The organism is Janthinobacterium sp. EB271-G4-3-2 (assembly GCF_020858035.1).
Classification (GTDB): Bacteria; Pseudomonadota; Gammaproteobacteria; order Burkholderiales; family Burkholderiaceae_D; genus Janthinobacterium; species Janthinobacterium aestuarii.
Map to the genome: position 1 here is coordinate 228,423 of NZ_JACYMG010000002.1, position 52,826 is coordinate 281,248.

Annotated in this window: 66 protein-coding genes (2 of these 66 cut by a window edge); 28 read left to right on the top strand and 38 right to left on the bottom strand. The window is 61.4% G+C overall.

All coding sequences use genetic code 11. The features are described 5' to 3' along the window. The 3 genes in view from IGS55_RS06035 to IGS55_RS06045 are tightly spaced (at most 15 nt apart) and all read left to right on the top strand, a layout consistent with a single transcriptional unit that may run on beyond the window. Positions 1 to 705 carry the 3' portion of a phage tail tape measure protein gene (locus IGS55_RS06035; protein WP_230515489.1) on the top strand. 2,166 nt of this gene lie to the left of the window's left edge, so 705 of the gene's 2,871 nt are visible here — the last part of the coding sequence; its start codon lies beyond the left edge, outside the window; the stop codon is at positions 703 to 705. Between the two features lie 15 nt (positions 706 to 720). Further along, the gene (locus tag IGS55_RS06040; protein ID WP_046682352.1) at positions 721 to 1,329 is read left to right on the top strand and encodes a phage tail protein; all 609 of its coding nucleotides are present in this window, start codon (positions 721 to 723) and stop codon (positions 1,327 to 1,329) included. Then, positions 1,326 to 2,570, top strand: a complete 1,245-nt coding sequence (locus IGS55_RS06045; RefSeq protein ID WP_230515490.1) for a contractile injection system protein, VgrG/Pvc8 family — start codon at positions 1,326 to 1,328, stop codon at positions 2,568 to 2,570. The genes IGS55_RS06040 and IGS55_RS06045 overlap by 4 nt, the downstream gene beginning before the upstream one ends. Before the next feature lie 27 nt (positions 2,571 to 2,597). Here IGS55_RS06045 and IGS55_RS06050 read toward each other — a convergent pair whose 3' ends face one another. The 3 genes from IGS55_RS06050 to IGS55_RS06060 all read right to left on the bottom strand — a co-directional run bounded on the left by IGS55_RS06050 (position 2,598) and on the right by IGS55_RS06060 (position 4,192). After that, positions 2,598 to 3,278, bottom strand: coding sequence for a hypothetical protein (locus IGS55_RS06050; RefSeq protein WP_230515491.1), 681 nt, complete (start codon positions 3,276 to 3,278; stop codon positions 2,598 to 2,600). Between the two features lie 66 nt (positions 3,279 to 3,344). Next, positions 3,345 to 3,752, bottom strand: a complete 408-nt coding sequence (locus IGS55_RS06055; protein WP_230515492.1) for a hypothetical protein — start codon at positions 3,750 to 3,752, stop codon at positions 3,345 to 3,347. Continuing rightward, positions 3,749 to 4,192: a helix-turn-helix domain-containing protein gene (locus IGS55_RS06060; protein ID WP_230515493.1), complete on the bottom strand. Its 444-nt coding sequence runs from the start codon at positions 4,190 to 4,192 to the stop codon at positions 3,749 to 3,751. The genes IGS55_RS06055 and IGS55_RS06060 overlap by 4 nt, the downstream gene beginning before the upstream one ends. Positions 4,193 to 4,273: 81 nt before the next feature. Between IGS55_RS06060 and IGS55_RS06065 the strand changes: the two genes are divergently transcribed. The 12 genes from IGS55_RS06065 (at position 4,274) to IGS55_RS06120 (ending at position 11,260) form a co-directional block, all read left to right on the top strand. Further along, positions 4,274 to 4,477: a hypothetical protein gene (locus IGS55_RS06065; protein WP_086144177.1), complete on the top strand. Its 204-nt coding sequence runs from the start codon at positions 4,274 to 4,276 to the stop codon at positions 4,475 to 4,477. Between the two features lie 10 nt (positions 4,478 to 4,487). Then, complete coding sequence (locus IGS55_RS06070) at positions 4,488 to 4,685, top strand: hypothetical protein (RefSeq protein WP_071322622.1); 198 nt, start codon at positions 4,488 to 4,490, stop codon at positions 4,683 to 4,685. Positions 4,686 to 4,733: 48 nt separating this feature from the next. Further along, entirely contained in the window at positions 4,734 to 4,922 is a 189-nt protein-coding gene (locus tag IGS55_RS06075) for a hypothetical protein (protein ID WP_086138170.1), read from the top strand. Next, positions 4,919 to 5,182 (top strand): ogr/Delta-like zinc finger family protein, encoded by a 264-nt coding sequence (locus IGS55_RS06080; protein WP_176382421.1) that lies wholly within the window; start codon positions 4,919 to 4,921, stop codon positions 5,180 to 5,182. The genes IGS55_RS06075 and IGS55_RS06080 overlap by 4 nt, the downstream gene beginning before the upstream one ends. Positions 5,183 to 5,303: 121 nt before the next feature. Continuing rightward, entirely contained in the window at positions 5,304 to 5,705 is a 402-nt protein-coding gene (locus tag IGS55_RS06085; RefSeq protein WP_230515494.1) for a hypothetical protein, read from the top strand. A gap of 101 nt (positions 5,706 to 5,806) precedes the next feature. Further along, positions 5,807 to 6,160 carry a hypothetical protein gene (locus IGS55_RS06090; protein ID WP_230515495.1) on the top strand — a complete coding sequence of 118 codons (354 nt, stop codon included), beginning with the start codon at positions 5,807 to 5,809 and terminating at the stop codon, positions 6,158 to 6,160. Then, positions 6,150 to 8,060 carry a replication endonuclease gene (locus IGS55_RS06095; protein ID WP_230515496.1) on the top strand — a complete coding sequence of 637 codons (1,911 nt, stop codon included), beginning with the start codon at positions 6,150 to 6,152 and terminating at the stop codon, positions 8,058 to 8,060. The genes IGS55_RS06090 and IGS55_RS06095 overlap by 11 nt, the downstream gene beginning before the upstream one ends. Continuing rightward, the gene (locus IGS55_RS06100) at positions 8,057 to 8,203 is read left to right on the top strand and encodes a hypothetical protein (RefSeq protein ID WP_230503790.1); all 147 of its coding nucleotides are present in this window, start codon (positions 8,057 to 8,059) and stop codon (positions 8,201 to 8,203) included. The genes IGS55_RS06095 and IGS55_RS06100 overlap by 4 nt, the downstream gene beginning before the upstream one ends. After that, on the top strand, positions 8,203 to 8,442 hold the full coding sequence (locus IGS55_RS06105; RefSeq protein WP_230503788.1) for a hypothetical protein: 240 nt from the start codon (positions 8,203 to 8,205) through the stop codon (positions 8,440 to 8,442). The genes IGS55_RS06100 and IGS55_RS06105 overlap by 1 nt, the downstream gene beginning before the upstream one ends. Then, complete coding sequence (locus tag IGS55_RS06110) at positions 8,439 to 9,053, top strand: hypothetical protein (RefSeq protein WP_230515497.1); 615 nt, start codon at positions 8,439 to 8,441, stop codon at positions 9,051 to 9,053. Before IGS55_RS06105 ends, IGS55_RS06110 begins: the two co-directional genes overlap by 4 nt. Next, positions 8,966 to 9,901, top strand: a complete 936-nt coding sequence (locus IGS55_RS06115; protein WP_230515498.1) for a phosphoadenosine phosphosulfate reductase domain-containing protein — start codon at positions 8,966 to 8,968, stop codon at positions 9,899 to 9,901. Before IGS55_RS06110 ends, IGS55_RS06115 begins: the two co-directional genes overlap by 88 nt. A gap of 261 nt (positions 9,902 to 10,162) precedes the next feature. Continuing rightward, positions 10,163 to 11,260 (top strand): tyrosine-type recombinase/integrase, encoded by a 1,098-nt coding sequence (locus tag IGS55_RS06120; RefSeq protein WP_230515499.1) that lies wholly within the window; start codon positions 10,163 to 10,165, stop codon positions 11,258 to 11,260. Positions 11,261 to 11,461: 201 nt separating this feature from the next. On the opposite strand, the gene IGS55_RS06125 is transcribed toward IGS55_RS06120, so the two are convergent. The 7 genes from IGS55_RS06125 to IGS55_RS06155 form a co-directional block, all read right to left on the bottom strand. After that, the gene (locus IGS55_RS06125) at positions 11,462 to 12,934 is read right to left on the bottom strand and encodes an HNH endonuclease (RefSeq protein ID WP_230515500.1); all 1,473 of its coding nucleotides are present in this window, start codon (positions 12,932 to 12,934) and stop codon (positions 11,462 to 11,464) included. A gap of 742 nt (positions 12,935 to 13,676) precedes the next feature. Continuing rightward, complete coding sequence (locus IGS55_RS06130) at positions 13,677 to 14,063, bottom strand: hypothetical protein (protein WP_230515501.1); 387 nt, start codon at positions 14,061 to 14,063, stop codon at positions 13,677 to 13,679. Then, complete coding sequence (locus tag IGS55_RS06135) at positions 14,057 to 14,425, bottom strand: hypothetical protein (protein ID WP_230515502.1); 369 nt, start codon at positions 14,423 to 14,425, stop codon at positions 14,057 to 14,059. The genes IGS55_RS06130 and IGS55_RS06135 overlap by 7 nt, the downstream gene beginning before the upstream one ends. Positions 14,426 to 14,508: 83 nt before the next feature. Further along, complete coding sequence (locus IGS55_RS06140; RefSeq protein ID WP_230515503.1) at positions 14,509 to 14,901, bottom strand: penicillin-insensitive murein endopeptidase; 393 nt, start codon at positions 14,899 to 14,901, stop codon at positions 14,509 to 14,511. A gap of 206 nt (positions 14,902 to 15,107) precedes the next feature. Continuing rightward, a complete protein-coding gene (locus tag IGS55_RS27955) occupies positions 15,108 to 15,560 on the bottom strand; it encodes an HD domain-containing protein (RefSeq protein WP_329958111.1) in 453 nt (150 codons plus the stop codon). A gap of 2 nt (positions 15,561 to 15,562) precedes the next feature. Beyond that, the gene (locus IGS55_RS06150) at positions 15,563 to 16,402 is read right to left on the bottom strand and encodes a hypothetical protein (RefSeq protein WP_230515504.1); all 840 of its coding nucleotides are present in this window, start codon (positions 16,400 to 16,402) and stop codon (positions 15,563 to 15,565) included. A gap of 134 nt (positions 16,403 to 16,536) precedes the next feature. After that, positions 16,537 to 18,141, bottom strand: coding sequence for a sensor domain-containing diguanylate cyclase (locus IGS55_RS06155; RefSeq protein WP_230515505.1), 1,605 nt, complete (start codon positions 18,139 to 18,141; stop codon positions 16,537 to 16,539). Positions 18,142 to 18,353: 212 nt separating this feature from the next. Here IGS55_RS06155 and IGS55_RS06160 point away from each other — a divergent pair, with 212 nt between their 5' ends. Together IGS55_RS06160 and IGS55_RS06165 are read left to right on the top strand one after the other, a co-directional pair. Then, on the top strand, positions 18,354 to 18,866 hold the full coding sequence (locus IGS55_RS06160) for a penicillin-insensitive murein endopeptidase (RefSeq protein WP_230515506.1): 513 nt from the start codon (positions 18,354 to 18,356) through the stop codon (positions 18,864 to 18,866). A 561-nt stretch (positions 18,867 to 19,427) separates the two neighbouring features. Further along, positions 19,428 to 20,582: a sensor histidine kinase gene (locus IGS55_RS06165; RefSeq protein ID WP_230515507.1), complete on the top strand. Its 1,155-nt coding sequence runs from the start codon at positions 19,428 to 19,430 to the stop codon at positions 20,580 to 20,582. Between the two features lie 46 nt (positions 20,583 to 20,628). Here IGS55_RS06165 and IGS55_RS06170 read toward each other — a convergent pair whose 3' ends face one another. After that, positions 20,629 to 20,871: a hypothetical protein gene (locus IGS55_RS06170; RefSeq protein WP_070303981.1), complete on the bottom strand. Its 243-nt coding sequence runs from the start codon at positions 20,869 to 20,871 to the stop codon at positions 20,629 to 20,631. A gap of 248 nt (positions 20,872 to 21,119) precedes the next feature. Between IGS55_RS06170 and IGS55_RS06175 the strand changes: the two genes are divergently transcribed. Both IGS55_RS06175 and IGS55_RS06180 read left to right on the top strand, forming a co-directional pair. After that, entirely contained in the window at positions 21,120 to 21,362 is a 243-nt protein-coding gene (locus IGS55_RS06175; protein WP_230515508.1) for an Imm32 family immunity protein, read from the top strand. 63 nt (positions 21,363 to 21,425) lie between these two features. Continuing rightward, positions 21,426 to 22,370 (top strand): SMP-30/gluconolactonase/LRE family protein, encoded by a 945-nt coding sequence (locus tag IGS55_RS06180; protein WP_230515509.1) that lies wholly within the window; start codon positions 21,426 to 21,428, stop codon positions 22,368 to 22,370. Positions 22,371 to 22,570: 200 nt separating this feature from the next. On the opposite strand, the gene IGS55_RS06185 is transcribed toward IGS55_RS06180, so the two are convergent. The 13 genes from IGS55_RS06185 to IGS55_RS06245 form a co-directional block, all read right to left on the bottom strand. Next, complete coding sequence (locus tag IGS55_RS06185) at positions 22,571 to 23,506, bottom strand: ABC transporter substrate-binding protein (RefSeq protein ID WP_230515765.1); 936 nt, start codon at positions 23,504 to 23,506, stop codon at positions 22,571 to 22,573. A gap of 77 nt (positions 23,507 to 23,583) precedes the next feature. Next, positions 23,584 to 24,558 (bottom strand): ABC transporter permease, encoded by a 975-nt coding sequence (locus IGS55_RS06190; RefSeq protein ID WP_230515510.1) that lies wholly within the window; start codon positions 24,556 to 24,558, stop codon positions 23,584 to 23,586. A 20-nt stretch (positions 24,559 to 24,578) separates the two neighbouring features. Then, on the bottom strand, positions 24,579 to 26,090 hold the full coding sequence (locus IGS55_RS06195; RefSeq protein WP_230515511.1) for a sugar ABC transporter ATP-binding protein: 1,512 nt from the start codon (positions 26,088 to 26,090) through the stop codon (positions 24,579 to 24,581). Between the two features lie 81 nt (positions 26,091 to 26,171). After that, positions 26,172 to 27,038: a fumarylacetoacetate hydrolase family protein gene (locus IGS55_RS06200; RefSeq protein WP_230515512.1), complete on the bottom strand. Its 867-nt coding sequence runs from the start codon at positions 27,036 to 27,038 to the stop codon at positions 26,172 to 26,174. A 188-nt stretch (positions 27,039 to 27,226) separates the two neighbouring features. Beyond that, positions 27,227 to 27,982 (bottom strand): SDR family oxidoreductase, encoded by a 756-nt coding sequence (locus tag IGS55_RS06205; RefSeq protein WP_046685268.1) that lies wholly within the window; start codon positions 27,980 to 27,982, stop codon positions 27,227 to 27,229. A gap of 77 nt (positions 27,983 to 28,059) precedes the next feature. Continuing rightward, the gene (locus tag IGS55_RS06210; protein ID WP_230515513.1) at positions 28,060 to 28,389 is read right to left on the bottom strand and encodes an L-rhamnose mutarotase; all 330 of its coding nucleotides are present in this window, start codon (positions 28,387 to 28,389) and stop codon (positions 28,060 to 28,062) included. Positions 28,390 to 28,503: 114 nt separating this feature from the next. Further along, positions 28,504 to 29,334, bottom strand: coding sequence for an amidohydrolase family protein (locus IGS55_RS06215; protein ID WP_230515514.1), 831 nt, complete (start codon positions 29,332 to 29,334; stop codon positions 28,504 to 28,506). Next, complete coding sequence (locus IGS55_RS06220) at positions 29,331 to 30,350, bottom strand: aldo/keto reductase (protein WP_230515515.1); 1,020 nt, start codon at positions 30,348 to 30,350, stop codon at positions 29,331 to 29,333. The genes IGS55_RS06215 and IGS55_RS06220 overlap by 4 nt, the downstream gene beginning before the upstream one ends. An 11-nt stretch (positions 30,351 to 30,361) precedes the next feature. Further along, the gene (locus IGS55_RS06225) at positions 30,362 to 31,591 is read right to left on the bottom strand and encodes a UxaA family hydrolase (RefSeq protein WP_230515516.1); all 1,230 of its coding nucleotides are present in this window, start codon (positions 31,589 to 31,591) and stop codon (positions 30,362 to 30,364) included. Next, positions 31,588 to 31,923, bottom strand: coding sequence for a UxaA family hydrolase (locus IGS55_RS06230; protein WP_230515517.1), 336 nt, complete (start codon positions 31,921 to 31,923; stop codon positions 31,588 to 31,590). The genes IGS55_RS06225 and IGS55_RS06230 overlap by 4 nt, the downstream gene beginning before the upstream one ends. 25 nt (positions 31,924 to 31,948) lie before the next feature. Further along, positions 31,949 to 32,866: a GntR family transcriptional regulator gene (locus IGS55_RS06235; protein ID WP_230515518.1), complete on the bottom strand. Its 918-nt coding sequence runs from the start codon at positions 32,864 to 32,866 to the stop codon at positions 31,949 to 31,951. Between the two features lie 114 nt (positions 32,867 to 32,980). Next, on the bottom strand, positions 32,981 to 34,117 hold the full coding sequence (locus IGS55_RS06240) for a mannitol dehydrogenase family protein (protein WP_230515519.1): 1,137 nt from the start codon (positions 34,115 to 34,117) through the stop codon (positions 32,981 to 32,983). 1 nt (position 34,118) lies between these two features. Continuing rightward, on the bottom strand, positions 34,119 to 35,129 hold the full coding sequence (locus IGS55_RS06245) for a zinc-binding alcohol dehydrogenase family protein (protein WP_034760300.1): 1,011 nt from the start codon (positions 35,127 to 35,129) through the stop codon (positions 34,119 to 34,121). Between the two features lie 338 nt (positions 35,130 to 35,467). Between IGS55_RS06245 and IGS55_RS06250 the strand changes: the two genes are divergently transcribed. Next, positions 35,468 to 36,502: a MerR family transcriptional regulator gene (locus IGS55_RS06250; protein ID WP_230515766.1), complete on the top strand. Its 1,035-nt coding sequence runs from the start codon at positions 35,468 to 35,470 to the stop codon at positions 36,500 to 36,502. A 67-nt stretch (positions 36,503 to 36,569) separates the two neighbouring features. Then, positions 36,570 to 37,649 (top strand): hypothetical protein, encoded by a 1,080-nt coding sequence (locus IGS55_RS06255; protein WP_230515520.1) that lies wholly within the window; start codon positions 36,570 to 36,572, stop codon positions 37,647 to 37,649. Here the strand turns inward: IGS55_RS06255 and IGS55_RS06260 are convergent. Further along, complete coding sequence (locus IGS55_RS06260) at positions 37,646 to 38,848, bottom strand: D-amino acid dehydrogenase (RefSeq protein WP_230515521.1); 1,203 nt, start codon at positions 38,846 to 38,848, stop codon at positions 37,646 to 37,648. The genes IGS55_RS06255 and IGS55_RS06260 overlap by 4 nt on opposite strands. After that, positions 38,845 to 39,297 (bottom strand): winged helix-turn-helix transcriptional regulator, encoded by a 453-nt coding sequence (locus IGS55_RS06265; protein ID WP_230515522.1) that lies wholly within the window; start codon positions 39,295 to 39,297, stop codon positions 38,845 to 38,847. The genes IGS55_RS06260 and IGS55_RS06265 overlap by 4 nt, the downstream gene beginning before the upstream one ends. 91 nt (positions 39,298 to 39,388) lie before the next feature. On the opposite strand from IGS55_RS06265, the gene IGS55_RS06270 reads away from it, so the two are divergent. Further along, positions 39,389 to 40,582 (top strand): MFS transporter, encoded by a 1,194-nt coding sequence (locus IGS55_RS06270; RefSeq protein WP_230515523.1) that lies wholly within the window; start codon positions 39,389 to 39,391, stop codon positions 40,580 to 40,582. 7 nt (positions 40,583 to 40,589) lie between these two features. On the opposite strand, the gene IGS55_RS06275 is transcribed toward IGS55_RS06270, so the two are convergent. From IGS55_RS06275 to IGS55_RS06290, 4 genes are all read right to left on the bottom strand, one after another. Further along, positions 40,590 to 41,285 (bottom strand): Crp/Fnr family transcriptional regulator, encoded by a 696-nt coding sequence (locus IGS55_RS06275; protein WP_034759676.1) that lies wholly within the window; start codon positions 41,283 to 41,285, stop codon positions 40,590 to 40,592. Between the two features lie 155 nt (positions 41,286 to 41,440). Next, entirely contained in the window at positions 41,441 to 42,088 is a 648-nt protein-coding gene (locus tag IGS55_RS06280; protein ID WP_034759680.1) for a response regulator, read from the bottom strand. A 32-nt stretch (positions 42,089 to 42,120) separates the two neighbouring features. Continuing rightward, positions 42,121 to 43,353, bottom strand: a complete 1,233-nt coding sequence (locus IGS55_RS06285) for a GAF domain-containing sensor histidine kinase (RefSeq protein ID WP_070303657.1) — start codon at positions 43,351 to 43,353, stop codon at positions 42,121 to 42,123. Between the two features lie 64 nt (positions 43,354 to 43,417). Next, positions 43,418 to 43,999: a DJ-1/PfpI family protein gene (locus tag IGS55_RS06290; RefSeq protein WP_230515524.1), complete on the bottom strand. Its 582-nt coding sequence runs from the start codon at positions 43,997 to 43,999 to the stop codon at positions 43,418 to 43,420. 171 nt (positions 44,000 to 44,170) lie between these two features. On the opposite strand from IGS55_RS06290, the gene IGS55_RS06295 reads away from it, so the two are divergent. From IGS55_RS06295 to IGS55_RS06305, 3 genes are all read left to right on the top strand, one after another. After that, entirely contained in the window at positions 44,171 to 44,584 is a 414-nt protein-coding gene (locus IGS55_RS06295) for a hypothetical protein (RefSeq protein WP_230515525.1), read from the top strand. A 29-nt stretch (positions 44,585 to 44,613) separates the two neighbouring features. After that, positions 44,614 to 45,087 carry a host attachment protein gene (locus IGS55_RS06300; RefSeq protein WP_230515526.1) on the top strand — a complete coding sequence of 158 codons (474 nt, stop codon included), beginning with the start codon at positions 44,614 to 44,616 and terminating at the stop codon, positions 45,085 to 45,087. 83 nt (positions 45,088 to 45,170) lie between these two features. After that, entirely contained in the window at positions 45,171 to 45,470 is a 300-nt protein-coding gene (locus IGS55_RS06305) for an antibiotic biosynthesis monooxygenase family protein (RefSeq protein ID WP_128140312.1), read from the top strand. A 111-nt stretch (positions 45,471 to 45,581) separates the two neighbouring features. On the opposite strand, the gene pncB is transcribed toward IGS55_RS06305, so the two are convergent. Beyond that, positions 45,582 to 46,784, bottom strand: a complete 1,203-nt coding sequence (gene pncB, locus IGS55_RS06310) for a nicotinate phosphoribosyltransferase (protein WP_230515527.1) — start codon at positions 46,782 to 46,784, stop codon at positions 45,582 to 45,584. Positions 46,785 to 46,861: 77 nt separating this feature from the next. After that, on the bottom strand, positions 46,862 to 47,725 hold the full coding sequence (locus IGS55_RS06315) for a cysteine hydrolase (protein WP_230515528.1): 864 nt from the start codon (positions 47,723 to 47,725) through the stop codon (positions 46,862 to 46,864). Between the two features lie 72 nt (positions 47,726 to 47,797). Between IGS55_RS06315 and IGS55_RS06320 the strand changes: the two genes are divergently transcribed. Then, positions 47,798 to 48,037 carry a TIGR02450 family Trp-rich protein gene (locus IGS55_RS06320; RefSeq protein WP_230515529.1) on the top strand — a complete coding sequence of 80 codons (240 nt, stop codon included), beginning with the start codon at positions 47,798 to 47,800 and terminating at the stop codon, positions 48,035 to 48,037. Here IGS55_RS06320 and IGS55_RS06325 read toward each other — a convergent pair. From IGS55_RS06325 to IGS55_RS06335, 3 genes are all read right to left on the bottom strand, one after another. After that, complete coding sequence (locus tag IGS55_RS06325; protein ID WP_230515530.1) at positions 48,019 to 48,192, bottom strand: hypothetical protein; 174 nt, start codon at positions 48,190 to 48,192, stop codon at positions 48,019 to 48,021. The two genes, IGS55_RS06320 and IGS55_RS06325, sit on opposite strands and share 19 nt — an antisense overlap. Positions 48,193 to 48,521: 329 nt before the next feature. Next, complete coding sequence (locus tag IGS55_RS06330) at positions 48,522 to 49,028, bottom strand: nuclear transport factor 2 family protein (RefSeq protein WP_230515531.1); 507 nt, start codon at positions 49,026 to 49,028, stop codon at positions 48,522 to 48,524. 152 nt (positions 49,029 to 49,180) lie between these two features. Then, a complete protein-coding gene (locus IGS55_RS06335; RefSeq protein WP_230515532.1) occupies positions 49,181 to 49,786 on the bottom strand; it encodes an FMN-dependent NADH-azoreductase in 606 nt (201 codons plus the stop codon). A 134-nt stretch (positions 49,787 to 49,920) separates the two neighbouring features. Between IGS55_RS06335 and IGS55_RS06340 the strand changes: the two genes are divergently transcribed. Then, complete coding sequence (locus IGS55_RS06340) at positions 49,921 to 50,835, top strand: LysR family transcriptional regulator (protein WP_230515533.1); 915 nt, start codon at positions 49,921 to 49,923, stop codon at positions 50,833 to 50,835. Between the two features lie 145 nt (positions 50,836 to 50,980). Next, a complete protein-coding gene (locus IGS55_RS06345) occupies positions 50,981 to 51,208 on the top strand; it encodes a hypothetical protein (protein ID WP_034759733.1) in 228 nt (75 codons plus the stop codon). A gap of 3 nt (positions 51,209 to 51,211) precedes the next feature. Here IGS55_RS06345 and IGS55_RS06350 read toward each other — a convergent pair whose 3' ends face one another. The 3 genes from IGS55_RS06350 to IGS55_RS06360 form a co-directional block, all read right to left on the bottom strand. Further along, positions 51,212 to 51,523, bottom strand: coding sequence for a MerR family transcriptional regulator (locus IGS55_RS06350; protein ID WP_034759737.1), 312 nt, complete (start codon positions 51,521 to 51,523; stop codon positions 51,212 to 51,214). A 3-nt stretch (positions 51,524 to 51,526) separates the two neighbouring features. Next, complete coding sequence (locus tag IGS55_RS06355; RefSeq protein WP_230515534.1) at positions 51,527 to 52,447, bottom strand: DnaJ C-terminal domain-containing protein; 921 nt, start codon at positions 52,445 to 52,447, stop codon at positions 51,527 to 51,529. Positions 52,448 to 52,543: 96 nt separating this feature from the next. Continuing rightward, positions 52,544 to 52,826 carry the 3' end of a beta/gamma crystallin-related protein gene (locus tag IGS55_RS06360; RefSeq protein WP_230515535.1) on the bottom strand. The gene runs 404 nt beyond the window's last position, so the window shows 283 of its 687 coding nt (coding positions 405-687); its start codon lies off the right edge, out of view; its stop codon occupies positions 52,544 to 52,546.

Below are 52,826 nucleotides of genomic sequence, written 5' to 3' on the forward strand. Positions count from 1 at the left end.
AGCATCCTGCAGCGCGTTACCGCATCCTGGGCGCCTATTTCCGCCTTCTTTGCCGACATCTGGGCGCGCCTGCGCACGGTCTGTGCCGGGGGCATGGGCAGCATCACGGCCCTGATTATCAACTGGTCGCCCGTCGGCGTTTTTTACCAGGCGTTCGCGGGCGTATTGAGCTGGTTCGGCATCAAGCTGCCGGCCCAGTTCACCGAGTTCGGCGCCAACATCCTGCGCGGCCTGGTCAACGGCATCACGGGTTCCATGGGCGCCGTCAAGGACGCCATCAGCAATGCCGGTTCCAGCACGATTGCCTGGTTCAAGGAAAAGCTGGGCATCCACAGCCCGAGCCGCGTGTTTGCCCAGCTCGGCGACTACACCATGCAAGGCCTGGCCGTGGGCCTGGACCGCAGCGAGGGCGCGCCAATTGCCAAGGTATCCGGCCTGGCGCAGCGCCTGACGCAACTGGGCGCCGGCATCGCCATCGGCACGGCCACCGCCCTGCCGGCCAGCGCCTTCGATACGCGCGCCCCGCTGTCCCAGGGCGGGTTCGGCGCCGGCATGACGATCCAGGGCGACAAGATCGAAATCACCTTCCACGTGCAGGCCGGCACCGATCCCCAGGCCATCGCGCGCGCCGTGAGCGTGGCGCTCGATCAACGCGACCGCGAAAAAGCGGCACGCATCCGCTCGTCCCTGCGCGACCACGATTAAGAAAGAAACACCACCATGATGATGATTTTAGGAATGTTCGTGTTTAGTCTGCCCACCCTCGCCTATCACGAGCTGCAGCGGCAAACGGAATGGAAGCACGCCAGCACGGCCCGCGTGGGCCTGCGCGACGCGCACCAGTACGTGGGGCCAGGCGATGACACCATCACCCTGTCCGGCTGGGTGGCGCCGGAACTAACCGGCTCCCTGTACTCGCTCGATGCGCTGCGCATGATGGCCGACACCGGCAAATCTTGGATACTGATCCAGGGCACGGGCCGCATTCTCGGCTCCTACCGCATCACCAGCATGACCGAAGGCCGCACTATCCTGGACGGCAGCGGCGGCGCACGCCGCGTCGAATTCTCGATTGCACTCAAGCGCGACGACGACGGCGTGCTGGCCATGGTGGGCCTGGGCGACATCGGCGACCTGAAAAACATGCTCAGCATCGACGGCATGACCAGCAGCATCGCCGGCGCGGCCAAGAATGCCGTGGGCAGCGTGGTGGGCAATGTGGTCGGCGGCATCACCTCGAAATATGGCGGCGTGGTGAGCGAGATGAAAGACAAGATCGGTGGCAGCATCAGCGGCGCCATCGGCAGCGCGGCGGACAAATTCAAATGAGCGAGCACATCCCCGCCTTCAAGGTCAGCATCGAGGACAAGGATTTGACGGCCATTGTCTCGCCGCGGCTGATCAATCTGACGTTGCCCCTGTGCCGTGGCGACGAGAGCGACCAGCTCGACATTGCACTGGACGACAGCGACGGCAAGCTGGCCCTGCCGCCGCGCGGCGCGCAGATCGCCCTGGCGCTGGGCTGGCAAGCCAGCGGCCTGGTGGATATGGGCAAGTTCACGGTGGACGAGGTGGAGCACAGCGGCGCGCCCGACACCATCACCCTGCGCGCCAGGTCGGCCAACCTGATCGACACGTTTAAACAGCAGCAGGAACACAGCTTTCACAAGACCACCCTGGGCGCCATCATCGAGGCGATTGCCTTTCGCAACGAGCTGGCCTCTAGCGTGTCCGCGCGCCTGCGCGATACCGCCATCGAGCACATCGACCAGACACACGAGAGCGATGCGGCCTTCCTGCGCCGGCTGGGCAGGAAATACGATGCGGTGGCCACCGTCAAGAATGACACCCTGCTCTTCATCCCCATCAACCAGAGCCGCACCGCCAGCGGCAAGGCGCTGCCCGTCATTCCCATCACGCGCGCCCTGGGCGACGGCCACCGCTACCACAGCGCCGAAAGCGACGCCTACACGGGCGTGCGTGCCTTCTGGCATGACGAGCGCTACGCGCGCCGCCGCAGCGTGGTGGCCGGCGTGCCCGGCAACAGCAAGCGCCTGCGCACCACCTTTGCCAACGAGGCAGACGCGCGCGCGGCGGCCGTGGCCGAATGGCAGCGCATCCTGCGCGGCCTGGCCACCTTCGAAATGAGCCTGGCCTTGGGCAATCCGGCCGTGTTCCCGCAATCGCCCGTCACCGTGCAAGGCTTCAAGCCCGAGATCGACGCCACCGAGTGGCTATCGGTCAAGGTCACGCACAGCCTCGGTGGCAATGGCTTTACCACGCGCGTGGAGTTTGAAACGAAAACGGAAGCAGTCGAGGCCGAACGCGAGGAAGAGAAAGACCCGGACGAAGGCATCACGGGCGTGCTGGCCAAGTGGAAAGACGTGGCGGCGAAGAAGAAAAAGGCAGGGCAGGAACAGGCCGGCGCCACGGGCACGCTCAAGACGCTGGAGCATCTTTACAAAAGCAAGCAGGCCGCCAAGCGGGCAGCGCTGCACGCGTGGAGGCACATCGAAGAGGTCCGAGAAATCATTCGTGAAAACAGAGAGGACACGGCCAGCGCTCAATAGGCGCTGCAGGCACTCTTCAGCACTGGCTTATTGTCCTCGATTTGCGTCCAGCCACATAGCTGGCATATCACCTACAGCGCCGACACATTCCATTGCTTTGCCGCGTGATCGCTCAATATGCCCGGCGGTGTAAGCCTTTCCGGCAATGTAGCATTTCCCGTCTTTTGCCTGATTAACATCGTGATCAGCAGGTGCTTGAACTTTGTAAAGTAGCCAGCCACAAGCAGTCAGGCATGCAATCAGGGCCGCGAGTTGCAAGCGAGCGGCGCGTTGCAGACGTAAAAAACTCATCGTTTTTTCAGCACACGCGATGCAGGGAAGCGCAGTGTGCACATGATGAGCTGTAGTTTGGGGAGGTTTTACGGCAGAGTTCGGAGCATCAACAAGGGGCTTTCCAGCCTCTTCAATTCTGTCCTCTAGAGTAGTTTTCACTTCTTGATACTTACTTCTAGGAAGCTCTTTAAATCTTTGGAGGCCGTAATCGGTAATCAGTCCTCGATATATCTTTACGTCCTCATCGCCAATTAGGCTGGCAAGCCTGTCCACCAGCAATTTGATGTTTGAACGCTGATAGGAGGTAATCAGCTCAACCTCTTTTTCTTTGTCACCAACATGTAGCGTGACTACGTTGCTCAAGCGCGGCGCCTCATTCACGTTTCCAAGAACCGCTTGCCCTACTTCGCGCTTGAATTCAAATTTTTCAGACATCTGCTAACTTTACTTTCCACAACCAAAACTAATCTACGTTCATCGACTAAAGGATACTCAGTCGGTCTAGCCCTTGTAATCGCACTTGTTGGTCATCAGCCAGTAGGCAGTGCGCGTCTGCGGAATGATTTTCTTGCCGCGTATGACATACGAGGCTTGGCCGCCGCTGATTGGGCAAATGGCTTTCACAATCTGGTTCGGCTCACTTAGGAAAATGTCTATAATTTCATCCCCGGCAAGGATATGCGGCGGTTCGTCTTCGCCTTTAGCGACCTTCGTTATCTTAAGAAACTCCACGGCCATGCCAACTTTCGGGAGGCGCACACTAAGATCTTTATAGCCGAGGTCTTTATCCGTCACCGGAATGCGGACTAAGGCCAATTTGATTTTTTTTTGGTCGGCGGTAGACTCGTTTGCGTAAGAAGATGAAATTGGCAATGCGGCCAAAAGCAACGATATTAAAATAGCATTCATTTTCTCTTTGTGCCCACGTTGAATGTCTGCTTCCCCGTTACATCACCAGTTACTTGCTGGCCGACTTTACCGTGGAAAATTACAGTGGGGGTGGCAGTGTCCGGCTTTTGCTGCGCCGGCTTGGTCGCAGGAGCTGCGGTCATACCGTCAATCATCCCTAATACTCCCGCCTTGCCGCGAATATCTAAACCACGATAGCCAGACAGCAATTCCTTTTCGTCGTCCGTCAACGATGCCGCTGCCTGATCGCCAGTAAGGATAAATTGGACATCAACACCAATAGCGGATATAGCCCGTAGATAAACGGCGTCTGGAGACCGCTCATCCTGCTCGTACGATATTTGAGTACGTTTTTTCACGCCACCTGCAGCGCCAAAATCTTCTTGATTCATGCCCAAGCGGAGGCGCTCCGCCTTCAATGCTTCGCCGATGGTGCTCATATTTTCACTAAATCTCATTGACAGGTGTACATTCGTACACTATAGTTACGCCATCCTGTAGCGATTACACATCATAACATTATGAAAAACGTATCCAAAATCGGGCGCACTCCCAAGGGCGCCACTTCGCAGCCTCTAGGCGTCCGTCTGGCGCCTGATGAGGTGCTGGAAGTTGAATCCTTTGCCGCTGCGCAACAACGGTCCCGTGCCTGGTTCTTACGCTTCCTGATCTTGCGCGGCCTCGCCGACTATAAGCGCGAACTCGCTACCCAAACCACCCACTAAGGACAACGTCATGTATCCCGATGCAAAACGTATCCGCAGCCATAAAGTCATGCTGCGCCTGGACGATTACGAGCACCAGCTCGTTTCCTCTATCGCCAATTACCAAGGCGAAGAAATCGCGGTACTTGTACGCCAGATCGTCATGCGTGAAGCCCTTGCCGCCATTGCTGCTGACGACATCGACAGCGTACAGCGTCGCAGCGCTTAAACCGAGTCCCTGAATAGTAACTTTTGAGTAACTGAAAAGCTGCCGAAAATGCCCGATCACGAAATTCATATCAACGACGAAGAACTTGCAGCGCTGGAAGTCGTTCGTCAACGGCAAGGGCTGGCAAGTATCGAGCAGGCGGCCGAATGGCTCGTCAAGTCGCGCTTACGCAAGCAGTCGAAAAACATGACAGGTCGCGGTCGCGCCCTGTATCAAGTGGAAAGAAAGCTGAAATGAGAGTCATCGGCCTGCCCTGCCCGCATTGCGAATACACCGTCCGCGCCGTCAAAAGCCGCACGATGTCCGCCATGTTCAAGGAAATCACCTACATGTGCCAGAACCCCGACTGCGGGCACTCCTTCGTGGCAGGCCTGGAAGTGCTGCGCACCCTCTCGCTGTCCGCCATGCCCAAGGCCGATATCCGCATCCCGATGTCCCAGCATGCACGTACTGCGGCCACCAGCCAGCTGGCCCTGGACCTGACTGCGGGCTGCTGATGACTATCCCGATCCTCGCGCCGCCGTAGCCCGGCCGCCGTAACTCCCCCTCTTTTGCTGTGCCCTGCAGCGCTCCCTTTTGAGCGTGCGGGATTCGTTCAACCTGAAATAAGGAAAACCGATGGAAACCACGCTGCACGCCACCCGTCACGCCGACAAATCCATGGCATCAAGCACGATCCGCCCGACCTTGCAAAATTGTATTGTCCCCGTGGCACCAACGTGTTTCCTCTTGCAAGCCAGCGCGGGCATCGGCATCGCGGCGCTAACCGCCCGTATCCATGAGATTGCCAAGACCTATCACGCCTACGGCGCTGCCAATCTCACCTTCATCGTCAGCGATGCGCAGGCACTGGAGCGCGACGGATTTTTCGCACCAGCCAAGCAGCGCGCCCTGGTCGGCAAGCTGCCCATCGAGGTGAATTACATTTTCGCCTCTGAAGCGGGTTCCCGGCACTGCTGCGGCACATCGCACACGCTCCCGTATTGGGCAGAACATTTTCTCAAGGCAGGGGCACGCTAATGCAGCGCGTGGCAAAAACCTGCAGCATCTGGCTGCTGTCGCTCCTGATAGTCATTACCCCTGACGTTCTGCGGGCCATCGGCGCCATCAAGGACTGAACCATGACGGCGTCCCTTATCGACAATCACCTGTCCTTCCAGCCTGCCGCCGAGATTCTGGCCGCGCGCGACAAGGATATGCCAACGCCGCCAGGCGCCGGGCATGCGCTGGCCGCCATCGCCGAGGCCAAGGCCCAGCTACGCAGCATCAAGCCGCGCAACCTGGCGCCCTTCATGGCCCAGGCGTGGGGATTGTCGCCACGTGGCGCGCGCCGCTCCGTGCTGATCGCCGCCGGCATGGACGCCGACCGCTGGGAGTCGCCCATCCATTCATTTACCGAGGAAGAGCGCATCGCGCTGCGCGCCGCCACCTCTGCCGCTATCCGTGTGTACGAAAGACTGTTGAATGCAATCTAAACAAATCCTGCTGCCTGCCCCGCAGCGTCACGAAGCCTTCTTGCGATCCGCCCAGTTCGCGCCCGAGCTGGCCCGCATTCCCTACAAGTGGCGCAACCGCGTCATCACGGCCGCCCTGGCCAAGATGGCCTGGTCGTCCTGGTACAAAGTCTATGAATCCGTCGCCACCAGCTTTGTGCGCGAGTTCGCCGAGCAGTACGTGCCGGCCGGCGTCGATCTGTCGCAGAGCGATGCGGACATCGTGGCCACCGCCGAGCGCGCGGCGGCCGGCGTGACCAAAATGCTGTGGATGGCCGTGTCCGACACGCACGCCCTGCAGATCATGGAAGACGAATGCGCCTCGTATGGCATCGAGCTGCCTGAGTTCGACACGATGACCGACACCATCGCCCGCCTGGTGGACGCCCGCTGGTGGCGCCGCCAACTGCGCAAGCGCGTCAAGCGCGCCTTTGAAGCGGGCAATATCCGCCTGGGATACGTAAACTATCGTGGCGAACCTTACGCCAGCAATGATGCCGTGCTGTCACGCCTGGCGCAGAACCGCCGCAACGCGGCAGCACTGGCCGCCACGCTGGTGCAGAACGAGAACGGCCAGCAATTCAGCATCGCCGAGCTGGCCGAAAAAACGACCGCGAATAAAGCCATCCGGCGCGGTGAGCTGATGTTGCGCATCAACGGCTTCGAGCAGATCGCCCGCGAGTGCGGCGACCAGGGCATTTTCATCACCTGGACGTGCCCGTCCCGCTTTCACGCCATGCAGCACAGCGGCAAGCCGAACGACAAGTTCGACGGCTCGACGCCGCGCGAGGCCAATGCGTATTTGGGCAAGATGACGTCGCTGTGCCGCTCCGCGCTGGCGCGCCGTGGTATCGGCCTGTACGGCTTTCGTATCGCCGAACCGCATCACGATGGCTGCCCGCACTGGCATCTTCTGCTGTTCGTTCGCCCCACCGCGAAATACAAGACGGCCCATCTGCAGGACGTGGCGGGCCGCGCCATCCGCATCATGAAGCGCTACGCCTGGCGCGTCGACCGTGGCGAACCGGGCGCCTTCGCGCGCCGCCTGGACGTGAAGCGCATCGACTGGGCCAAGGGCAGCGCCGCCGGCTACATCGCTAAGTACGTGGCCAAGAACATCGACGGCGTGGCCGAGCACAAGACGAAAGAAGGCTATGTCGTCACGGCCGACAACGAAGGCGATGTCGAGCTGACGCCCTCCGCGCGCGTCGAGTCCTGGGCCGCGTGCTGGGGCATCCGTCAGTTCCAGCAGTGGGGCGGTGCGCCCGTCACCGTGTGGCGCGAACTGCGCCGCATCGAGGAAAGCATGCTCAGCGAAGCCCCGGCCGCCATGCGCCGCGCCTGGGACGCCGTGCAAAAAATCGACGGCGAAAAGCGCGCCTGCTGGGCCGAATACCTGCGCGCCCAGGGCGGCGCCCTGGTGCCGCGCAAGGAACTGGTTGTCACGCTGGCCAAGGACGAAAAAACCGTCATCGGCCGCTACGGCGAAACGCAACGCATCACGCCCTACGGCGTGCGCTGCAGCGATCTGATTGGCGTGGTCTTCAAGTCCGTGCGCCATACGTGGACGCCGGTACAGGCCGCAGGCGCGCGCGCGGTGGCTGTTGGGGTTGCCGTTCCTCGGACTCGTGTAAATAACTGTACGCACCCCGTCGACGTAATTCCAGCCACGCCCATTTCTGCGCCCCCATTCGTCTATAGCGACATCGACCAGAACGCGCTTTTGTGTTCCTGGGCGCACAACCTGGCCTGTCCGTTCCCCCGAATTCACGGAGACGAACAAAAAATCGCACTGATCCACGAAATGGCCGCAATAGGAGCGTGTCCATTCCCGCAGGTGATTGCCACAGACACAACACCAATGAAAGGAAATGGCACATGAGCACCTATGCCGTGATCGTTCGCACGCAAACCGAACGCTTTGAATACGCCGCGATTGCCGCTTCCAGCGGCGACGCGATCCAGGCCGCCCTCGACCACTTCGGCGTGTGCGGCGTTACCGCCAAACTGAAAGGAGCACCGTAATGCTGAACACCCTGACCGATTCACCGCGGCAAATCGCCCTGGGCGACCGCGTGACATTCGATACCGACGAGGGCTACCAGGCCGGCACCGTCAACGACCTGCGCCGCGACGTGGGCAATGGCGAGCTGCACGCCTGGGTGGAGCTGGACCACCAGTGGCCGGGCATGTTCCGCGCGGTGCCGCTGGGCGCCATCGAGGCGGTCAAGAAAGCAGCCGCGCCTGTCGGGTGCCCAGCATGACAACGGCCTGCTCATTACCTGCCGTGGCGGCCTTGTTCGTGCGCGCCAATTCGATCTACAAGACCATGCCGGCGGTTGACGCGTGGGACGCGGAGCGCGACGCCCGCGCCTGGCCGGGTGGCGTGCCGGTAGTGGCCCATCCACCGTGCCGCTCCTGGGGTACGCTGCGCCACCTGGCCAAGCCGCGCCCGGACGAAAAGGACCTCGCGGTGTGGGCCGTCGCCCAGGTGCGCAAGTTCGGCGGCGTGCTCGAGCACCCGAAGCGCTCGACCCTGTGGCCACACTGCGGCTTGCCAGCGATCGGCGAGCGGGACAAATTTGGTGGCTGGACGCTGCCCATTTTCCAAAGCTCCTTTGGCCACCGCGCCGAAAAAGCCACCTTGCTGTACATCGTCGGCTGTGCGCCGGCTCAAATACCGGCCATGCCCATTGTCCTGGGCGAAGCCTCGCATGTGATCGCCCCGTCCGGCCGCAACCGCGCCGGCGAGCGGCGCCGTAAAGGCGATCCGGGCTGGCGCCCGGAATGCGGCAAGGCGGAACGCGAGCACACGCCGGCCGAGCTGGCGCATTGGCTGGTATCCCTGGCGCGACGCTGCATGGTGCCTGCATGAACAGTCCATTCCTGTTCGACGGCCCGGGCGTCATTTCGTTCAGCGGCGGCCGCACCAGCGGCATGATGCTGTGGATGACGCTTCAGGCCTACGGCGGCACGCTGCCGGCTGACGTGACAGTGTGCTTCGCCAACACCGGCAAGGAAGAGGAAGCGACCCTTGAATTCGTGCGCGACTGCGGCGAGCGCTGGGGCGTTCCCATCGTCTGGATAGAAAACCGTCCTCGCAACGAAGCGCGCGGCAAGGAATTTGCCATCGTGGACTTTGCAACGGCCAGCCGCCGCGGCGAGCCGTTCGCCAATCTGCACGACGAAAAAAAATTCCTGCCAAACCCGGTCGCACGCTTTTGCACGGCGGAACTCAAGGTGCGCCCGATGCAGCGCTATTTGAAGTCGATAGGCCTGGTCGAGTGGACCACGTTTATCGGCATGCGCGCCGACGAACCCGTGCGCGTGGCTCGGCTGGCGAATCAGGACTACGGCAAGCACGAAGTGAAAGAAGCGCCCCTTGCGGCGGCCGGCCTGACCGTGGCCGACGTCAGCGCGTTTTGGGCGGAACAAGATTTTGACCTGGGCCTGCCAAATATGAGCGGCAAGACGATGCACGGCAACTGCGATCTGTGTTTCCTGAAAGGCGGCAACCAGGTGTTATCCCTGATCCGCGAAAAGCCAAGCCGTGCCCTGTGGTGGATACAGCAGGAAAAGAACGCCCAGGCGTCCGGATCTGGTGCTGGCGGCTGGTTCCGCAAGGACAGGCCCAGCTATCAGGCGATGTATGACATGGCGATGAATCACGGTGAATTGTTCCCGTTCGATGATGCGCTGACGGATTGCGGCTGCACGGACTGATGATGTGCTCACACAACGGTACCAGTTTGAAAAGGAAAAGCGAATGCTTCGCTACATGACGATACCTAAATTCTCCATCGAATCAGGCTATACCCCTGACGCGATCAGAACAAAGATCCGGGACGGGATCTGGCCAAAGGACGCCGTCTGGATCAAGGCGCCAGACAATCGAATTTTAATTGACGTGAAAGGGTATGAATCATGGGTAGAGACGGGCGAGGTGTTAAAGCTGCATCGGAAAGTAGCATCGAAATCACCTTCATGTATCGCGGCACCAGGTGCAGGGAAAGGATCGCGCTCAAGCCCACCTCCGCTAATCTGAAACGGGCAGAGAACCACCGGGCGGCGATCCTGCATGCGATCGCCACCAACAGCTTTGACTATACGGCCACGTTCCCGCAATCATCCAATGCGGTCAAGTTCGCCGACCAAGTGGGCGACGTGCAGACCATCGAGGCGTTTCTGGACAAGTGGCTGGACAGGCAAAAAAAGCACCTCAAAGCCAGCACGTACAACGGCTATCGCAAGATCGTCGTTGGCCAGCTGATCCCCTGGTTCGGCACCATCATGTTGTCTGCGCTGCGCAAGAAAGACGTGCGGGCGAAGATGGAGCCCATGAACGCGACCAACAAGACCATGGCCAACATCCAGAGCGTGCTGCGCAAGGCGCTGGACGACGCGATAGAGGACGAGCTGATCGAGGTCAATCCGCTGGCACGCTGGTGCTATTCCAAGGTCGAGGCGCCGCAATCGAAGGACGAAATCGACCCGTTCACGAAGGAGGAGCAGTCGGCAATTATCGCGCAAGCAACCGGCCAGGGGCGCAACCTGCTGCAGTTTGCCTTCTGGACCGGCTTGCGCACGTCCGAGCTGGTGGCCCTGGATTGGGCCGACGTTGATTTCGTGCGCGGCGTGGTAATGGTGACGCGCGCCCTCACCCAGCATTCCAAGGCGATGGAGAGCACCAAGACGAACGCCGGCCGCCGCGAGGTCAAGCTCCTGGAGCGCGCCATGCATGCGCTGCAGGAACAAAAAGCATTCACTTGGACAAAGGGCGAGGAAGTCTTTCAAAATCCGCGTCTGGAACGGCGCTGGGAGGGTGACCAGCCGATCCGCAAGACACTATGGACCGGCATTTTGCAAAACGCTGGCGTGCGGTATCGAAATCCATATCAGACGCGGCACACCTATGCCAGCATGATGCTGTCGGCCGGGGAGCACCCGATGTGGGTAGCAAAGCAGATGGGGCATGCGGACTGGACAATGATTGCACGGGTGTATGGGAGGTGGATGCCGGATGCTGATCATGGCGCAGGCACAAAGGCGGAAGGTATTTTCGGAATTCTACGAAATACCTAAAAATCCAGTTTTTCATGCAAAAAAACTATGCCGCAGATTCTTCAATGCCCATGCGCGAAGAGATATAGTCCGCGAAACCGCCTCCCGCCTGTCCCAAACACTGGAGAGGTCACCAATTAGTAAAAATAGATAAGGAGCAATAAACATATCTAAAACTGCTTGTTTTTCATTAAAACGAAATACGAGCAGTTTCACACTAATTTACGGAATCGGCTTTCCATCAACAACAGATATTTCTTCCACTTTCTCAAATACAAAGCTCAATGGAATAACCTCACCTTTTCTAAAGTTCGGCGACGTCATGTCTGCTGTATGGCTTTGTGTCTGTCCGTACATACGTTCATGCTCAGTCGTCTCAAATGGATGAGGGAAATATGAAAACGTAAGAGTTCCAACGCCATCTGGACAATCTTGCTGCGGCATAGGCAACGCTACCTGATAAACATAATTAGCATAGGATAAAACGAAAATCAGATATGGACAATCTAAAACTTCGACTTTGCGTTTTAATATGCAATACGTAACTTTGTCGTTCGGAAGAGGCCCTGGCACAAATCTCGTAGATACTTTTAAAGGCTTATACATAAATGACTCAAAAGTGTGCGTTTCCTCAAGAATCCAATATTTCAAATGTTCGCATTCTTCATATTCCAATTCAGGCATAACTGCAAGTGCCATTTTCACGAAAGACTTGAAAATAGCCATAGGGATGTACGATCCCCGCTCGAATTGCATTTTAAGCGATTTATTTTCTGGATCGAAGTCAACTCTTTCATCGCCCTGTGGAATCTTAAATTCCAACTTACCATCACGGTAATCTACTCTATTTTTTTGATCGGCTGACCTGTACTTTGGCACTTTATTTTTCTTGCCTTTAATACGCGCAGTGGTTCGAGTAGGTAGTGACCACACACCATAATGAGCGTCCAATGTCGAGCCGAAATGTTCGTTGCATGAATCACATTCCAGTAAATCCACAAGCTTCTTATTTCCAATCTGCTCTGGAAAAGCGTGTGAAATGTTTGAAAAATTGACTTCTGGCTCTTTTTTTCCGCAATACCGACAGATTTTCTCTTTACCCTCACCCAAATTCACGACGTCTGAATGCGTGCCAAAGTGATCAAATCTTATCATGTCGTAACGACCGTTAAACCACTCCAAGCAAGCACCATTTTGATAATCGGTCTGTCCTGGCGAACCTCCAGGAATTTCTTCAGATACTCCCAGTTGTGCACGCGCATGGCCAGCATTCGGATAAGCCACATCAAGGGCATGGTGCTCGGCTTCAGTCAGTGGCAACACCACAACCATGGCTGAACCTATTAATTTTTGAAGTAATTTCATCCTTTCGGCATCTGCACCTATGAATAAAATAATTCCCACAAATTGCTCCGACTGATCATCAGATGTTAAATTTACAGTCTCCACATCATTTAATACAGCGACACCATGTTCTAGAAAATTCTGCCGGATGGGCGTAGGGAAAATTTCCAGCAGCGTACTCTTGAGGTGCTCAACCATGCTAATGCCGAGTAGAAATTTCTGCTTCTTGGCCAATATATGGGCAAGAGTTAGTGCACCATCAATCAAACCGGGATGAACCTCAAGTGCATCCATAATCAGAAGTGGTGTTTTATATAGATTTTTTTCCATTTCGGCAACAATACCTATCATTTTTCCACCCTTAAGTAAAATTCATAAAAATTGCATTAAAATCAGCAGCAGAAATTTAAAATTTTTGCATTTCCATAATTTGACAACTAAAAGATTTAAATTATTTACATTAACATTATACATAAATAAAAAAGTTTCTAAATTCAAAAACTGAAAATTAAAAACCTCAGTTACTCCTTCGAGATGGATTATGAGGTGGCTGTGGTAAAAAACGACGGCGACGTAATGATGTAGGCAACACCACTGCACACCACTAGGCTCATGGACTCATATAACTTATTACGAAGGGACACATATCAACTAAACGTTTTTCACCAAACAAGCCCCACTAAACCAATATTTCCACATGGATACTTTTACCACATAGATAGCATCATTGTCAGCTTTTTGACATCAGAACCGCTGAAAAACCTAAGGATGCTCACTTTATGGCAGGTTCGATTCCCGCCGTCTCCACCACCGAATAAATAAAAAGGGCTTCCCCGTTTTGGCGGGGAGGCCCTTTTTATTTATTCCATGCATGCAGAGCGCGGGCATCGAATCCGCGTCCGGCACGGGCGCGGGGGGGTTTGTGGGACTTCGGCGAGCGCAGCTCGGCGCCGCAAAACCGGGTTGCGCTTGCAAGCGCAACCCTCTCCGATTCCTCTGACTAGCTTTTGCGCCGCAGGCGGTTTTTCCTAACGACAACATCAGCTGCTCAGGCCGTGTACGAATGACGGACCTGACCCTCGCTCGCCCCTCACTAATCGCCACAAACCGCCCCACCCGCCGCCCCCCCAATACTCAAGCCCGTCGACAAATCAAACCCAAAATCACAGCGATAGCCATCCTTTGGCCGATATCGGCACAACAGCATGTCACGATTACGAACGCGTATTTGTGAATCAGGACAGCCATTGGGCAAATCCGGCCCCATGGCGTCGAACATGTCTCTGGCAGCGGCTCCGGTCAAACGAAACACCACTTTGGTATCGCCCGCAACCGGGGCCACGGTATCGTCAAGATATCCGCCGTAGATCGCGTACGAAGCTGAAAAATTCCTCTCTGCAAATTCCCATATGGCCCGGGCCTGGTTCGCCAACAGCAGGCACAGCAGCGTAACGCATAGCAGGCTGGCGCGTTTCAGCATACGGAGCCGCCTATACTGCGCCCGGTCAGCAGATCAAAGCCGAAGTCGCAGTGATGGCCATCACGGGGATGGTAGGAGCAGCTCAGTTCCGCCCGCTGGCGCAGGCGATATTCGCCATCCACGCCACACGCGTTGCGCAAGTCGGGGCCCATCGCATCAAATAGCTGTTTTGCCGCCTTGCCGTCGATCCAGAACGCGATGCGCTTGTCTCTTCTGGTCGGCGGCTGCGGATCACTCAGGCTTCCACCATAAACCGCATAGCGGCCTTTGAATGGCTGGTAAGAAAATAGCCATTTGGGGGCGGATTGGGCCATGGCCGTAGCCAAAACAAGGAGAAGAAAAACAGCGAGAAGGCGTGTCATGTCATCTGTCCCGCTACTTGATCGTGACATGAAAATGGTCGTCGTGCCGTATGAGGGGTCTTACCCGGGGAACGGTCGGATCATTAAAAAAAAATAACCTGGACAAAGCTGAATTCAAAAAATATGCGGATTAGCTGGGCCGTGGCATCGCGGTCGTACTGCGTGTCAAACCTTGTTACAGCGCTTTCCATTTTGTCTTTGCGAAGCAATCGGACGTCAACGTCTTTTCCGCTTCGATGACCTTTATGTTCACTGTAGGGAGCGCCATCAGCCAGGCTGATATTTCCAAAACCAATTTTCCGGCTATCGATACCTTGCCATTGATGCTCAACCAAAAACAGGAGCGAAAGCAGCTTGGGATGCGCATATTGGCCGGCGCCATTCGGCGGCGTACCGTAGGTGTAATATCCCGCGCCTTCAGGTCTTTGCGGAAGATTGAAATAGCCGCGTGCATCCTTTGGCTGCAATTCCAGCATGCGTACTCCTGAATGTAAAATCCCGGGCTCAGCACAAACCAATGGCACGATGCCCACCTGGCAGGACTCCTTGCACGTTAGCAAAGAAATCCGCGCGTTCGACAATTTTTGCCGCTATGCATTTTCTGAGCATTGCGAAGGATCAAATATCCTTACGTTGATGGATTTATCGCTAGTTGAAGCGATAGCGTTACGCCACATTGATATTAAAAAACCTCTCCCCTTAAATATCCCATCGCCCTCAGATACTTCCCCACCCGCTCCAAATCCTTCTCCGTCGGCCTATCTATCCTCGACAAATCGCTATTCTCCGCCAGATCCGCCAGCTTGACGGCCTTGCCCACCGGGTTCAAGGCCGCGCGGGCGATGAAATCCTCGTACGACTCGCCTTCGATCTTGGTCACGGCGCGCACGCCGTCGATGACTTCCTGGGAAAATCCTTCGCGCGCCAGGTCGTCGAACGTGACTTTGCCGTCGCTGTCCTCCACCACGTCATGCAGCACGGCGACAATCCGCTGGGCGCCGGGGGCGACGCGCAGCATGACGCGCAAGGGGTGCAGTATGTACGGCGCGCCGCCCTTGTCCGTCTGGCCGGCATGGGTGGCGGCGGCGATTTCAACCGCGCGCTCGAGGGTGCCGCGTCTTGCGTTTTCAGTCATCTTCAATCCACCTTGATTGACGTTCCCGTTGCGCGCCAGCCGCGGCGCTGCAAATGGCAAACGCTGCTGCACAGCAAGGCTGGCAGCAGTAAATTAAGAACCGGTACGAGCATCAGCAAACAAAGCAGCAGTCCCAGGGCGAAAATCGCCGGGCGCTGTTCGCGGCGCAAGGCCGCTTGCTGTTCCGCGCCGAGCACCTCTTCGGCCGCCGCGCCGTAGATCATCTGGACATTCCAGGCCAGCAAATACGAGATCAGCACGCACATGGCCCACACCGGAATCAGCAAGGAAAGCAGCAGCAACAGGCGACGCCGCCAGGCGGGGCGCGCGGCGGATGCATCCAGGCCGGCCGGCGCTTGCCACGCGACATAGCGGCGCGCCGCCACAGCCTTGGCGCGCTCCAGCAACAGCCAGCGCAGCGGCAGGCGCGCCGTGCCGATGGCGCCAACGATAAAGACCATGACATAGAAAAAAGCAGCCAGCGCCAGCAATGCCAGAGCGATCTGGCCGATCGACAGCATGGCCTTGGCGGCGCTGCCCAGGCCGCCGGCGATATTGCCCATCTGCGATACGGTAGCAGGCCCGTTGGCCAGTGCCCCGACGCCATCCATCACGCCCAGGCCCAGCAAGCCGGTGACGGACACCAGCGCCAGCATGGCGCTCAGCTCGACAAAAAAACGGCCAAAGTAGCCATACAGTCCCAGCCACAGGGCCACGACCGCCATGCACCACAGCGCGGAGCGCCACCACAGGCCCGCATGACGCGCATCGCGCAGTCCGAGGCCGATGCACGTGAAGGCTTCCCGCCAGGCCAGCAGCCAGGTTTGCAATGTTTGTGTCACGCTCTAGCGTACTCCGCAGTGGAGGGGCGGATACGTCGATCCGGATGTTGCCGATTGTACATGGACAAGGCTGGCGCACGCGCCGCACAGGACGCAGCGCAAAGCCGCGCCCGCCCATCCATCTTCAAAAATGGCTATCGAAACGCAAAAGCTGTCGCGGCCTGCTCGGCGGCAATTTCACTAGAAGATTCATAACAGACCTGATTTCTCCCCAATGCCTTGGCCTTGTACAGTGCCTTGTCAGCAAGCTCAACCAGCTCGACCGGGCGGTTTTCCTGATGCATCGGTATAAAAGCCGCCACGCCGACGCTGGCCGTCACCACGCCGGGAGGACTGCCGCTATGCTCGATTCCCAGCGATTGCACGGCCTGGCGAACGCCTTCCGCCACCGCCAATGCTCCCGGCAGCTCCGTTCCTGGCAATAAAATGACCATTTCCTCGCCGCCGTAGCGCGCCGCAAGGTCGCCCGGCCTGCGCATGCTGTAGCCGACCACCTTGCCAATTTTTCTCAGGCACTCGTCGCCGGCCACATGGCCATAGATATCATTGTATTGCTTGAAGAAGTCGACATCGATCAACACCAGCCCAAGTGAGCTGCCTTCACGCTGCGCACGACTGAACTCGGCAAGCAGCGACTGGTCGAAGTGGCGCCGGTTCGCCAGACCCGTCAATCCATCCTGACTGGCAAGGCGGGCCAGGGTTTCATTGATCATTTCCAGTTCATTGCGCGCCTCGACCAGCCCCGCCTCGCTCTTGACCCGCAAATCGATCTGCCGCACCACGCGGTATCCGATGAACGCGATCAGCAGTACCAGCACGCCACCCACCGTATTTTGAATCATCGTATCAAGACGCCATGAAGCAAGGACCTCATCCTGCGACAGTGCGGCAGAGACCACCAGCGGGTATTCCTCGACTCTTCGGTAGCTATTGATACGCGTCACGCCATCGACCCGCGACTGGACCACGGCCGTGCCAACGGGACTTTTGGGCAGGTAATCATGAAATATCGGGAACTTTGAAATATCGCGCCCCAGCAAACTCTCATCGAACGGCCTTCGCAATAAAAGAATACCTTTTCCATTCGCAATGAAAATAGCGCCTTTTTTTCCTATCGAAAAGCGTTCATAAAACAGCCTGAAATAATTCATGTCGATGGTCGCCAGCGCCACGCCGCCGAAACTTCCGTCAGGCAAATTGATCCGCCGCGATACCGTGACTATCCAGTGTCCCGTCGATTTGCTGCGCACGGGAGGTCCGACATACGGCCCCCGGTCAGCATGCGTTCGATGATATTTGAAATAATCTCGATCGGAATTATTCAGATTGCTCAACAACGTTTTCTGAGAGTTCACAAGCCAGCTGCCATCGTTGGCATAGATGAAGATACCGTGCAACTGGGGTAACTCGGCTACACGGGTGACCAGCAATTTGTGGATACGGGTCAGTTCAAGACCGGCAACACCGTCTGTTTCCAACCTCTCCACCAGTCCGACCAGCACCGTATCGGCTTCCTTGATGGTGTCATAGGCATGCTGCGCAACAGATTGCGCCAGATTGGCACTTTCACGGGACGCTTCAAGCAGTTGCCCCTCCCGCGCGCGCAAGGTCGTCCATAACTGGATCGCCAGCAGCGACAGGCACACCAGCACGACAAATGAGATAGCCAGCGGCAGCAGGGAAAAGCCACGGAAGCCTGCTCCCAACAATCGTGGCGGCAAGCTGCGTGACCTGGCCATGGGTACACTCCCTCATTAATATCCGGCAAAGTGTGCACCAATTAGGTGGCAACATTCTCACACATCGTCACGAACACGATATAAAAAAGTTACCGCCATGGCATTGATGAATCCGGTTCGTGTTCGCCATAGTTTGCGACACCACAATTCCCGGTAGAAAGAAATACGAAACAATGCCAACTCCCCCACCGTTGGGCGTAGCGGAGTTGACCATGCTTGAAGTTCAGCCCAGGGATAAGCGCGGTTTTTTTATATTGCCGCAAGCTCCGGAAGATGCCGGGTATTACGTCTATGGCAACCTGCAGCGGATGCCAAATTCCGGCCATATGGCCCAATATGCGCACCCCAGCTTGCTATCCCTGATCTTTTACATCGAACGTGAATGGCAGGCAATTGATGATAGGAAATTTGGTATCGGGAATATCAGCATCGCCGAAGGATTAGCGTACGACAAGCATGTCAGCCACAGAAAAGGCATTGAAATGGATCTACGCCCCGTGCGGAAGGACAAACTGCAAGGCCGGTCCGCACGCGTGTCGCGCTTTGATAGCGTGTATGACCGGAGCGCCACTATCCAATTGATACAGCTGTTTCTGCGGCACCCAATGGTCACCAAGGTCTTCTTTAACGATGAAGAGATACAAAAGACGATCGGTGCCGGGCGCGTGCGGTCTCTGAAAGGACACGACGACCATCTTCATATTGAAATCAGGGAGCATGGATGACTACTCGGCTTGCATGCGGCGCCATAGCGCTCGCTCTATTCTCAACGGCACACGCGGCCGACAAGCAGCGGGCGTGGACTGGCGAACCAAGGCCCTTGCGTGGTGACTATCAGATCTACGGCGGAACGCTGTCCGAAATGCTGCCACCCACGCGAAACGACCGGAAAGTGGCAATCATGGTCAAAGGGGAATTGGCAAGGGAACTGTTTGCTCAGCTCGGCCCCGATATAAAACAGGAACAGGCGTGCAATTCCTCGGCTGACTACCGTGAGCGGCGCAGGGGAGATATTACCTGCGTTCATACAAAAGGGGCGGCATACGAATGCTATTTCGGACTCGACCTGCGTACGGGAAAAGGGATGTATGGAGCAATCTGCTAGCCTGGGCGCTGCCCGGCACAGCTACAACCAGGGCCCTCCTCCTTGTACCGGCGCACATCCAGCCGAATTCTTCCGCCTGAGCGACTCTCCCTGCATATGACACCCAGAGCGGAACCCAATCCCCCATCCCTCAGATCAACAGCGTACACTGGCTCCTCTTCCATCAACGCATTGGTCCACCGTGAAACTATCGCGCTTTATTACTGGCCATCTGGAGCCGATCCTGGAAGAGTGGGAACTCTTCGCCAGGTCGCTGCCCATTCCGGGGGCCGCCATCTCGAAAGCGGAATTGCGCGATCATGCCAAGCAGATGCTGCAAACCATCGTGCGCGACATGGACGTCATCGAGAACGCGGCGCAGCGAAAAAAGAAATCGACCACGGGCGTATCGGAAATAACGGGCAAGGAAACGGCCGCCGCCACGCATGGCTCGCTGCGCCAGCAGATCGGCTTCACGCTGCCGCAACTGACGGCGGAATTTCGCGCGATGCGTGCCAGCGTGCTGCGGCTGTGGATGGCACAGGTGTCGGTGACGTCGAAAACGGCAACGGACGACATCTTGCGCTTCAATGAAGCGATAGACCAGGCGCTGCAGGAATCGGCCATACGCTACTCGCAGCAGAGCGACCGCACCCGCAATACCTTTCTCGCCATCCTCAGCCACGATCTGCGCAGTCCACTGAGCACGATGACGATGGCCGGTGCGCTGCTGAGCAGGCCGAGCGCGACCTCCGCTTCCACGGTACAGATCGGTGCACGGGTTGCCCGCAGCGCAGCCACTATGACAACCATGGTGAACGATCTGCTGGAATTCGCCAGGACGCAGCTGGGGGGACACATGCCCATTTCGCCCGCCTTGGGCGACTTGGGGGAAATCTGCAAGATATCCGTCGAGGATGCCTCGGCCGCTCACCCGCAATGCAAGTTTGAACTGAGTACCACGGGCGAGATGATCGGCGACTTCGACGCGGCCCGCCTGGCCCAGCTGTTTTCCAATTTGCTCAACAATGCCGCGCAATACCGCACCGACGACCAGCCGGTGACCATCACGGCTTGCGGCGATGCCGATACGGCCGTAGTGCAAGTGAAGAATTTCGGCCGCCAGATCCCGGAAGCGTCGCTGAAGAGTATTTTCGATCCGCTGGTCCAGCTGGCCATTTCCGACGATCACAAGGCGCCCAATGCCACCAGCATCGGCCTGGGCCTGTTTATCGCGCGTGAAATCGCCAGCGCGCACGGCGGCACTATCGGCGCCGAGTCCAGCCTGGAAAGCGGTACGATATTTACCGTGCGCCTGCCCAGGGTATCGCTGAGCAGCGGGGGAAACGGCGGCTAAGGACTATCCCGGCAGATATCTGCTTCCCTGCCGGGACGGGCTCGTCCTACCTGCGGCTGAGCGGCACATATTCCCCCGGCAAGCTGGCCGCTTCCAGCGCATCGGCAAAGGCCAGCAGGAATTTCGCCGGACCATGCTCGGAAACGAGCAAGGAGGCGCCCTTGTGGCGCAGCAGTTTCAGCACTTCCTGCTGGTGCGCCTGGTATTCGCTGGAGTGGCCATAAAACGTTTGATACATTTCCAGCGTTTCCATGGCCTTGGCGGCCAGGATGAATTCGGGTTTGTCCATGATGTCTCCTCGTTGTCACTACTGCCAAAACCACGAAAAAAACTTGCAAGATGTGCGGCTGGCGCCGGTCACAGTATCTTGCGGCAACCACATCTGTATTTCCATCATACGCCTCAACCCGGCCATTGCGCAGTCCTGTCGCGCATCTTTTTCCATTCCGTCCGTCCGGCGTCAATTGCCGCTCATTCACCTTACAGATACCGCGCGCGCGTGGCATCATGTGCGGTGCCCATCGACAACTGACACCCATGACCACACATTTATCGCTGCACTGCTATCTGCAAGACGCGCCGTCGGAATGCCCGCAACGCTGTTCCGACGTGACCATCGAGGCCGACCCGGCCACCCTGCGCGCCATCGCCCGCTTCCTGCTGGCCAGCGCGGACACCTTCGAGCAGGCGCAGGAGCGCGCCGGCATGCATGCCCACCTGCAAGACGAATGGGACGGCTGGCAGGACGACTTCCCCGACCTCGTCGTCGTGGCCGCCTAGCCAGGCGCCCCGGCCGGCGCGCGTCGGGTAACATACGCCACCTTTGCTACACAGAGAACACTGATGTCCCATACCCGATACGCCCTGCCGTCGCTGCGCACGGCCGTGCTGGCCGCCGCGCTGGTCAACCTGTCCGCCTGCGCCAGCCCGCCCGCGCACGAGGCGCTGTTCCTCGCCACCACGCTCACGCCCGCGCATTCCTTTACCAAGGGCATCGAAGGCCCGGCCGTGGATGCGGATGGCAATATCTATGCCGTCAACTTTGCGCGCCAGCAAACCATCGGCAAGGTCAGCCCCGGCGGCACTGGCGAGGTGTACCTGACCCTGCCCGGCACCAGCATCGCCAACGGCATCCGCTTCGGCAGCCGGGGCCAGATGTACTTGGCCGACTACATGGAACACACGATCTACCTGGTCGACCCGGCCACGCGCGCGCTCACCATCCACGCGCGCGAGCCGCGCATGACGCAGCCGAACGACATCGCCATCACGGCCGACGACGTGCTGTATGCGAGCGACCCGAACTGGAAGGAAAACACGGGCCGCGTGTGGCGCATCGCGGCCGACGGCACGGTGACCCTGGCGCTCGACACGATGGGCACGGCCAACGGCATCGAGGTCAGCCCCGACGGCAAGATCTTGTATGTAAATGAAAGCGTGCAGCGCAATATCTGGATGTACGACATCGCCGCGGACGGCAGCCTGAGCGGCAAGCGCCTGCTGATCAAGTTCGACGATTTCGGCATGGACGGCATGCGCGTGGACGTCGACGGCAATTTGTACGTGACGCGCTACGGCAAGGGCACGGTGGTCAAATTGTCGCCGCAAGGGCGCATCCTGCGCGAAATCAGCGTACCCGGCGCCAAGCCCAGCAACATCACCTTCGGCGGCCCCGATGGCCGTACGGCCTACGTGACGGAAGTGGTGCAGGGACGGCTGCTGCAATTTCGCGTCGACCGCCCGGGCCTGGAGTGGCAGCGGGCGCAGGAGCGGCGCAAACCCGAATAGCATGTCGGCTTACGCGCTTGCGCGCCAAGCCGACCTACTCTACGCCACGATGCATGCGCAGGCCGGGTAGGTCGGGTAGGTCGGGTAGGTCGGCTTAGCCGGAACGGCGTAAGCCGACGAACCAAATAGCAAGCCGACGTGGTCCCGCCATGCCACGATTACTCAAGGAATTGAAGCAGCGCCTGAAGATCGGCTGACGTTCAATACAAAACGTTCTTCGCTTCCGGCTGGTCGACATTGGCCTTGGTGACGATCACCACGCCCGTGTTGACGAAAGGCGCGACCTTCTTGCCTTCGATCAGGCTCACCAGGGTTTTCACGCCCAGCGCGCCCATCGAGTAGGAGCCTTGCACGGCGGTTGCATACAAGGTGCCGTCCTTGACGAAGTTTTTCAGGTCTTCATTGCCGTCGAAGCCCACGGCGATCACCTTGCCAGCCTTGCCCGCCTGCGCGATGGCGCGGCCCATGCCTACGGCCGTCGGCTCATTGGCGCCGAAGATGCCTTTCAAGTCCGGGTTCGAGGCCAGCACGTCGGTCGTCTGGTTCAGCGCCGTGGCCATCTGCGACTGCGAGTAATACGTGCCAACGATCTGCAGCTGCGAATTCTTTTCGATATAGCGCTTGAAGCCGCCCACCCTGCCCGTCTCGGAACCGGCGCCGGCCACATACGACATCACGGCGATCTTGCCCGTCTTGCCGACCTGCGAAATGAGGGCCTTGGCGCTTTGCTCGCCGGCCGCTTCATTGTCGGTCGACAGAAAGGACTGGTAATAGCGCTTGCCGCTGTCGGCCACCAGCGAATCGATCAGCACGACGGGAATCTTCGCTTCCCATGCCTTCTTCAGGGCCGGCACCAGCGCGTCCGGGTCCGACGCGGCCAGCACGATGCCGGCCACCTTGCGCGTGACGGCGTTTTCCACCATGCTGACCTGGTCGGCGATCGCCGATTCCGAGGCCGGTCCCTGGAAGGTCAGGCTGTAGCCCTTGGCGTCTGCCGCGCTGGCCGTGGCGCCCTTCTTGACGTTTTGCCAGTAGTTGGAATTGGTCGTCTTGACGATCACGGCGATCTCGCCCGGCGCGGCGAAGGCGGCGCTGGAGCTCAGGGCAAATGCTGCGGTCAACAGACCGAGAGACATGGCTTTGATGGTTTTCATTGTCGTCCTCATGTAATTATAGATTTAGTAGATTGACTTCATGTGTGCTGCTTGCTGCTTCAGGCGCGGTTGCGCTTCTGATCGATCCAGACGGTCAGCAAGATGACCAGTCCGATAATGATTTGCTGGATAAAGCTCGATACCCCGTTCATGTTCAAGCCGTTGCGCAGGATGCCGATGACGAAGGAACCGATGACGGTGCCGGAAATGGTGCCGATGCCGCCGATCAGCGAGGCGCCGCCGATCACGGCGCTGGCGATCGCATCGAGTTCGTACATCACGCCCTCGTTCGGCTGCGCCGTCACCAGGCGCGACATCAGCACGCAACCCGTCAAGCCCGACAAGGCGCCGGACAGGGTGTACACGAGCAGGGTCACGCGGCCCACCTTCACGCCCGACAGGCGCGCCGCCTCCGCATTCGAGCCGACGGCATAGATATGCCGGCCAAAGGTGGTGCGGCTCAGCATGACGGACACGGCCACGGCGATCACCACCATCAGCACCACCGGATACGGAATGCCGGGAAACACGACTTCGGGAAAGGTGCCGCCCGTGTCGCGCTCGATGCGCCACAGCACGCCGTTGCCGAGTTCGCCGAACGACTCGCCCAGGCCGGAAATGGCGCGCGCACCCGTCACCTGCAGCGCCAGGCCGCGCGCGATCAGCATCATGCCCAGGGTGGCGATAAAAGGAGGCAGCTTCAGCTGCGTGATGCAAAAGCCGTTGACGGCGCCGCACATGGCGCCCACCACGACGCCGCCCAGCATGGCGACGGGCACGGGCACGCCGCTCTTGACCAGCAGCGCGGCGGCCACGCCGGCCAGCGCCAGCACGGAGCCGGAACTCAAGTCGATGCCGCCCGTGATGATGACGCAGGTGGCGGCGATGCCCAGGTAGGCGATCGACGTCACTTGCAAGGCCACGCTCATGCCGTTGCTGACGGAGAAAAAGGCGTTGCTGGTCAGGGAAAACACCAACAACAGCAAGGACAGGCTGCCCAGCGCGGCGAATTTTTGTATCAGTTCTTTGTTCATTTTCTTGTGGCTTTCTGATGTTAATGCATTGCTGCCTGGCGGCCCGATGCGAGATGCATGATCTCTTCCTGCGACGACTCGCGCGTGTTGACGATGCCGCTGATGCGCCCTTCATGGAACACGGCCACCCGGTCCGTCATGCCCATGATCTCGGGCAGCTCGGACGTGATCAGCACCACGCCGATGCCTTCCGATGCCAGCTTGTCGAGCAGCTGGTAGATGGCGAACTTGGCGCCCACATCGATGCCGCGCGTGGGTTCGTCGAAGAAGATGATTTTCGATTCGCGGTACAGCCATTTGCTGATGACGATCTTTTGCTGGTTGCCGCCCGAGAGGTTGCGCGCGATCTGTTTCGAGGTCGGCGTCTTGATGCCCAGCGCCGCGATGTATTGCTGCGCCACCGCCTCTTCTCTGGCGAAATCGATGAAGCCGAAGCGGTTCGCCAGCCCCGATACATTCGTCAGTGTCAGGTTGGCCGCCACCGACATGCGGATCGCCAGGCCGTGGCTCTTGCGGTCTTCCGACAGGTAGGCGATGCCGTGTCCGATGGCGTCGATGGGGCTGTCGATAGTCACCGCCACGTCGCCCAGGTGGATCGCGCCGCTGGTGAGGGGATCGGCGCCGAAGATGGCGCGCGCCACTTCCGTGCGCCCCGCGCCCATCAGGCCGGAAAAGCCGAGAATTTCGCCGCGCCGCAAGTCAAAGCTCAGCGGGCCGAAGACATCCTTGCGGTGCAAATCGGTCACGCGCAGCAGCACTTCAGCCGTCGGCGTCGAGACGCGGTCGGGAAATTTTTCATCGAGGGTGCGGCCCACCATCTTGGCCACGATGGCGTCGAGGCTGGTGGCGGCAAAATCGTCGGTGCAGACGAACTTGCCGTCGCGCAGCACCGTCACCCTGTCGATGATGTGCTGCATCTCCTCGAGCCGGTGCGAGATGTAGACCACGCTCACGCCGTTGCGCTTGAGTTCATTGATGATGTCGAACAGCTGGCCCGTCTCGCTTTCCGTCAGCGACGACGTGGGCTCGTCCATGATCAGCACTTCTGTATTGAGCGACAGCGCCTTGGCGATTTCCACCATCTGCTGCTGCGCACAGGACAGGTTTTTCACCAGCTGGCGCGGGTCGATGCGCAGCTTCAACCGGTCCAGCAGCGCCTGCGCTTCAAAGCGCATCTTCTTGCGGTCGATGAAAATGCCGCGCACCGGTTCGCGTGCGAGAAAAATATTCTCGGCCACACTCAGGTGCGGGATCAGGTTCAGTTCCTGATGGATGATGGCGATGCCGGCCGCCTCCGCATCCACGCTGCAGGAAAAACTGCACACCTTGCCCTTGTAGACCAGTTCTCCCTCGTCGGCCTGGTACACGCCGCTCATCACCTTCATCAGGGTGGACTTGCCGGCGCCGTTTTCGCCGCACAGCGCGTGGGCTTCGCCCTTGCGCAGGCTGAAACTGACGTTGTCCAACGCCAGCACGCCGGGAAAGCGCTTGCTGACCTTGTTCAGGGCCAGTATCTCTTCGGATTGATTCATGGTGTGTCTCCTCCACTCCACTGCCATAGGCCGGCGCGCCGATGTCTGAGCACCTTGGCGGCGCGCCGGTCTGCTGCCGTATTAACTGTCGATCAGCTGCGGATTCCAGGCATGCACGGTCTGCCGCTGTTCGCCGAGGCCTTCGATCCCCAGGCGCATGGTGTCGCCCGGTTTCAAATACACGGCCGATGGCTTCTGCCCCATGCCCACGCCCGGCGGCGTGCCGGTGCTGATGATGTCGCCCGGGTACAAGGTCATGAAGCGGCTGATGTAGCTGACCAGATTGGCCACGCCGAAGACCATCGTTCTGGTATTGCCATCCTGGACGCGCTTGCCGTTCACTTCCAGCCACAGGCCCAGGTTTTGCGGATCCGCCACTTCGTCGCTCGTCACCAGCCAGGGGCCGATCGGGCCGAAGGTATCGCAGCCCTTGCCTTTGTCCCACTGGCCGCCGCGTTCGAGCTGGTACTCGCGTTCGGACAAATCGTTCACCACGCAATAGCCGGCCACGTGCGACAGCGCATCGGCTTCGCTCACATAGCGCGCGGTGGTGCCGATCACCACGCCCAGCTCCACTTCCCAGTCGCTTTTCTTCGAGTCCTGCGGCATCACCACGGCATCGTTGGCGCCGATGATGGCGCTGGCGGCTTTCATGAACAGCACCGGCTCAGCCGGCACGGCCATGCCTGATTCGGCCGCATGGTCGGCATAGTTCAGGCCCACGCACAAAAACTTGCCCACGCCCTTCCACGGCGGCGCGATGCGGCCAGGATTCGCCACCACCGGCAGGCTGGCGATATCGAGGGCGGCCAGGGTCGCCAGGCCATCTTTGCCCAAGGTCGCGCCGGTAATGTCAGGCAGCACGCCGGACAGGTCGCGCACGGCGCCGTCGGCGTCGATCAGTGCAGGTTTTTCAGCGCCCTTGGCGCCATAACGCATCAGTTTCATGATTAAACTTTCAAGTGAATATCAAACAACATAAAAAGTTCGGTAGCAATCAGGCCCGCGCCTTCACGACACCCGACAAAACCGTAGCGAGCGGAAGCGAGATGTGGCCGAGAAGCGCAGCTGTACGAATGTACAGTGAGCATCGCAAGCCGCATATCGCGACGCGCAGTAGGTTTGGTCGGGTGTCCTTAGTTAGACCAGCCGCCGTCAATGACGTGGACCATGCCGGTGGTAAAAGCGGATTCATCGGAAGCCAGGTAGACGGCCAGCGCGGCGATTTCCTCTGCCCTGCCCACTCGGCCCATCGGCTGGCGGGCGACAAACGCCGCCTGCACTTCATCGATGCTCACGCCCGTCGCTGCCGCCTGCGCGGCAATGCGTTCCTTCAGCGAGGGCGACTCGATGGTGCCGGGGCAGATCGCGTTGCAGCGGATACCGCGCGTGACAAAGTCCGCCGCTACCGACTTGGTCATGCCCACTACGGCCGCCTTCGAGGTGCCGTAGATAAAGCGGTTCGGCGCACCCTTCACGCTCGACGCCACCGACGACATGTTGACGATGGAGCCGGCGCCCCGTGCCAGCATGCCGGGCAGCACGGCGCGCATCAGCCGGTACATGGAGCGCGCATTGATGTCGAAGGAACGGTCCCAGGCCGCATCGTCGCAGTCGAGGATGGTGCCGCCGTCGACGAAACCGGCGCAGTTGAACAGGATGTCGACGGGGCCGATCTCGTCGGCCAGCGCGGTGATCGCCGCGCCATCGGTCACGTCGAGCCGGCGGATGGCGCAGCCCGTCGCTTCCTTCAGTGCGTCGAGCTGGGCCTGGTTGATATCCGTGGCGATCACGGTGGCGCCTTCGCGCACGAACGCTTCGGCCGTGGCGCGGCCGATGCCTTGGCCGGCGGCGGTGAGCAGGGCGATTTTGCCTTGTAGTCTGGCGGTCATGTTGTCTCCTTTTATTTTTTTAACCCAACACCTTAAGTGCTGGGGTCAGACCCGGCGGGTCTGACCCCGGATTCTTGCTAAGCAAAGTAGAAAACCTGCTCCATCATCGCCCAGTGCTCGCCCTCGGCGCGCGAAGCCAGCGGCTCCTGGCACGGTGCGCAAAAGGTCCACCAGCGCTGCGTTTCCGGGTCGGCGGCGATGGCCGCCATGTCGGCTTCAAAATCCTCGCCGTGGTACTCCCAGTAACCGAACAGCAGGTTTTCCGGCTCGCGCAAAAAGATCGAATAATTGCCGACATGCGCGGCTGCCAACCTTGCCAGCACCTGCGGCCAGACGGCGGCGTGCAGGGTCTTGTATTCGGCGATGCGGTCCGGCGCGATGCCGATGACCATGCCCATTCTTTGCATTGCGACTCCTTTTTGTTGGCTTACGCCGTACCGGCTAAGCCAACCTACAGTTGGCATCGAGGTGTTTCGTAGGTCGGCTTAGCCGGAACGGCGTAAGCCGACAAGCCAACCACCTCATTTAAGCCCATAAAAGCGGCATGCATTAAGGCCGAAAATATCGTCCCTGTCCTGCTGCCCCAAGTGCGACAGCAGCGCTTCGCTCGCCAGCAGCCAGGCCGCATAGCCGCCGGCCAGGTCGACTACCGGCCAGTCGCTGCCCCAGATCACGCGCCGGGGGCCGAACACGTCCAGCACATGTGCGACATAGGGGCGCAGGTCGTCCACGTTCCAGCCGGGCCGCGCTTCCGTCACCAGCCCGGACAGCTTGCAGTGCACGTTCGGCAGCGCGGCCAGCTGCGCCATGTCTTCAGGCCAGGTGCCGAAGGCGGCATCGGCGATCGGCGGCTTGGCCGCATGGTCGATCACGATGGCCAGCTGCGGATAAGCGCGGGCGCAATGCAGCAGCGCGGGCAAGTGACGCGGCAGCACCAGCGCGTCCAGCCGCAAGCCGTGTTCCACCATGGCGGCCAGGGCCGGCGCCAGCGCGGGATTGGCGATCCACTGATCGTCGTCGATATCCTGCAGCATGGGGCGCAAGCCTTTGAGCTTCGCCTGCGACGCCAGGCGGGCGATATTGGCCGGCGCATCAGGCGCCAGCAAATCGGCCCAGCCCACGACGGCGCGAATGAAGCTGTTTTTTTCCGCCAGCGCCAGCAGGTAATCGGTATCGGCAGCCGACGGCAGCGACTGCACCAGCACCGTGCCGGCGATGCCGTGCGCGGCCAGCAGCGGCGCCAGGTCGGCCGGCGCAAAATCGCGGTGGATGGCGGCCAAGGATGGCGGCGGCCAACTGCCGGCACGCGCGGCCAGCTGCCAGAAGTGCTGGTGGGCGTCGATGCGCATCATGCGGCCACTCCCGCAGGCAGCGGCGCGCGCGCATCGAGCAATTCCGCGCCCCGCAGCGCCAGCCACAGGGCGTCGGGCAGCGGCGTGGCGAACCAGTCCAGGTTTTGCCGCAGCTGCGCCAGGTCCTGGCCGCCCGGGATGCAGGAAGCGACGGCAGGATGGGCGAGTGGAAACTGCAGCGCGGCCGCTTGCAAGGGCACGCCGAATTCACGGCAGACGGCGTCCAGGCGCGCCACGCGCTTGAGTATGGCGGCTGGCGCATCGGCGTAGTTGAATTTGCCGTTCCCGGCCAGCACGCCCGAGTTGAACGGGCCGCCGATCACGATGGCGTTACCGCGTTCCACGCAGGCGTCCAGCAACGGCGACAGCGAAGCCTGTTCCAGCAAGGTGTAGCGGCCGGCCAGCAAGGTGCAATCGAGGTCGAATTCCGCCATCGCGCGCAGCACGATCTCGCACTCGTTGACACCGATGCCCACGGCCTTCACCTGGCCGCTGGCGCGCAGTTCATCGAGGGCGCGAAAACCGCCACCGGTCGTCAGCTGGCGCCAGTATTGCTGATCGTGTTCGCCATGCGTGGCCTTGCCGATATCGTGCACGAACAGGATATCGATGCGCTCGAGCCCCAGCCGCTGCAGGCTGTCCTCGTGCGAACGCAGCACGCCGTCATACGTATAGTCGTAATGGGGACGGAACGGCAGCGGCGCGGCAAAGCCGTCGTCGCCGGGGCGCACGGAGGCGTCGGGCCGCATCAGCCGTCCCACCTTGGTGCTGATCACAAATTCATGGCGGGACCGTTCGCGCAGCGCCGCGCCCAGCCGGCGCTCGGACTGGGTATAGCCATAGAACGGCGCCGTGTCGAAGAAACGCACGCCGGCGTCCCAGGCGCCATCCAAGGTGGCGCGCGCCTGCGCGTCGCTGACAGGCTGGTACAAGCCGCCCAGCGGCGCGCAGCCCATGCCGATGCAGGGCAGCGACAGGCCCCCGCGCGGCAAAGTACGCAATTGTGTGACATCCATGGACTCGGCCCTCAAGCGGCGCGCAATGGGAAACAGCCTGGCCCCACCGCGTCGAATTGTTTATAGGTCAGCACGAATTCCTGGTGGCCCAGGTCTTCCGAGCGGCTCAGTTCTCCGTTGGCGACGTTCAGCACGGCGGCGACGATCTCCGCGCCCACTTCTTCCAAGGTGGCTTCGCCCGTGAGGATCTTGCCGGCATTGATATCCATGTCGTCGGCCAGGCGCTCGAAGGTTTGCGGATTGGCGCACACCTTGATGACGGGCGAGATCGCCGAGCCGACCACCGAGCCGCGGCCCGTGGTAAACAAGGTGATGTGGGCGCCGCAGGAAATGAGTTCGACGATTTCCGCGTTGTCCGACACGTTCGGGAAACCGAAGCGCGGCTCGCCGTCCGGCACCACGTCGAGCAGGTAGAGGCCGCCGCCGGCCGGCTGGTCGCCCGGTTTCAGAATGCCGACGATGGGCGAGGAACCGCTCTTGGCGTAGGCGCCCAGCGACTTTTCTTCCTGCGTGGTGAGGCCGCCATCGGCGTTCCCCGGCGAGAAACTGCCATGGCCCATGATGGTGTAGTAGCGCGCCGCCTTGGCCACGGTTTCGACGATGGCGTTGCCCAGGTCCGGGCTGACGGCGCGCCGCTGCATGTGGTATTCGCAGCCCACCAGTTCGCCCGTCTCTTCGAAGATGCAGGGGCTGCCGGCCGCGATCAGGGTGTCGAACGCGACGCCGACGGCCGGGTTGGCGCTGATGCCGCTGGTGCTGTCGGAGCCGCCGCAGATGGTGGCGACGACCAGCTCATCGATCCCCATCGGCACGCGCTCCTGCCGCGCCAGGTGCTCCAGCGCCCAGCCGATCCACTCGACGCCGCTGCTCACGCTGGGGCGCGTGCCGCTGTTTTCCTGGATCGTGATCGTGTGCACCGGACGGTCGCTGTCGGCCACGGCGCTGGAGAGGCCATATTTGTTGAAGCCTTCGCAGCCCAGGGAAACCAGCAGCACGGCGCCCACGTTCGGGTGCGTCAGCAGGCGGCGCATCACCTGGTCCGCGTATTCATTGGGGAAGCAGCCCGTAAAGCCGATCAGGTGCACGGGCTGGCCGGGAAAGGCGTTGACCATCAGGCGCGCCACATGGTGCGCGCATTCGACCATATAGGCCACGACCACGATATTGCGGATGCCCTTGCGGCCATCGGCGCGCAGGTAGCCCGACAGGGCCGGGGCGGGTGCGGTTGTTGGAGCGTTCATGCTTGGTCGTCCTTGTGCAGGAAATGGCGGCCGTCCTGGCCCAGGGTAAACGTGGGGATGTAATCGCTTGCCAGGTTGTGCGTATGGATATGCTCGCCGATGGCGACGGGGGCCGTGATGCTGCCGATCAGGGCGCCGTAGCGCAGCACCTTGTCGCCCACGGCCAGCGCGCGGCGCGCCACCTTGTGGCCGATGTGAATATTTTGCGCCAGGGTGACGGGCACGCCGTCGATGGCGACGACGTCGCCGCAGGCCAGGGCTGTCCTGGCGATCAGGCAGTTGTCCTCGGGCGACATCAAGAGCAGGCTGCTAGGCCGGGAAGCGAGGCTCATGGCGCACCCTCCCCGGCAACAACGGCTAGGCGCCCGGCTGGCTCAGTTTTTCCCGCGTGCCGATCGAGGACAGCATGGTGCTGCGCGAGGAATCGAGGTGCGAGCGCATGGCCTCGAGCGCCTTCGGCACGTCGTGCTCGGCCAGCGCGCGCAGGATCGCCAGGTGTTCCTGCACCGCGTACTGGTTGCGGCCCTTTTCCTCGCCCTTGTCCCACTGGTAGTGATAGTGAAACACGAACGAGACGATATCGTAGAAGCCCTGCGCGAAGCGGTTGTTCAAGAGGCCGATCAAGAAGGTGTGGAACTCGCGGTCCAGCGCCGGAAACGCGTTGTGGCGCGTGGCTATCCTGGCCGCCAGCTTCTCGTGCTGTTTGATCAGCCGCGCCAGTTCCGCATACGCCGGATCGCCATGCGGCAGGTGCGCAAACTGCTCCACGGCCGCCATCTCGAACATGCGCCGCATGTCCGCCAGTTCGGTGGCGAAGGAGCGATCGAACGCGCACAGGCGCCAGCCGCCGCGCGGCTTCTTTTCGATCAGACCGAAGCGCGAAAAGCCGATCAAGAATTCGCGCACGCTGACGGTACTGGCGCCCGCCTCGCGCGCCAGCTCCGCTTCCGAAAATTCCGCGCCGGGCGGCATGTCGCGCTGGTACACGCGTTCCATCAGCACTTGCTGGATGCGCTCCGCCCCCGACTGCAATTCGGAGATATCGAAGTAGTCGCCCGGTATGGGTTTGCGCAGCAAGCGCCGGTCCGCCGGGCTGGCGATCAGCCGCCGCGTCGACAGATAAGCGATCGCGCTGCGGATGGCCGTGCGGCTGCCCTGGCAAATCGTGGTCAGGAACTGCTCCGTCGGCAGCATCTCGCCCACTGCGACATTCTCGGCGAGAAATTGCAACAGCAGATTGGTACTGCGCTTGAAGACGGTGGCGGGTTTGGACATGGATGAATGAACGCGCTATGCCAGCGAAAGGGAAAGTGGATGAGTGGGCCATTTTAGTCGATATCGGATTGGATCGGCATGCTAAAAAAGAAACAACTGCACTGAGCGGGGCGTTCATGGCTGCGCTCCCGGCGCCAGCATGGCGCGCAGGCGCGGCTGCGCCAGGGCGGGACACAGCTGCCGCGCCAGCGCCGCCACGGGCGCCATGCGCCGCTCGATTTTGCCGGCGTGGTGCTGGGCGATGTCGGCCAGGCGGTGCGCGAGGAAGGGATTGCCGAAGCGCTCCCTGACCTGCGCCACATAGGCCAGCGCGGCGTCCCCGTGCCGCGCGCCCATGGCGGCAAACACGGGCAGCACTTCCTCGTGCCACAGGGCTTCCAGCGCGGCGCGCATGGCGCCATCGTCCATCGCCTCGCGCACCGTCATGCCGGCCGGACTGCCCCGCTCCAGCCACAGCTGCGCCAGACAGGAGTGCCCCAGGTTGAGCAGGAACAGCTTGCGCTGTTCATACTCGCGCAGGCTGTCCGTCACCACCAGCTGCGGATGGCGGCACGGCAGCAGCATGCCTTCCTGCGCCTCGATGGCCCACAGCGCATAGGGTTCGGCCACCGCGCCTATCGGTTCGATCGGTTCGGAAACGATGCGGTCGACGAGGGAATTGATCCACAGGCAGCCCGTTTGCAGATACCCGATGAACGCGGCATCGCAGCGCCACCGCTGCGCCAATGTCACGATCACCTGGCGCAGTACATGACCGTTGTCGGCCACCAGTTCGCACGGAAAAATCGAGAGGGGCGCGGCGCCGGCCAGGAAGCGGTCATGCAGCAGCACCAGCAGCTTGGCGGGAAAGCTGGCGGGAACGGTCGCGCCGTCGAGCATGCCGGCGTGGTCGGCGTCATCGAGCTGGTAGCCCGTGTCGCCCGTATTCGAGATGATCACGCGTGCGGCCACGGCTGCATCGCGCACCTGCCGCCAGTCGCTGCCCGCCTGCCACGCTTGCGTGACGGCGTCGGCGCGGCGCTCTTCATCGACCTGCGCGCCGTCCTGCCAGCCGCGGATGCGCACCGGGTAGCCGCCGGCCTGGCGAAACGCCGCCACCCGCGCCGCGCCCTGCGCGTTGCCGGTCGTTTGCACGATGGTGATATGGCCCAGCGCCTCGCCTGTCTTCGCCGATTCGCTGACAAACAGGTCGGCGTGCGCCTGCAGGAAGCGGCTGGTGCCGAACTGCAGTATGGGGTTGAGATCGTTCATCTCAGACCTCGACGATGGCCTTGATGACACCCGCCTCGGGCTGCATCCAGCGATCGAGCACGCCCGTAAATTCATCGAGCGTGGTGCGGTGGGTATTGAGCAGCGCGGTGGGGACTTTCCCCGCCTTCATGGCCGCCACCACTTCCTCGAAATCGTCGACGGTGGCGTTGCGGCTGCCCAGCAAGGTCGTTTCGCGCTTGTGGAATTCCGGGTCGGAAAAGGACAGGCGGTCGCGCACGATGGAGACCAGCACATAGGCCCCGCCGTGGGCGACGAAATCAAGGCCCCGTTCCATGGCGGCGATATTGCCGGTGGCGTCAAACACCACGTCGAAGAATTCACCGCCGGTGGCGTCCGACAGCTGCTCCTTGTCGCCGTCGCCCAGCTGCACCGTGCGGGTGATACCGAGCGCGTCGCGGCAGAACTGCAAACGGTCGGCGCGGCCGTCGAGCACCGTCACGTCGGCGCCTTTCAAGGATGCGAACAGCATCACGGCCATGCCGATCGGGCCGGCGCCCACCACCAGCACGCGCTTGCCGGCATCGACCGCGCCACGCTTGACGGCATGCGCGCCGATGGCGAGAAATTCGATCATGGCCGCGTCGTCGAGCGAAATGCCTTCCGTCTTGAAGACGAAGCGCTCGGGCAGCGCCAGGTATTCGGTCATGCCGCCGTCGCGGTGCACGCCCAGCACTTCGATGCGGGTGCAGCAGTTGGTCTTGCCCTGGCGGCAGGCCACGCAAGTACCGCATGACAGGTAGGGCATCACGTAGACCTGGTCGCCCACGGCCAGGCGCGAGCCGGCTGGCGCGCTGTCGATATGGCCGGACAATTCATGGCCCATCACGCGCGGATAGCTGAGGAAAGGCTGGGTGCCGCGGAAGATATGCATGTCGGTGCCGCAGATGCCGACGCGGCGTATGCGCAGCAGCACTTCACCCTCGCCGGGCACGGGCACGGGGCGCTGTTCCATGCGCAAACTGCCGGGCGTATCGCAAACGATACTTTTCATCATGGTCGTCTCTCTCGCCGCCCGGATCTTGCCGGTGGCATATTATATTTAACGTACAAACCAACTGTGAAAAAAATCCGTCTGCGCGGATTGTCTTTCCAGCCTTGCCAATGGCGCGTCTTGCTGCGCCGCACAACGATTAATCCGTCATGCCTCCTGGCCCGAACCTGTTTGTTTTGCTGAAGCTGTTGTTCGGTTTTATAAATATACCGTACAAAAAAATGAAGGTCAACGGATTCTTTTTCCGGTTTTTCGGCTCCTCTGCTACATTCCTGCTTGACCCTGACGTCACGTCAGGCGCCATCGTGGTAGCACGCACTGAAGACAAGGAGAAGACGATGCTGCTGAAAATCGGTGAACTGGCCAGGCTCACGGGCCTGACCATCCGCACCCTGCACCACTACGACAGCATCGGCCTGCTCTCGCCTTCGGCGCGCACGCAAGCCGGCTACCGCCTGTACCAGCACAGCGACATGGACCGGCTGCACCGGATCATGGCGCTGCGCAAATTCGGGTTGTCGCTGGCCGATATCGCCAACGCCCTCGCCGGCCCGGACCTGCCGCTCTCCTCCATCGTGGCGCGGCAAATCGCCATGCTGGAACGCCAGATCGCGCAAGCTTCCACCTTGCGCGAACGCCTGCGCACCTTGCAAACGCAATTGACGCAGGGGCAGGCGCCGGAACTGGCCGAGTGGCTCACCACTATGGAGTTGATGACCATGTACGACAAATATTTTAGTCACGAAGAACTGCAACAGCTGCCGATGCTCTCCGACGCGGCCGTGGAACAGGAATGGAAAGCGCTGGTGACAAGAGTGCGCGCACTGCAGGCGACGGGCGCCGGCCCCGGCGATGCGCCAGCGCAGGCGCTGGCCACGGAATGGATGGTCAAGCTGGTGCGCGACACGGGCGCCCACCCGGGCCTGTTCGCGCGCCTGAACGACATGCATGCGCAGGAGCCGGCCGTACAGGCCACGACCAGCATCGATGCGGAGCTGATGCAGTTCATCCTCGCCGCCTTCAGTGCCTCGCGCATGGCGCTGTACAAGCCTTTCCTCGACGAGCAGGAATACGCGTATTTACTCGCCAACTACGGCAGGCGCTCGGGCGAATGGCCGGCCCTGATCGCCGCCGTGCGCGCCGCCATCGATGCGCGCACGCCGCCCACCGACCCGGCCGTGCTGCAGCTGGCGCGGCAGTGGCTGGAACTGTTCCGCTCCTACGCGGGCACGAACCCGGCCACGCAGCAGAAATTCCGCCAGGCGCACCAGCAGGAGCCGCGCTTGATGGAAGGCAGCTTCGTCGACGCAGCCATGCTGCAGTACCTGGGCGCTGCGATGGCTGTCGTGGCGCAGGAGCGCCCCGGCGCATAGGTTCAGGTGTGGCATCTCGTGGGCGCGGCCATGTAGAATCGGCCTTCGTCCACGAGAGGATTAACCGATGCGCCGCTTTCTGTTTGCTTGCCTGACCCTGCCCGCCCTGAATACCGCCATGGCGGCCGAGCCGCCCGTGCAAGGGGTGTGGCAGGGCACTGTGGGCAAGGCCAATATCGTCGCCTGCTTCAACCAGCCCGGCACCACGCAAGGCGCGGACCGCAGCGGCAATTATTACTACACGCGCTACAAGACGCCGATCATGCTGGCCAAGCCGAACGGCAAGACGCTGTGGCAGGAACTCGACGCCAAGGGCAATACGACGGGCACGTGGTCGCTGAACGCGCCGCAGGGCGAGAAGGTCACCGGCACCTGGACGGACCCGAAAAGCGGCAAGACCCTGCCCGTGGCCTTGACCCTGCTGGAAGCGGCGGGCGACCGCGAACATCCGTCCTGCGCCAGCGATGCCTACAACCTGGCGCTGGAAGATTTTCCCGGCACCAAGGTGAGCAAACCCATCGCCTTCGAAGGCAAGCAATACCGCAACCTGCAAGTGGGCGACACCATCACCGTGGAATTGATGGCGCCCGGCGATGGCATCGCGAAAATCAACGCGCAGCTGCGCGGCGTGCTGGCGAAGAACAAGAAGGACCTGGAAGACTTCTATGCCACGCGCCGCGAATACCTGGGCCGCAACGGTTTCACGACGGAAGACGAAGTGTATGCGGAGCCCACCTACTGGTCGCCGCGCTGGGTGACGGTCAAGTTCTACCGCTGGGCGGCCGGCTATGGCGCCAGCGGCATCTCCATCAAGTTCCGTACCTGGGACGTGAAAACGGGCCAGGAAACGGACGTGTGGAACTGGTTTGGCGCCAGCGCCAGCGATGGCGACGACAAGGCCGAATTGCCGGACCGCCTGCGCCAGGCCCTCTTCAAGGGTGTGAAAATCGACGCCGAATGCAAGGGCACGGATTACGACGGCCGCGGACGTTTCCACCTGTCATTGAAACCGGAGGGCGTATCGTTCTGGCAAGACCCGAACGGCAGCGGCTGCGAAAACGATTTTTTACTGCCCTACAGCAAGGTCGGCCCCTTCCTCACCGTCAAGGGCCGCGCCGCGCTCAGCGATTTGCTGCCGAAGAACTAGGCGCCATCCACCATCGTCGCCACCATCTCCGCCGTGGCGGCCGCCAAGGTCCAGCCCAGGTGGCCGTGGCCTGTGTTGTAGTACACGCCAGATGCTTTGCCAGGCCCCACTTTCGGCAGCATGTCGGGCAGCATGGGGCGCAAGCCGGCCCAGGGCACGACCTTGCGGGTATTGATGCAGGGAAAGCACTGCTCCACCCATTGCAGCAGCGGGCGGATACGGTCGGCGCGGATGTCGTGGTTGACGCCATTGAATTCCGCCGTGCCCGCCACCCTGAGCCGGTCTTCACCGAGGCGGCTGCTGACCAGCTTGGTCGCGTCGTCGAGCAGGCTGACACACGGCGCGGCCGCGCGGCTGGCGCCGTCATCGAGCTGCACCGTAATCGAATAACCTTTTACGGGATACACGTTGACATGGTCGCCCAGCATTGCCGCCATGGCGCGGCTGGCCGTGCCCGCGCAGATAACGACGGCATCGAACAGAGTGCTGTCCTCGCCTATGCTGACGCGCACCTTGCCATGTTCGCGCGCCAGCGCCGTAACTTCCACACCATAGCGGCACGCCACGCCCAGGCGCACGCAGGCCTCGGCCAGGCCGCTGGTGAATTTGTGGATGTCGCCCGTGGAATCGCTGTCCGTGTAGTAGCCGCCGTAAAAGTCACCGTGCAAGGCCGGTTCGATGGCGCGCATTTCCTGCGGCGTGACGGCGCGCCGCCGCAAGCCGCCCTGCGCCAGCAGGCGCGACACGCCGGCCGCCCGCTCGAAGCCGGCCTTGTCACGGTAGACGTGCAGGATGCCGGCGCGGCGGTGGTCGAAAGCGATGTTTTCCGCTTGCGCCCACGCAAACAGATGTTCGCGCGCGGCGATCGCCATGCGGGCCGTGGCGATGGTGTTGCGCTCGTAGGCCGGCATGGCGGCGAGAAATTCGGCAAACCAGCTCAGCTTGTGCCAGCTGGGCCAGGGATGGAGCAGCAAGGGCGCATCGCGCCGCGCCATCCATTTCAGGGCATTTAGTATGGTTGCCTTGTGGTTCCACACTTCCGCGTGCGAGGCCGACAATTGCCCGCCGTTCGCATACGACGTTTCCATGGCGGCGTAGCGGTGGCGCTCGATCAGGGTCACGTCCACGCCCCGTTTCGCCAGCGCATACGCCGTCGTCACGCCCGTGATGCCTCCGCCCAGCACGGCCACGCGCTTCATTGCGGCAACACCTTGTGCACGACCGTGTCGCCCGCCTGCAACACGCGGCCGTCCGGCGCCAGCACGTCCATCCTGCGCACGGGCGCGTGCGTATCACGTTGCAGCAAGGTCGAATGCGCCTCGCCCGCTTCGAACAATTGCGCCTCGCTCCACTGGCGCAAACCGACGACGACGGGAAACAGCGCCAGCCCCTTTTGCGTCAGCACATATTCCTGGTAGGCCGAGCCGTCCGAGGCGGGCGCGACCGTAAAGATGCCCTCTTCCACTAGCGTGTACAGGCGGTCGGCCAGGATGTTCTTCGCCACGCCCAGGCTTTTCTGGAACTCGCCAAAGCGGCGCATGCCGTCGAAGGCGTCGCGCACGATCAGGAGCGACCAGCGCTCGCCGATCACGTCGAGCGCGCGCGCCACGGGACAGGGGTCGGTTTTCAGGCTCTTGCGCTTGGCCACGGGCATTCTCCAGGATTGAGTGGTTGCATTTTAAAACTTCTCGGCGTAGACTCCAACTGGTTTTAATTTAAAACCACTTAATTGACCTCCCATGCGCGATACAACGACTCCCATCACGACAGCACTTCCCCCTTCACTCGTCTGGCTGTTTGCCACGGCGGCCGGCCTCAGCGTGGCCAATGTGTATTACGCCCAACCTTTACTCGCCACCCTCGCGCACGAGTTCGGCATGACGGAGGCGGCCAGCGGCATGGTCATCACGGCCACGCAGCTCGGCTGCGCGCTGGCCCTGCTGCTGCTCGTGCCCTTGGGCGACATGCTGAACCGGCGCCGGCTGACCCTTTTCCAGCTGGGCATGCTGGCCATCACCCTGGTGGCGCTGGGCTGCGCCCGGTCCACGGCAGCCTTGCTGGGCGGCATGCTGATGGTCGGCTTGCTGGGCACGGCCATGACGCAGGGTTTGATCGCCTATGCGGCCAGCGCCGCGGCCAGCCATGAGCGGGGAAGAGTCGTCGGCATGGCGCAGGGCGGCGTGGTGATCGGCTTGCTGCTGGCGCGCACCCTGTCCGGTGTCGTAGCCGATGTGGCCGACTGGCGCGCCGTGTATTTTGTTTCGGCCGCCATCGCTTGCGCCCTGTTGCTGCTGCTGTGGCGCATGCTGCCACCGGCCAGGTCGCAAGGCCGGAAGCTCGCGTATGGCGCCCTGCTCGCCTCGATGCTGGACATGCTGCTGCACAACAAGGTGTTGCGCGTGCGCGGCATGCTGGCCCTGTTGATGTTTGCCGTCTTCAATATTTTCTGGAGCGCCCTGGTGCTGCCCCTGACGGCGCAAGGCTATAGCCATGCGGCCATCGGCGCGTTTGGCCTGGTCGGCGTGATCGGCGCGCTGGGCGCGGCGCGCGCGGGCGCCATGGCGGACAAGGGCCGCGCGCAATGGACGACGGGCGCGGCCCTGCTGCTGCTGCTGGCCGCGTGGCTGCCGCTGGGCTTTGCCGGTGCGGCCCTGTGGCCGTTAATCGTCGGCATCATCGCGCTGGACCTGGCGGGCCAGGCCATCCACGTGACGAACCAGAGCCTGATCTTCAAGCAGGACAGCGACGCGCACAGCCGCCTGGTGGCGTGCTACATGCTGTTTTATGCGGTGGGAAGCGGACTCGGTGCGATTGCCGCCACCAGCGTGTATGCGCTGGCGGGCTGGCATGGGGTATGCGCGCTGGGCGCCGCGGTCAGCTTGCTCGCCCTGCTGTTCTGGCGGCTGACCTTGCCTGCTGAAAAAGCTGAGTGATAAACGCTTAATTCAGCATGGCCGTGGCGGAACCATGGCGGTAGGTTTTCAAGGCATCGGGCTGGATCTGGATCAGCGAACCGCTGACTTTAATCAGGTGCAAGTCCGTCAGCTGGTGCAGCACGCGCGACAGGGTGGCGGGCGCCAGGTTCAGGAACGATGCCAATAAACTTTTCTTCAGGTCCAGCTTGACTTCGTTCGAACGCTGCTGGTCCGAGGCCTGCAGCAAATACTCGACCACGCGCTGGGTCGCGTTCTGCACGGAGCAGCGCTCCACGTTGCGGATGAAACCCATCAGGTGGTGCGACAGGCTGTTCATCATCTGGCGCGCGATGCGGGGCGACTGGTCCAGCAGGCGCAGCAGTGCGTGCGGCGGGATGCGCAGCAGCAGGCAGTGCTCGAGCGCTTCGGCGCAGAACGGGTACGGTTCATCGAGGAAAATCATGGCTTCGCCAAAGCTCTGGCCCGGACGGATCAGTTCCAGAACCTTGTCCGTACCTTCCATGGAAAACACGCTCAGCTTGACGAGGCCGAAGACCACCACGTAGGCGCCTTCCGCCACTTCGCCCTTGCGGAACAGCACTTTGCCTTTTTCCACTTCGACGCGCACGACATCCTGGCGCAATTGTTCTAATTGCGAAGGGGAAATATGGCGGAACAGAGCCTGGCTCGACAGCAAGCCATCGACGTTGACCTTATGCATGACACTCTCTTATTAGATTAGCGAATGACTAAGAGTGTAATGCGCAGGCACGGTCAAGGCCATACGTCAAAGGAACTAGGGTTGTCTAGGCCGGAACGCCATGCAGATCAAACAATCGCGGATTCCTTGCCCACTATTTGCGCTTTGTTTGATCTCTATTTGCTTAACTCGCGCTCGACGGCGTAGACGGCGATCTGCACGCGGCTGCTGAGCTTAAGCTTTTTGAGGATGTTTTGCACGTGGATTTTCACCGTGCTTTCGGCCACGTCGAGCTGGCGCGCGATTTCCTTGTTGCTCAGTCCTTGCGCCAGGCAGGCCATGGCTTCGCGTTCGCGCGGCGTCAGTTTGTCATAGTCTTCCTGGGGCGCATTCTGCCCCGCGCGGAACTGCGATACGAGCTTGGCCGTCATGGCGTCGGCGATCACGGATTCGCCGGCGGCGGCGCGGCAAATGGCCTGGCCCAGCTGTTCGGCTTCGATATTTTTCAGCAAGTAGCCGCGCGCGCCCGCGCGCAGGGCCGCGCCGAGGTCGGCCGCGTTTTCCGACACGGTCAGCATCAGCACCACCATCTGCGGCAGGTCCTGCAAGATCAGCTGCAGCGCCTCGACGCCAGTCACGCCGGGCATGTTCAAGTCCATCAGCACCACGTCGGGCTGCAGTTCGGCCGCCAGGCGCACGCCGTCCAGCCCGTTCGATGCCTCGCCCACCACCTGGAATTGAGGATTGCGCTGCAGCAGCAGCTTGACGCCGCTGCGCAGCAAGGTGTGGTCGTCGACCAGCAGGATTTTGATTGGTGCGTTCACGTGTTTGTTGCCTGATAAAGATGATTCATTTGTTACGCGGCCTGGCGCCGGGCTGCCGGCAAGGCCAGCGAGATCGTCGTGCCGCCGCCGGGCGTGCTGTCGATGGCAAATTGCGCACCGAGCCGCTCGGCTCTTTCCTGCATGATACGCAAGCCGATCTGCAATTCCGTTTTCTTGTCGCGCAGGTTGGCGGCAAAGCCTTCGCCATCGTCGCGCACCTGCAGCGCAAAATCGCGCCCGTTGTCCACGCGCAGCGCCACGTTGCTCGCTTGTGCGTGCTTGCGGATATTCGACAGCGCTTCCTGCACGATGAACAGTATCTGCAACTGCTGCTCGGGCGCCAGCGGCGCGCCGTTGCCGCTCATTTCCAGGGTGCCGATCACGCCCGTCTGCAGCTCGAACTTGGCCAGCACTTCCGACAGCTTGCTTTCGAGGTCGCTGCCATGCCAGCGCGTGCGGAAATTGACGAGCAATTCGCGCACGTCCTGGTAGCTTTGCTCGACACCCATGCGCATCAGCGGCAACACTTCGGCCGCTTCGTCGAGCTGGCCCCGGCGCACGGAGTCGTCGAGCATCTGCACTTGCAGGCTGATGAAGTTCAAGCTTTGCGCGATGCTGTCATGCAAGCCTTCGGCCAGCAGGCTGCGTTCGCGCGCGACGGCAAACTCCTTTTCGCGCGCGATCAGGCGCTGGTTTTCAATGGCGATGCCCAGGCTCTGGCCCAGGGTTTCCAGCCAGCCCTGCTGCTGCGCCTGCACGGCTTGCGGCTGCGCAAAGTGCAGCGAAAAGCTGCCGACCACCTGCTCGCGCGCAAGGATGGGGAAGACGGCGATGGCAATGAACCCTTCGTCCTGGCAACGGTAGCGCTGCAAGGCTTCGACCTGGCGGAAATCGCGGATCTGGATCACGCCCTGCGCCACGGCCGCGCCGCACAGGCAATCGTTGTTGCGGATGCAGTGTTCCTCTTCCACCATGGCGTCGGAAATGCCCTCGTGCACAATGATGTGCACGGTGTCCTGCTGCGGATCGAGGATGCGCACGGTGCCGCCTTCGGCCTGCGCGAACTCCATCACGTGGCGCAGGAAGCCACGGCACAGCGCATCGATGGCGTGCTGTCCCGCCAGCAAGGTGGAAATTTCGTGCAGGGTGGCCAGCTGGCGTTCCTGCGCGGCGCTCAGGCCCGATGCGGCTTGCGCCAGGCGGCGCTGGCGCCAGCGCGAGGCTGGAAGTTGTTTGCGGGAAGGTTGACTGCGCGGCGCATGCATGACGAACTCGAATCTGAAAAGTGGTGCGCCCGGCAAGCGCTGCGGCTTGCCGGGCTGGTGAAGGTTACAAATGAATCTCGGTACCGAGCAGCTTGACGAACTGCGCCAGCCAGGCCGGATGCGCGGGCCAGGCGGGCGCCGTGACGAACTGGCCATCCGTGACGGCGTCCGTGACGGCGATGTCGGCATACGTGCCGCCCGCCAGTTTCACTTCCGGCGCACAGGCTGGATAGGCGGAAATGCGCTTGCCACGGATGACGTCGGCGGCGGCCAGCAATTGCGCGCCATGGCAGACGGCCGCGACAGGCTTGCCCGCCTCGGCGAAATGGCGCACGGCGGCGATGACCTTGTCGTTCAGGCGCAGGTATTCAGGGGCGCGGCCGCCGGCGATCATCACGGCGTCATAGTCGGCCGGGTCGATCTCGTCGAAGCTGGCGTTCAGGGTGAACAGATGGCCCGGCTTTTCCGTGTAGGTCTGGTCGCCCTCGAAATCGTGGATGGCCGTCTTGATCGTCTCGCCGCTTTTCTTGCCGGGGCAGACGGCATGCACGGTATGCCCGAGCATCAGCAGGGCCTGGAACGGCACCATCGTTTCATAATCTTCTGCAAAATCGCCGGTCAAAAACAGAATTTTTTTCGCTGCCATTTGGTTCTCCTATGAAAGATTGATCCCGCAAGACGTATCTTAGCGCGACTTGGCAGCCATACTGGATATTTATCAAACTTTTGCGCCTTGATCGAGGATTTTACAGGCTGAGGCGGAATTATTTGCAGCCTCGCAGGTCAAATCAAGCACACCTCGTTGAAAGGCAGGGCCATGGACAGCAGCAGCACACTGATACGTATCTTCGACCATTTAGCCGATGCAGAGCGCGCCCGCAACCGGCTGCTGGCCGAAGGTTTCCTTTCTCACGCCGTGCAGCTGGACGCGGGCGACGACGAGGCTGGCCCCGTGCAGGGCAATTTCACGGTCGGCAATTGCGACACCCTCACCAGCCGGCTGGAACGGGCGATCAATGCCCTGTTCGGCGGCGACAACCATATGTACCGGCGCAACTACGGCAAGACGGCGTTCCGCGGCATGGTCCGCCTGGTGGTGGCCACGCGTCACGCCGAGGAACAGCAGCGCGCGCACGCCATCGTGCAAGCGTGCGGCGGCAGCGATATCGAACAGCGCACGGCCCGCTGCGACCAGGACAGGCACGACGCGATGGCGGCCCTGTCGCGCTAGCCGGCGCGCGTACAGCAAGGAGAACAAGCATGGACGTCACATGGGTGGTAGTGGCCGACAGCAGCCGGGCGCGGCTGTTTGCGCTGGGACAGCAAAACCAGCTGGGCGAGCTGCAAGATTTTGTCAATCCGGCGGGCCGTGAAACGGAGAACGCCTTGAACAGCGACGCCAGCGGACGCTTCGGCAGCGGCATGCGCGCGGGGACCCAGGCGGGCACGCAGGCGCACACGACCGAGCCACGGGTGACGCCAGTCGAGCATGCGAACGAACAGTTTGCACGGCATATCGCGCAAGTGCTGCAACAGGGCTTGCAGCAACAGCGCTACAACAAGCTGTGCCTGGTAGCCGCGCCCAAGTTCCTGGGGCAGTTGCGTCTAAGCCTCGATGCCCAGGTGGAAAAACGGCTCAGCCATGCCCTGGCCAGAGATGTCGCCAGCATGAACGTGCCCCAGCTGGAAGCCTATTTGCAGCAGGCGCTGGACAGGAGCGGCGACGACAGCTGAACGGCCGGTGGCCCGGCACCACCCGCAAGCGGGCACAATCTGTGGCAAGATCTGCGTTCTTTCTTTCAAAACCGGAACTTGTCATGATTTTTGAAATTGCCCACATCCAGATCAAATCGGCCACGCACGCTGCCTTCGAAGCGGCCGTGACGAAAGCCGTCCCCCTGTTCCAGCGCGCACGCGGCTGCGAGTCGATGCGCCTGGAGCGCTCGATCGAAAACGGCGATGCCTACCGCCTGGTGGTGGGCTGGACAACCCTGGAAGACCATACCGTGCATTTCCGCGGCAGCGACGACTTCCAGGCATGGCGCGGCCTGGTCGGTGAATTTTTCGCCGCACCGCCGCAGGTCGAGCACATGGATACGGTGGTGACGGGGTTTTAAGTCGGGGTTGCACACAGACACACACAGACACCCGAGCACACCGGCTGCCCGCCGGCTTGCCAGGTTTGTCGGATTACGCGCGGCTTTGCCGCACTAATCCGACCTACCCTACTAGACAGGCGCCTGGATGGCAGGATGGTGGAACACCTGTCGCAGGTAGGCGAGGAAGGTCTCATCCTTGCACAGGGTCTTGCCCGGCGAATCCGACAGTTTCGCCACGGACTGGCCATTGCAGCGCACCAGTTTCATGACGATGTTGAGCGGCGTCAAGCCGACATCGTTGGTGAGGTTGGTGCCGATGCCAAAGCCCGTCATGATGCGGTCGGCGAAGTGCTGGTACAGGGCAAACGCCTTGTCCAGGTCCAGGCCGTCGGAAAACACGAGGCGCTTGGTATTGCCGTCGATGCGCAGGGCCGCGTAGTGGGCCAGCGCCTTCTCGCCCCACTCGACGGGATCGCCCGAATCGTGGCGCAAACCGTCGAACAGCTTGGCGAAATACAGGTCGAAGTCGGCCAGGAAAGCATCCATGCCGACCACGTCGGTCAGGGCAATGCCCAGGTCGCCCCGGTATTCCTGCACCCAGTCTTCCAGTGCCGCCTTTTGAAAGTCGCGCAGGCGCACGCCGAACGACTGGAACGATTGCATGTATTCATGCGCCATGGTGCCGATCGGCACGATGCCGAGCTTTTTCGCCAGGTAGACATTCGACGTGCCCTTGAAATACTCGGGCACGTCGCGCGCCAGGCGCTGCACCACCTCGTCGTGCCAGGCGCCGGAAAAACGCCGGCGCACGCCGAAATCGGAAAATTCAAACGGATGCTTGCGCCGCGGCAGCTTGCCGAATTCCTTGACGGCTTCCACTTTCAAGCCCAGGCGGTGGCGCCCTTCGCGCATGGCCGCATCGAGGTCGAAGCGGCGGAAATACAGTTCGTTGATGATGTACAGCACGAAAATCTCGAAGCCCATCACATGCACCTGCGGCCCGGCCGCGTGCACGAGCAAGGTGTCGCCGTCCGTGCTCACGTCGATGAACTTGCGCTGAAAGCGGAACACCGTCAGGAAATCGACGAAGTCGCTCTTCATGAAGCGCAAGGTGCGCAGATAGGCCAGCTCGTCGTCGGCAAACGACATCGAGCACAGGTGGTCGAGCTGCTCTTCCAGCTCGCCCTTCAGTTCGGCCAGGGGAAAGGCAGTGGCGTTGCGGCAGACAAATTCGTATTCGGTATGGGTATTCGGATGACCGTGCAGCAAGGCTTGCCACATTGTAAATTTATACAGATCGGTTTCCAGCAAACTGCGCACTATCGGGGTCATGTGTGTTTTCTCCAACTTCCTGAAGCCAGAATAGTACGCCACCGCAAGCATTTCAGCAGGGCACGATTAATATTGGCTCAGGCAGCCGCGTTGGCCAGCAGTTCAGGCAAGACGTCGGCGGATGTCGCCAGCCGCACGCCGCGCTCGTGCATGGCGGCAAGGAAGTCGCGCTGCTGTGCTTCAAAGCCCGTGACGGGGCTCATGCAGTCCGTCAGCAGCACCAGCCGCGACAGGGCCGTCTTGCCTTGCTGCGCCTCCAGGTAGTCGGCGATGTGCTCGGTGCTGGCTTTCACGCAGTGGCTGCCCGCTTCGCCGCAGATGTAAATCTGCTGCGCCGGCAGCAAGGTGGAGAGGAAGTCCAGGTTGAGCAGAGTGGCAGCATCCTGTGCGTCGGGCACTTCCGCCATGACGGCCGAGTAATGCTCGGTCCACGGATTCGAACCCTTGCTCAGCTTGGCAACCACTTGCAGGTGATCCACTTCCCAGCCGTTGTAGGCGGCGCGCACGGCCGCGTGGATATTCTGGCCCCAGCTGCCGATCTCGCAGTGCACGGGCCACACCATCAATTGATAGCGCCCCGCCTTCTGCAAGGCATCAAGGTAAGCCAGCGCGCGCGGCAAGGCATCGCTGGCGGCGGGCAGGAACAAGCGGTCGCGCACTTGCTGGGCCGTGATCTGCGTGAACGGCGGCACGGCGCCGCCATCGCCCGTGCGCCAGAAGGCGGGGTGGGCAATGTCGTAGCGGTGGTGGGCGTCGAGCGTCACGCTGATTTGCGTCAAGCCATTGCCCCCTTCGCGGATCAGCTGCGCCACGCGCAGCATGTCGGCGTGGGCGCCGGGCACGGCCAGGGCCGGTGCCGTGCCGGCAGGCAGCCATTCGGCGGGCAAGTCGCAAAAATCGTTTTGCGGGTCGATGACGAGCAGGTGCAGCTGGCGTTTCATGGCGGTCCTCGTGCGTGGCGGGAACTTGCATGATAATGGCAACATCGCCATCACGCCAATCCCGGGCCCGCCATGCACCTTCCACATCGCAATAACTTGCGTCCAAACAAATTACTCAACAGCAAATGGACAGCGGTGACACCCGTCAACAAGGAAAAACATTTTCTCATCATCAAGGTGTGCGCCGCAGCCACGCCGGATGAATCCGTCACGCACGTGGAACTGGAAGCCGTGCATTCCGGCCGCGTGCAGATCCTGCCCTGGCGCGCGCTGCAGGATGCGACGCAGTGGCATCAAGGGTGGAAAACATAACGGCGCTGGCGCCGCTCGACCAGCTTCAATGCCACCTCGGCAGCCTCGCCGACGGCTTCGGCTTCCGTCGCAAACGGATGGTCGGCCAGCACGCGGTGCTTTTTGACGATATTGTTCCTGTGCATGGGATTGTTCGAGGGGGTGTACAGGGACACATAGGCGCCCCACAGCTTGCAACCGCGTAAGGGTTCCGCCGTGTAATTTATTTCATACGTATCAACGTACTTTATCGGCACGATGTTTGCTCCAAAAATGACATCCCCGGGTAGCCTGTCTCAACGGCCCTACCCGGCGTAGGGTTGGAATACATGCAATCGCGCTTGCTCAGGATACTGACTCACTTATCTGCTTTTTATTACGCGGCACAGGGAAAAACTTGAACGCCTGCCTCACTTGAGGCATGGCGGCACGCCCACTGAAAGTATAGACGATGCGAAAAAATTATGAGAAGGCAACTCTGTACTGAACGCCGCTGGCGCCTGCCCTATTTCGCCGCCTCGGCCGCGGGATGCATGGACCAGACGACGCTGAGGATTTTCCATTGACCATCGCGCTTGACCATCTGCCACGCTTCGACGCCATAGTTGGACAGTTTGTCGCCGACGAGGAATTCATAGTCGAAGTTGACCCACGCGACATGGCGGTCCTGGGTGATCTTGACGTTGTAGAATTTTTCTTCCGTGCGCAGGGGTTCGCGCTTGATGTAGTTGGCGAAACCGACGTAGCCGGCCGCCGCGACGCCGTCGAAGTGGACGTCCGTCGTGTCGCGCATTTTCTGGATGAAAGCGTCATCGGCCGGCGAGGCGAACAGGATGTTCGTGTGCAGCATCAGCGACGACAGCAGCTTGACATCCTTGGCGATCAGCGCCGCCTGGAAGTCGGCGACGACTTTTTCAATGGCGCGGATATCCTCGGGCGTGGACGCGTGGCGGCCCACGTGGGACGGCGCCACGGGCGCCGTCTGCGCCAGCGCAATGCCAGCTGAAAACAAGGAACATCCGAACAGTACTGCGCTTGCCAACTTGTGCATGAGGGACTTTCATGGCGAACGGCTCGCCGGCCTGGCACGGGGCGTGCCGCCGGCGAGCTTATGTCAGCCATAGCAGATTGGCAATCCCTCTTTGGAACTAGATGGCGGCAAACTCAGGCAGCCAGGGCTTCGATCGACGCGCGGCCCTTGGCGATGGCGCTGGTGACGGCATCCTCGCCCATGGCCACGCCTTCGGCTTGCACGAATTCGATGTCCGTGATGCCGATGAAGCCCAGCGCCGTGCGCAGATATGTGCTCAGGTAGTCATACGCGGCGCCCGGGCCTTCGCTGTAGACGCCGCCGCTGGCCGTGAAAATATAGGCTTTCTTGCCCGTAGCCAGGCCAACGGGGCCATTGGCCGTGTACTGGAAAGTGCGGCCCGCGCGCGCCACGTGGTCGATCCACGCCTTCAGGGTCGAGGGCACGGAAAAGTTGTACATGGGCGCGGCCAGCACCAGCACGTCGGCGGCCAGCAATTCATCGACCAGGGTATCGGACAATTGCACGGCCGCTGCCGCCTGCGCGCTGCGCTGCTCGGCTGGCGTGAAGAACGCGCCCATGACTTCTTCCGTCAGGTGCGGCACCGGTTGCGCAGCCAGGTCGCGCACGACGATGGTGTCGCCTTGCGCGGCCAGTTTGGCGACGAATTCGCCCGACAATTGACGCGACAGGGAACCGCTGTTGCGCACGCTGCTATTGATGTGTAGTACGTTTGCCATGATGCACTCCTTCAAGAACGATAGATGGGGGTGCGGCGTTTGCTGCACTTGCACACATCATAGTTCGGGTCTACTATCGATGAAACCATGTAAATATAAATGGTTATCATCGATTTTTTAGATATGGAGTTGTCATGAGAGAACCGGGCCAGCCATCGCTCGACCAGTTGCGCGTCTTCGTCGCCGTCATCGACGCGGGCGGTTTCGCCCACGCGGCACGCCAGCTGCACCGCACGCAATCGGTGATCAGCTACACCATCGCCAACCTGGAAGAACAGCTGAACGTGGTGCTGCTCGACCGCAGCAAGCGCAAGCCCACGCTGACGGACGCGGGCAAGGCTCTGCTGGCCGATGCGCGCGCCGTGGCCCTGAAGGTCGACGGCATGCGCGCGCGGGCCAAGGCACTGGCCGGCGGGCTCGAGGCGGAAGTATCGGTGGTGGTCGACGTGATGTTTCCCACCTGCGTGCTGGTGCGCGTGCTCGAGGCGTTCCAGGCACAGTTCCCCACCGTCGCCCTGCGCCTGCGCATCGAAGCGATGGGCGCCGTGGCGCAGCTGGTGATGGATGGCAGCTGCCACATCGGCCTTGGCGGCTGGATGACGGCCACGGCCAGCGTCTTCGAGCGCCTGGCCGTCGGCCACGTGCGCCTGATTCCCGTGGCCGCGCCCAGCCACGCGCTGGCGCAGCTGGCCGGACCGATTGCCTCGAGCGTGGCGCGCGAACACGTGCAGCTGGTGCTCAGCGACCGCAGCGTGCTCACGGAGGGCCAGGATTTCGGCGTGCTGGGATTGCGCAACTGGCGCCTGGGCGACCTCGGCTCCAAGCACGCGCTGCTGCGCGCGGGCCTGGGTTGGGGCAACATGCCCGAAGCGATGGTGCGCGAGGACCTGGCCGAAGGCCGTTTGGTGCACCTGCCGCTGGCCGTCGACAATGGCGAGAATTACCCGATTTATTTGATCCAGCGCGCCGACACGCCGCCGGGGCAGGCGGGCAAGTGGCTGACGGAGCGGTTTGCGGAGCAGTTGCCGCTGCTGGAACAAGTCTTCTAGATGCGCGCGCGGACGGGTATCATGCCGCAGCAAACCCCAAACAAGTGCTGGGGTCAGTCCCTGCGGGATCGCAACCCGTCCCATTGGGACGGGTTGCCCCGACGGGTCTGACCCCGATTTCAGACACAACCTTGAAGAGATTCACATGGCCGGCATCGACGACTTCGTCAACAAGCAAAAACCTGGCGCGCGCTTCGTCATCACGGCGCAGATGCTGCGCATGACGCCGCAGCAGTTCGACTCGCTGGCGCAGGAGTGGATGGAAGACGGCGGTCCCGGCTTCGACGTGGCCGGCATCCCGCACCGGGTCGTCGTCGATGGGCAGTTTTATATCGGCAGGATCACCGTGCAGCGGCACGGCGACCCCGCCTGAGGCTTACTCGACACCCAGCACGTGCAGGCGCCGGCGCAGGCGCGCCACTTCTTCCGATAAATCGACCACCAGCGCGGCCAGTTCGGCGTTCGCGTCGAACACGGATTCGATTTCATGCAGGCGGCGCGCGCGCACCAGGTCCAGACTCGTGAAGCGCCAGGCCGTCAGTTGTCCCGCCGGCGGACCGTCCTGCAGCAGCACGCCAGTCTGCACGTGCTGCACCACCCAGTCCGGCTCCACGGCGCAGGCGCGCGCCAGTTCTTCCAGGCTCAGGGCACGGTCTTCCAGCAATTCGCCAATTACCTTGTTTGTCATGATTTAGCCTCCCAGCTTCTGGCGCGGATTGAAAGCCATCTCGCGCGCCATGGTTGCATACAGTTCGCGCGCCTTGTCGTCGTTCGCCGGCGGCAGCGCCACTTCCAGCAGCAGATACAGATCGCCCGGCTGGGCGGCGGGAATGCCGCGCCCTTTCAGGCGCAGCTTGCGCCCCGTCTGCGAATTGGGCGGCACGGTGACGGTCACCGTGCCCGATGGCGTGGGCACGTCGATGTCGCCGCCCAGCGCCGCTTCCCATGGCGTGACGGGCACCGTCTCGAAGACGTCGCGCCCCTCCACCTTGTAGCGCGCATCGGGCCGGAAGCGGATTTCCAGGTATAAATCGCCGGCGGGCGCGCCGCCGCTGCCCGGATTGCCCTGTCCCTTCATGCGCAGCTGCTGCCCTTCCGTGACGCCTTTCGGTATCGTCACTTCCAGGGTGCGCTCGCGCGTCACCACGTGGCCTTGCGCATCCGCTTCGGGCACGCGCATGACGATGTGGCGCTTGGCGCCCTGGTAGCTGTCCTGCAGGTCGATGGTGATGGCGGCGTGACTGTCCTCGCCCTGCATCTGGAAGGTGCTGTTGGCGCGGCGCCGTCCGCCCACGTGGGCGAACAGGTCGGCAAAGAAATCGCTGTCGTCGGCACCCGACGACTCGTAGCCCGCACCCCAGTCCGGCGGCGGCCGGAATGGCTGGCCTTGCGCGCCCGGATTGCGGCCCAGTTCATCGTAGGCCGCGCGCTTTTCCGCGTCGCCCAGCACGCCATACGCCTCGTTCAGGGCCTTGGTGCGCTTGTCGGCGTCCGGCTCCTTGCTCACGTCGGGATGGTATTTGCGCACCAGCTTGCGGTACGCTTTCTTGATATCGGCCTCGGACGCCGTCTTATCGACGCCAAGTTCCTTGTAGTAGTCCTTGTATTCCACCGTGCCTGCTCCCCATGGTTGAAGTGCCTATGGGAAGAGTACACGAATTGGTCAAAGGGCAGCGTGCGCACAATACAGCGCCGCCCGTCGGCGGAATCAGCGCACGCGGCGCACCGAAGAAATGCGGCGGTCGAGGCCACCGTGCAGGCGGCCGTAGCTGCCCGGCCCCATGACCACGCAGCGGCCGCGGAAGTTGGCGTCGACGCAGAATTCCCAGCGGCCGTAATTGACGACGACCGATTCGGCGCGGTCATTGAAGCCATAGCGGCTCAAGTCGTGCACTTCGCGGTCCAGGCGCACGGGCCGGCCGCGCATGCCGGCATCGGGGAACAGCAGCACGGCGCCATTCGCGTCGGGACGGTGGCCGCCGCCATGGCCG

Excerpts from the sequence above, each read along its gene's own strand:
- IGS55_RS06040 (WP_046682352.1), top strand. The coding sequence starts at position 721 with ATGATGATGATTTTAGGAATGTTCGTGTTTAGTCTGCCCACCCTCGCC.
- IGS55_RS06045 (WP_230515490.1), top strand. The coding sequence starts at position 1,326 with ATGAGCGAGCACATCCCCGCCTTCAAGGTCAGCATCGAGGACAAGGAT.
- IGS55_RS06050 (WP_230515491.1), bottom strand. The coding sequence starts at position 3,278 with ATGTCTGAAAAATTTGAATTCAAGCGCGAAGTAGGGCAAGCGGTTCTT.
- IGS55_RS06055 (WP_230515492.1), bottom strand. The coding sequence starts at position 3,752 with ATGAATGCTATTTTAATATCGTTGCTTTTGGCCGCATTGCCAATTTCA.
- IGS55_RS06060 (WP_230515493.1), bottom strand. The coding sequence starts at position 4,192 with ATGAGCACCATCGGCGAAGCATTGAAGGCGGAGCGCCTCCGCTTGGGC.
- IGS55_RS06065 (WP_086144177.1), top strand. The coding sequence starts at position 4,274 with ATGAAAAACGTATCCAAAATCGGGCGCACTCCCAAGGGCGCCACTTCG.
- IGS55_RS06070 (WP_071322622.1), top strand. The coding sequence starts at position 4,488 with ATGTATCCCGATGCAAAACGTATCCGCAGCCATAAAGTCATGCTGCGC.
- IGS55_RS06075 (WP_086138170.1), top strand. The coding sequence starts at position 4,734 with ATGCCCGATCACGAAATTCATATCAACGACGAAGAACTTGCAGCGCTG.
- IGS55_RS06080 (WP_176382421.1), top strand. The coding sequence starts at position 4,919 with ATGAGAGTCATCGGCCTGCCCTGCCCGCATTGCGAATACACCGTCCGC.
- IGS55_RS06085 (WP_230515494.1), top strand. The coding sequence starts at position 5,304 with ATGGAAACCACGCTGCACGCCACCCGTCACGCCGACAAATCCATGGCA.
- IGS55_RS06090 (WP_230515495.1), top strand. The coding sequence starts at position 5,807 with ATGACGGCGTCCCTTATCGACAATCACCTGTCCTTCCAGCCTGCCGCC.
- IGS55_RS06095 (WP_230515496.1), top strand. The coding sequence starts at position 6,150 with ATGCAATCTAAACAAATCCTGCTGCCTGCCCCGCAGCGTCACGAAGCC.
- IGS55_RS06100 (WP_230503790.1), top strand. The coding sequence starts at position 8,057 with ATGAGCACCTATGCCGTGATCGTTCGCACGCAAACCGAACGCTTTGAA.
- IGS55_RS06105 (WP_230503788.1), top strand. The coding sequence starts at position 8,203 with ATGCTGAACACCCTGACCGATTCACCGCGGCAAATCGCCCTGGGCGAC.
- IGS55_RS06110 (WP_230515497.1), top strand. The coding sequence starts at position 8,439 with ATGACAACGGCCTGCTCATTACCTGCCGTGGCGGCCTTGTTCGTGCGC.
- IGS55_RS06115 (WP_230515498.1), top strand. The coding sequence starts at position 8,966 with ATGCGGCAAGGCGGAACGCGAGCACACGCCGGCCGAGCTGGCGCATTG.
- IGS55_RS06120 (WP_230515499.1), top strand. The coding sequence starts at position 10,163 with ATGTATCGCGGCACCAGGTGCAGGGAAAGGATCGCGCTCAAGCCCACC.
- IGS55_RS06125 (WP_230515500.1), bottom strand. The coding sequence starts at position 12,934 with ATGATAGGTATTGTTGCCGAAATGGAAAAAAATCTATATAAAACACCA.
- IGS55_RS06130 (WP_230515501.1), bottom strand. The coding sequence starts at position 14,063 with ATGCTGAAACGCGCCAGCCTGCTATGCGTTACGCTGCTGTGCCTGCTG.
- IGS55_RS06135 (WP_230515502.1), bottom strand. The coding sequence starts at position 14,425 with ATGACACGCCTTCTCGCTGTTTTTCTTCTCCTTGTTTTGGCTACGGCC.
- IGS55_RS06140 (WP_230515503.1), bottom strand. The coding sequence starts at position 14,901 with ATGCTGGAATTGCAGCCAAAGGATGCACGCGGCTATTTCAATCTTCCG.
- IGS55_RS27955 (WP_329958111.1), bottom strand. The coding sequence starts at position 15,560 with ATGACTGAAAACGCAAGACGCGGCACCCTCGAGCGCGCGGTTGAAATC.
- IGS55_RS06155 (WP_230515505.1), bottom strand. The coding sequence starts at position 18,141 with ATGGCCAGGTCACGCAGCTTGCCGCCACGATTGTTGGGAGCAGGCTTC.
- IGS55_RS06160 (WP_230515506.1), top strand. The coding sequence starts at position 18,354 with ATGCTTGAAGTTCAGCCCAGGGATAAGCGCGGTTTTTTTATATTGCCG.
- IGS55_RS06170 (WP_070303981.1), bottom strand. The coding sequence starts at position 20,871 with ATGGACAAACCCGAATTCATCCTGGCCGCCAAGGCCATGGAAACGCTG.
- IGS55_RS06175 (WP_230515508.1), top strand. The coding sequence starts at position 21,120 with ATGACCACACATTTATCGCTGCACTGCTATCTGCAAGACGCGCCGTCG.
- IGS55_RS06180 (WP_230515509.1), top strand. The coding sequence starts at position 21,426 with ATGTCCCATACCCGATACGCCCTGCCGTCGCTGCGCACGGCCGTGCTG.
- IGS55_RS06185 (WP_230515765.1), bottom strand. The coding sequence starts at position 23,506 with ATGTCTCTCGGTCTGTTGACCGCAGCATTTGCCCTGAGCTCCAGCGCC.
- IGS55_RS06190 (WP_230515510.1), bottom strand. The coding sequence starts at position 24,558 with ATGAACAAAGAACTGATACAAAAATTCGCCGCGCTGGGCAGCCTGTCC.
- IGS55_RS06195 (WP_230515511.1), bottom strand. The coding sequence starts at position 26,090 with ATGAATCAATCCGAAGAGATACTGGCCCTGAACAAGGTCAGCAAGCGC.
- IGS55_RS06200 (WP_230515512.1), bottom strand. The coding sequence starts at position 27,038 with ATGAAACTGATGCGTTATGGCGCCAAGGGCGCTGAAAAACCTGCACTG.
- IGS55_RS06205 (WP_046685268.1), bottom strand. The coding sequence starts at position 27,982 with ATGACCGCCAGACTACAAGGCAAAATCGCCCTGCTCACCGCCGCCGGC.
- IGS55_RS06210 (WP_230515513.1), bottom strand. The coding sequence starts at position 28,389 with ATGCAAAGAATGGGCATGGTCATCGGCATCGCGCCGGACCGCATCGCC.
- IGS55_RS06215 (WP_230515514.1), bottom strand. The coding sequence starts at position 29,334 with ATGATGCGCATCGACGCCCACCAGCACTTCTGGCAGCTGGCCGCGCGT.
- IGS55_RS06220 (WP_230515515.1), bottom strand. The coding sequence starts at position 30,350 with ATGGATGTCACACAATTGCGTACTTTGCCGCGCGGGGGCCTGTCGCTG.
- IGS55_RS06225 (WP_230515516.1), bottom strand. The coding sequence starts at position 31,591 with ATGAACGCTCCAACAACCGCACCCGCCCCGGCCCTGTCGGGCTACCTG.
- IGS55_RS06230 (WP_230515517.1), bottom strand. The coding sequence starts at position 31,923 with ATGAGCCTCGCTTCCCGGCCTAGCAGCCTGCTCTTGATGTCGCCCGAG.
- IGS55_RS06235 (WP_230515518.1), bottom strand. The coding sequence starts at position 32,866 with ATGTCCAAACCCGCCACCGTCTTCAAGCGCAGTACCAATCTGCTGTTG.
- IGS55_RS06240 (WP_230515519.1), bottom strand. The coding sequence starts at position 34,117 with ATGAACGATCTCAACCCCATACTGCAGTTCGGCACCAGCCGCTTCCTG.
- IGS55_RS06245 (WP_034760300.1), bottom strand. The coding sequence starts at position 35,129 with ATGAAAAGTATCGTTTGCGATACGCCCGGCAGTTTGCGCATGGAACAG.
- IGS55_RS06250 (WP_230515766.1), top strand. The coding sequence starts at position 35,468 with ATGCTGCTGAAAATCGGTGAACTGGCCAGGCTCACGGGCCTGACCATC.
- IGS55_RS06255 (WP_230515520.1), top strand. The coding sequence starts at position 36,570 with ATGCGCCGCTTTCTGTTTGCTTGCCTGACCCTGCCCGCCCTGAATACC.
- IGS55_RS06260 (WP_230515521.1), bottom strand. The coding sequence starts at position 38,848 with ATGAAGCGCGTGGCCGTGCTGGGCGGAGGCATCACGGGCGTGACGACG.
- IGS55_RS06270 (WP_230515523.1), top strand. The coding sequence starts at position 39,389 with ATGCGCGATACAACGACTCCCATCACGACAGCACTTCCCCCTTCACTC.
- IGS55_RS06275 (WP_034759676.1), bottom strand. The coding sequence starts at position 41,285 with ATGCATAAGGTCAACGTCGATGGCTTGCTGTCGAGCCAGGCTCTGTTC.
- IGS55_RS06285 (WP_070303657.1), bottom strand. The coding sequence starts at position 43,353 with ATGCATGCGCCGCGCAGTCAACCTTCCCGCAAACAACTTCCAGCCTCG.
- IGS55_RS06290 (WP_230515524.1), bottom strand. The coding sequence starts at position 43,999 with ATGGCAGCGAAAAAAATTCTGTTTTTGACCGGCGATTTTGCAGAAGAT.
- IGS55_RS06295 (WP_230515525.1), top strand. The coding sequence starts at position 44,171 with ATGGACAGCAGCAGCACACTGATACGTATCTTCGACCATTTAGCCGAT.
- IGS55_RS06300 (WP_230515526.1), top strand. The coding sequence starts at position 44,614 with ATGGACGTCACATGGGTGGTAGTGGCCGACAGCAGCCGGGCGCGGCTG.
- IGS55_RS06305 (WP_128140312.1), top strand. The coding sequence starts at position 45,171 with ATGATTTTTGAAATTGCCCACATCCAGATCAAATCGGCCACGCACGCT.
- pncB (WP_230515527.1), bottom strand. The coding sequence starts at position 46,784 with ATGACCCCGATAGTGCGCAGTTTGCTGGAAACCGATCTGTATAAATTT.
- IGS55_RS06315 (WP_230515528.1), bottom strand. The coding sequence starts at position 47,725 with ATGAAACGCCAGCTGCACCTGCTCGTCATCGACCCGCAAAACGATTTT.
- IGS55_RS06320 (WP_230515529.1), top strand. The coding sequence starts at position 47,798 with ATGCACCTTCCACATCGCAATAACTTGCGTCCAAACAAATTACTCAAC.
- IGS55_RS06335 (WP_230515532.1), bottom strand. The coding sequence starts at position 49,786 with ATGGCAAACGTACTACACATCAATAGCAGCGTGCGCAACAGCGGTTCC.
- IGS55_RS06340 (WP_230515533.1), top strand. The coding sequence starts at position 49,921 with ATGAGAGAACCGGGCCAGCCATCGCTCGACCAGTTGCGCGTCTTCGTC.
- IGS55_RS06345 (WP_034759733.1), top strand. The coding sequence starts at position 50,981 with ATGGCCGGCATCGACGACTTCGTCAACAAGCAAAAACCTGGCGCGCGC.
- IGS55_RS06350 (WP_034759737.1), bottom strand. The coding sequence starts at position 51,523 with ATGACAAACAAGGTAATTGGCGAATTGCTGGAAGACCGTGCCCTGAGC.